Origin of the sequence: Neotamlana laminarinivorans (genome assembly GCF_020523925.1) — a bacterium.
Taxonomy (GTDB): domain Bacteria; phylum Bacteroidota; class Bacteroidia; order Flavobacteriales; family Flavobacteriaceae; genus Neotamlana; species Neotamlana laminarinivorans.
This window is the reverse complement of sequence record NZ_JAJAPW010000006.1, coordinates 1-57,671: the sequence shown is the minus strand read 5'-3', so window position 1 is coordinate 57,671 and position 57,671 is coordinate 1. Positions and strand designations below refer to the sequence as shown.

The 57,671-nt window shown below is 32.1% G+C and carries 60 protein-coding genes and 1 riboswitch (1 of these 61 running past the window's edge); of the genes, 18 read left to right on the top strand and 42 right to left on the bottom strand.

Features of this window, described 5'->3' with window-relative positions:
• The 3 genes in view from LG649_RS13185 to LG649_RS13175 are tightly spaced (each overlapping or abutting the next) and all read left to right on the top strand, a layout consistent with a single transcriptional unit that may run on beyond the window.
• Window positions 1–316 carry the 3' portion of a DNA-3-methyladenine glycosylase I gene (locus tag LG649_RS13185; protein WP_226544288.1) on the top strand. 251 nt of this gene lie to the left of the window's left edge, so the window shows 316 of its 567 coding nt (coding positions 252–567); the start codon falls outside the window, past its left edge; it ends in the stop codon at window positions 314–316.
• On the top strand, window positions 306–881 hold the full coding sequence (locus LG649_RS13180) for a hypothetical protein (protein WP_226544287.1): 576 nt from the start codon (window positions 306–308) through the stop codon (window positions 879–881). The genes LG649_RS13185 and LG649_RS13180 overlap by 11 nt, the downstream gene beginning before the upstream one ends.
• Window positions 829–1,545 carry a DUF2490 domain-containing protein gene (locus LG649_RS13175; RefSeq protein ID WP_226544286.1) on the top strand — a complete coding sequence of 239 codons (717 nt, stop codon included), beginning with the start codon at window positions 829–831 and terminating at the stop codon, window positions 1,543–1,545. The genes LG649_RS13180 and LG649_RS13175 overlap by 53 nt, the downstream gene beginning before the upstream one ends.
• Before the next feature lie 64 nt (window positions 1,546–1,609).
• Here the strand turns inward: LG649_RS13175 and arsB are convergent, their stop codons facing one another.
• From arsB to LG649_RS13160, 3 genes are all read right to left on the bottom strand, one after another.
• Window positions 1,610–2,638, bottom strand: a complete 1,029-nt coding sequence (gene arsB, locus LG649_RS13170; protein ID WP_226544285.1) for an ACR3 family arsenite efflux transporter — start codon at window positions 2,636–2,638, stop codon at window positions 1,610–1,612.
• A gap of 82 nt (window positions 2,639–2,720) precedes the next feature.
• Window positions 2,721–3,353, bottom strand: coding sequence for a leucyl/phenylalanyl-tRNA--protein transferase (aat, locus tag LG649_RS13165; protein WP_226544284.1), 633 nt, complete (start codon window positions 3,351–3,353; stop codon window positions 2,721–2,723).
• 92 nt (window positions 3,354–3,445) lie between these two features.
• Complete coding sequence (locus tag LG649_RS13160) at window positions 3,446–3,823, bottom strand: DUF3127 domain-containing protein (protein ID WP_226544283.1); 378 nt, start codon at window positions 3,821–3,823, stop codon at window positions 3,446–3,448.
• Window positions 3,824–4,046: 223 nt separating this feature from the next.
• On the opposite strand from LG649_RS13160, the gene LG649_RS13155 reads away from it, so the two are divergent.
• Together LG649_RS13155 and LG649_RS13150 are read left to right on the top strand one after the other, a co-directional pair.
• Complete coding sequence (locus LG649_RS13155) at window positions 4,047–5,201, top strand: sensor histidine kinase (RefSeq protein ID WP_226544282.1); 1,155 nt, start codon at window positions 4,047–4,049, stop codon at window positions 5,199–5,201.
• A gap of 2 nt (window positions 5,202–5,203) precedes the next feature.
• The gene (locus LG649_RS13150) at window positions 5,204–5,548 is read left to right on the top strand and encodes a hypothetical protein (RefSeq protein ID WP_226544281.1); all 345 of its coding nucleotides are present in this window, start codon (window positions 5,204–5,206) and stop codon (window positions 5,546–5,548) included.
• Here LG649_RS13150 and LG649_RS13145 read toward each other — a convergent pair.
• The 3 genes from LG649_RS13145 to greA all read right to left on the bottom strand — a co-directional run bounded on the left by LG649_RS13145 (window position 5,537) and on the right by greA (window position 6,756).
• A complete protein-coding gene (locus LG649_RS13145; protein ID WP_226544280.1) occupies window positions 5,537–5,755 on the bottom strand; it encodes a hypothetical protein in 219 nt (72 codons plus the stop codon). The genes LG649_RS13150 and LG649_RS13145 overlap by 12 nt on opposite strands.
• Before the next feature lie 45 nt (window positions 5,756–5,800).
• The gene (locus LG649_RS13140) at window positions 5,801–6,190 is read right to left on the bottom strand and encodes an HIT family protein (RefSeq protein WP_226544279.1); all 390 of its coding nucleotides are present in this window, start codon (window positions 6,188–6,190) and stop codon (window positions 5,801–5,803) included.
• Window positions 6,191–6,282: 92 nt separating this feature from the next.
• The gene (gene greA / locus LG649_RS13135) at window positions 6,283–6,756 is read right to left on the bottom strand and encodes a transcription elongation factor GreA (protein ID WP_226544278.1); all 474 of its coding nucleotides are present in this window, start codon (window positions 6,754–6,756) and stop codon (window positions 6,283–6,285) included.
• Between the two features lie 190 nt (window positions 6,757–6,946).
• Here greA and LG649_RS13130 point away from each other — a divergent pair, with 190 nt between their 5' ends.
• Entirely contained in the window at window positions 6,947–7,381 is a 435-nt protein-coding gene (locus LG649_RS13130; RefSeq protein WP_226544277.1) for a hypothetical protein, read from the top strand.
• On the opposite strand, the gene moeB is transcribed toward LG649_RS13130, so the two are convergent.
• From moeB to LG649_RS13060, 14 genes are all read right to left on the bottom strand, one after another.
• Entirely contained in the window at window positions 7,378–8,439 is a 1,062-nt protein-coding gene (gene moeB, locus LG649_RS13125; protein ID WP_226544276.1) for a HesA/MoeB/ThiF family protein, read from the bottom strand. The two genes, LG649_RS13130 and moeB, sit on opposite strands and share 4 nt — an antisense overlap.
• Window positions 8,440–8,460: 21 nt before the next feature.
• Window positions 8,461–9,570 (bottom strand): 2-iminoacetate synthase ThiH, encoded by a 1,110-nt coding sequence (thiH, locus tag LG649_RS13120; protein WP_226544275.1) that lies wholly within the window; start codon window positions 9,568–9,570, stop codon window positions 8,461–8,463.
• Window positions 9,571–9,579: 9 nt separating this feature from the next.
• Entirely contained in the window at window positions 9,580–10,350 is a 771-nt protein-coding gene (locus LG649_RS13115) for a thiazole synthase (protein ID WP_226544274.1), read from the bottom strand.
• Window positions 10,351–10,453: 103 nt separating this feature from the next.
• A complete protein-coding gene (gene thiE, locus LG649_RS13110) occupies window positions 10,454–11,092 on the bottom strand; it encodes a thiamine phosphate synthase (RefSeq protein ID WP_226544273.1) in 639 nt (212 codons plus the stop codon).
• Window positions 11,089–11,823 (bottom strand): hydroxymethylpyrimidine/phosphomethylpyrimidine kinase, encoded by a 735-nt coding sequence (locus tag LG649_RS13105; RefSeq protein ID WP_226544415.1) that lies wholly within the window; start codon window positions 11,821–11,823, stop codon window positions 11,089–11,091. Before LG649_RS13105 ends, thiE begins: the two co-directional genes overlap by 4 nt.
• A 23-nt stretch (window positions 11,824–11,846) precedes the next feature.
• A complete protein-coding gene (locus LG649_RS13100) occupies window positions 11,847–12,449 on the bottom strand; it encodes a thiamine phosphate synthase (protein ID WP_226544272.1) in 603 nt (200 codons plus the stop codon).
• A gap of 110 nt (window positions 12,450–12,559) precedes the next feature.
• Window positions 12,560–14,422, bottom strand: a complete 1,863-nt coding sequence (thiC, locus tag LG649_RS13095; RefSeq protein WP_226544271.1) for a phosphomethylpyrimidine synthase ThiC — start codon at window positions 14,420–14,422, stop codon at window positions 12,560–12,562.
• Between the two features lie 46 nt (window positions 14,423–14,468).
• Window positions 14,469–14,669 (bottom strand): sulfur carrier protein ThiS, encoded by a 201-nt coding sequence (gene thiS / locus LG649_RS13090; protein ID WP_226544270.1) that lies wholly within the window; start codon window positions 14,667–14,669, stop codon window positions 14,469–14,471.
• Between the two features lie 68 nt (window positions 14,670–14,737).
• Window positions 14,738–14,833, bottom strand: a riboswitch (TPP riboswitch).
• 21 nt (window positions 14,834–14,854) lie between these two features.
• Window positions 14,855–16,987 (bottom strand): TonB-dependent receptor, encoded by a 2,133-nt coding sequence (locus LG649_RS13085; protein WP_226544269.1) that lies wholly within the window; start codon window positions 16,985–16,987, stop codon window positions 14,855–14,857.
• Between the two features lie 304 nt (window positions 16,988–17,291).
• Window positions 17,292–17,702: an alternative ribosome rescue aminoacyl-tRNA hydrolase ArfB gene (arfB, locus tag LG649_RS13080; RefSeq protein WP_226544268.1), complete on the bottom strand. Its 411-nt coding sequence runs from the start codon at window positions 17,700–17,702 to the stop codon at window positions 17,292–17,294.
• A 1-nt stretch (window position 17,703) separates the two neighbouring features.
• Window positions 17,704–19,809: a DUF4301 family protein gene (locus tag LG649_RS13075; protein WP_226544267.1), complete on the bottom strand. Its 2,106-nt coding sequence runs from the start codon at window positions 19,807–19,809 to the stop codon at window positions 17,704–17,706.
• Window positions 19,770–20,402 carry a nicotinamide riboside transporter PnuC gene (gene pnuC, locus LG649_RS13070; RefSeq protein ID WP_226544266.1) on the bottom strand — a complete coding sequence of 211 codons (633 nt, stop codon included), beginning with the start codon at window positions 20,400–20,402 and terminating at the stop codon, window positions 19,770–19,772. The genes LG649_RS13075 and pnuC overlap by 40 nt, the downstream gene beginning before the upstream one ends.
• Before the next feature lie 4 nt (window positions 20,403–20,406).
• Window positions 20,407–21,141: a geranylgeranylglyceryl/heptaprenylglyceryl phosphate synthase gene (locus LG649_RS13065; RefSeq protein ID WP_226544265.1), complete on the bottom strand. Its 735-nt coding sequence runs from the start codon at window positions 21,139–21,141 to the stop codon at window positions 20,407–20,409.
• Window positions 21,142–21,170: 29 nt separating this feature from the next.
• Window positions 21,171–21,797: a 4'-phosphopantetheinyl transferase family protein gene (locus LG649_RS13060; protein ID WP_226544264.1), complete on the bottom strand. Its 627-nt coding sequence runs from the start codon at window positions 21,795–21,797 to the stop codon at window positions 21,171–21,173.
• 132 nt (window positions 21,798–21,929) lie between these two features.
• Here LG649_RS13060 and ahcY point away from each other — a divergent pair, with 132 nt between their 5' ends.
• On the top strand, window positions 21,930–23,246 hold the full coding sequence (gene ahcY, locus LG649_RS13055; protein ID WP_226544263.1) for an adenosylhomocysteinase: 1,317 nt from the start codon (window positions 21,930–21,932) through the stop codon (window positions 23,244–23,246).
• A gap of 256 nt (window positions 23,247–23,502) precedes the next feature.
• Here the strand turns inward: ahcY and LG649_RS13050 are convergent, their stop codons facing one another.
• On the bottom strand, window positions 23,503–23,763 hold the full coding sequence (locus LG649_RS13050) for a hypothetical protein (RefSeq protein ID WP_226544262.1): 261 nt from the start codon (window positions 23,761–23,763) through the stop codon (window positions 23,503–23,505).
• A 94-nt stretch (window positions 23,764–23,857) separates the two neighbouring features.
• Here LG649_RS13050 and LG649_RS13045 point away from each other — a divergent pair, with 94 nt between their 5' ends.
• The gene (locus LG649_RS13045; protein WP_226544261.1) at window positions 23,858–24,325 is read left to right on the top strand and encodes a DUF1569 domain-containing protein; all 468 of its coding nucleotides are present in this window, start codon (window positions 23,858–23,860) and stop codon (window positions 24,323–24,325) included.
• Window positions 24,326–24,382: 57 nt separating this feature from the next.
• Here LG649_RS13045 and LG649_RS13040 read toward each other — a convergent pair whose 3' ends face one another.
• The 6 genes from LG649_RS13040 to LG649_RS13015 form a co-directional block, all read right to left on the bottom strand.
• On the bottom strand, window positions 24,383–25,390 hold the full coding sequence (locus LG649_RS13040) for a phytase (protein ID WP_226544260.1): 1,008 nt from the start codon (window positions 25,388–25,390) through the stop codon (window positions 24,383–24,385).
• 2 nt (window positions 25,391–25,392) lie between these two features.
• The gene (locus LG649_RS13035; RefSeq protein WP_226544259.1) at window positions 25,393–28,275 is read right to left on the bottom strand and encodes a TonB-dependent receptor; all 2,883 of its coding nucleotides are present in this window, start codon (window positions 28,273–28,275) and stop codon (window positions 25,393–25,395) included.
• Between the two features lie 162 nt (window positions 28,276–28,437).
• Window positions 28,438–30,009, bottom strand: coding sequence for a tetratricopeptide repeat protein (locus LG649_RS13030; RefSeq protein WP_226544258.1), 1,572 nt, complete (start codon window positions 30,007–30,009; stop codon window positions 28,438–28,440).
• 145 nt (window positions 30,010–30,154) lie between these two features.
• Window positions 30,155–30,415 carry a 50S ribosomal protein L27 gene (gene rpmA, locus LG649_RS13025; RefSeq protein WP_044633057.1) on the bottom strand — a complete coding sequence of 87 codons (261 nt, stop codon included), beginning with the start codon at window positions 30,413–30,415 and terminating at the stop codon, window positions 30,155–30,157.
• A gap of 40 nt (window positions 30,416–30,455) precedes the next feature.
• Entirely contained in the window at window positions 30,456–31,115 is a 660-nt protein-coding gene (gene rplU, locus LG649_RS13020) for a 50S ribosomal protein L21 (RefSeq protein WP_226544257.1), read from the bottom strand.
• Window positions 31,116–31,215: 100 nt separating this feature from the next.
• Window positions 31,216–31,671 (bottom strand): DUF4199 domain-containing protein, encoded by a 456-nt coding sequence (locus tag LG649_RS13015; protein ID WP_226544256.1) that lies wholly within the window; start codon window positions 31,669–31,671, stop codon window positions 31,216–31,218.
• Between the two features lie 130 nt (window positions 31,672–31,801).
• Between LG649_RS13015 and LG649_RS13010 the strand changes: the two genes are divergently transcribed.
• Together LG649_RS13010 and LG649_RS13005 are read left to right on the top strand one after the other, a co-directional pair.
• The gene (locus LG649_RS13010) at window positions 31,802–32,296 is read left to right on the top strand and encodes a heavy-metal-associated domain-containing protein (protein WP_226544255.1); all 495 of its coding nucleotides are present in this window, start codon (window positions 31,802–31,804) and stop codon (window positions 32,294–32,296) included.
• A 93-nt stretch (window positions 32,297–32,389) separates the two neighbouring features.
• The gene (locus LG649_RS13005; RefSeq protein ID WP_226544254.1) at window positions 32,390–32,830 is read left to right on the top strand and encodes a hypothetical protein; all 441 of its coding nucleotides are present in this window, start codon (window positions 32,390–32,392) and stop codon (window positions 32,828–32,830) included.
• A gap of 3 nt (window positions 32,831–32,833) precedes the next feature.
• Here LG649_RS13005 and LG649_RS13000 read toward each other — a convergent pair whose 3' ends face one another.
• The 4 genes from LG649_RS13000 to LG649_RS12985 all read right to left on the bottom strand — a co-directional run bounded on the left by LG649_RS13000 (window position 32,834) and on the right by LG649_RS12985 (window position 37,079).
• A complete protein-coding gene (locus tag LG649_RS13000) occupies window positions 32,834–33,250 on the bottom strand; it encodes a hypothetical protein (protein WP_226544253.1) in 417 nt (138 codons plus the stop codon).
• Between the two features lie 100 nt (window positions 33,251–33,350).
• Window positions 33,351–34,493, bottom strand: coding sequence for a tetratricopeptide repeat protein (locus tag LG649_RS12995; protein WP_226544252.1), 1,143 nt, complete (start codon window positions 34,491–34,493; stop codon window positions 33,351–33,353).
• On the bottom strand, window positions 34,486–36,717 hold the full coding sequence (locus LG649_RS12990) for an energy transducer TonB (RefSeq protein ID WP_226544251.1): 2,232 nt from the start codon (window positions 36,715–36,717) through the stop codon (window positions 34,486–34,488). Before LG649_RS12990 ends, LG649_RS12995 begins: the two co-directional genes overlap by 8 nt.
• A 2-nt stretch (window positions 36,718–36,719) precedes the next feature.
• Window positions 36,720–37,079, bottom strand: a complete 360-nt coding sequence (locus tag LG649_RS12985; RefSeq protein WP_226544250.1) for a BlaI/MecI/CopY family transcriptional regulator — start codon at window positions 37,077–37,079, stop codon at window positions 36,720–36,722.
• A 141-nt stretch (window positions 37,080–37,220) separates the two neighbouring features.
• Between LG649_RS12985 and LG649_RS12980 the strand changes: the two genes are divergently transcribed.
• A complete protein-coding gene (locus LG649_RS12980) occupies window positions 37,221–37,724 on the top strand; it encodes a DUF456 domain-containing protein (protein WP_226544249.1) in 504 nt (167 codons plus the stop codon).
• Between the two features lie 231 nt (window positions 37,725–37,955).
• Here the strand turns inward: LG649_RS12980 and LG649_RS12975 are convergent, their stop codons facing one another.
• The 6 genes from LG649_RS12975 to LG649_RS12950 form a co-directional block, all read right to left on the bottom strand.
• The gene (locus LG649_RS12975) at window positions 37,956–38,627 is read right to left on the bottom strand and encodes a response regulator (protein WP_226544248.1); all 672 of its coding nucleotides are present in this window, start codon (window positions 38,625–38,627) and stop codon (window positions 37,956–37,958) included.
• A 25-nt stretch (window positions 38,628–38,652) separates the two neighbouring features.
• Window positions 38,653–40,500 carry a tetratricopeptide repeat-containing sensor histidine kinase gene (locus tag LG649_RS12970; protein ID WP_226544247.1) on the bottom strand — a complete coding sequence of 616 codons (1,848 nt, stop codon included), beginning with the start codon at window positions 40,498–40,500 and terminating at the stop codon, window positions 38,653–38,655.
• A gap of 85 nt (window positions 40,501–40,585) precedes the next feature.
• A complete protein-coding gene (locus LG649_RS12965) occupies window positions 40,586–40,732 on the bottom strand; it encodes a hypothetical protein (RefSeq protein WP_226544246.1) in 147 nt (48 codons plus the stop codon).
• 322 nt (window positions 40,733–41,054) lie between these two features.
• Window positions 41,055–42,059, bottom strand: coding sequence for a LacI family DNA-binding transcriptional regulator (locus LG649_RS12960; protein ID WP_226544245.1), 1,005 nt, complete (start codon window positions 42,057–42,059; stop codon window positions 41,055–41,057).
• A gap of 120 nt (window positions 42,060–42,179) precedes the next feature.
• Window positions 42,180–42,800 (bottom strand): HmuY family protein, encoded by a 621-nt coding sequence (locus LG649_RS12955; protein WP_226544244.1) that lies wholly within the window; start codon window positions 42,798–42,800, stop codon window positions 42,180–42,182.
• Between the two features lie 8 nt (window positions 42,801–42,808).
• Entirely contained in the window at window positions 42,809–44,887 is a 2,079-nt protein-coding gene (locus LG649_RS12950; protein ID WP_226544243.1) for a TonB-dependent receptor plug domain-containing protein, read from the bottom strand.
• A 55-nt stretch (window positions 44,888–44,942) separates the two neighbouring features.
• Between LG649_RS12950 and LG649_RS12945 the strand changes: the two genes are divergently transcribed.
• The 7 genes from LG649_RS12945 to LG649_RS12915 all read left to right on the top strand — a co-directional run bounded on the left by LG649_RS12945 (window position 44,943) and on the right by LG649_RS12915 (window position 52,656).
• Window positions 44,943–45,848 carry a DUF6607 family protein gene (locus LG649_RS12945; protein ID WP_044631269.1) on the top strand — a complete coding sequence of 302 codons (906 nt, stop codon included), beginning with the start codon at window positions 44,943–44,945 and terminating at the stop codon, window positions 45,846–45,848.
• 1 nt (window position 45,849) lies between these two features.
• Window positions 45,850–47,325, top strand: a complete 1,476-nt coding sequence (locus LG649_RS12940) for an ankyrin repeat domain-containing protein (protein WP_226544242.1) — start codon at window positions 45,850–45,852, stop codon at window positions 47,323–47,325.
• A 51-nt stretch (window positions 47,326–47,376) separates the two neighbouring features.
• Complete coding sequence (locus tag LG649_RS12935; protein WP_044630918.1) at window positions 47,377–47,856, top strand: DUF2271 domain-containing protein; 480 nt, start codon at window positions 47,377–47,379, stop codon at window positions 47,854–47,856.
• A 68-nt stretch (window positions 47,857–47,924) separates the two neighbouring features.
• Window positions 47,925–50,108 carry a PepSY domain-containing protein gene (locus LG649_RS12930; RefSeq protein WP_226544241.1) on the top strand — a complete coding sequence of 728 codons (2,184 nt, stop codon included), beginning with the start codon at window positions 47,925–47,927 and terminating at the stop codon, window positions 50,106–50,108.
• A 145-nt stretch (window positions 50,109–50,253) separates the two neighbouring features.
• Entirely contained in the window at window positions 50,254–51,204 is a 951-nt protein-coding gene (locus LG649_RS12925) for an SDR family oxidoreductase (RefSeq protein ID WP_226544240.1), read from the top strand.
• Between the two features lie 26 nt (window positions 51,205–51,230).
• Window positions 51,231–51,743 carry a hypothetical protein gene (locus tag LG649_RS12920; protein ID WP_226544239.1) on the top strand — a complete coding sequence of 171 codons (513 nt, stop codon included), beginning with the start codon at window positions 51,231–51,233 and terminating at the stop codon, window positions 51,741–51,743.
• 1 nt (window position 51,744) lies between these two features.
• Window positions 51,745–52,656, top strand: coding sequence for a helix-turn-helix domain-containing protein (locus tag LG649_RS12915; RefSeq protein ID WP_226544238.1), 912 nt, complete (start codon window positions 51,745–51,747; stop codon window positions 52,654–52,656).
• Between the two features lie 2 nt (window positions 52,657–52,658).
• On the opposite strand, the gene LG649_RS12910 is transcribed toward LG649_RS12915, so the two are convergent.
• From LG649_RS12910 to uxaC, 5 genes are all read right to left on the bottom strand, one after another.
• Window positions 52,659–53,045: a MauE/DoxX family redox-associated membrane protein gene (locus LG649_RS12910; RefSeq protein WP_226544237.1), complete on the bottom strand. Its 387-nt coding sequence runs from the start codon at window positions 53,043–53,045 to the stop codon at window positions 52,659–52,661.
• An 89-nt stretch (window positions 53,046–53,134) separates the two neighbouring features.
• Window positions 53,135–54,430: a TRAP transporter large permease gene (locus LG649_RS12905; protein WP_226544236.1), complete on the bottom strand. Its 1,296-nt coding sequence runs from the start codon at window positions 54,428–54,430 to the stop codon at window positions 53,135–53,137.
• A gap of 2 nt (window positions 54,431–54,432) precedes the next feature.
• On the bottom strand, window positions 54,433–54,894 hold the full coding sequence (locus tag LG649_RS12900) for a TRAP transporter small permease (RefSeq protein ID WP_226544235.1): 462 nt from the start codon (window positions 54,892–54,894) through the stop codon (window positions 54,433–54,435).
• Window position 54,895: 1 nt separating this feature from the next.
• Window positions 54,896–55,867, bottom strand: coding sequence for a TRAP transporter substrate-binding protein (locus LG649_RS12895; protein ID WP_226544234.1), 972 nt, complete (start codon window positions 55,865–55,867; stop codon window positions 54,896–54,898).
• Between the two features lie 42 nt (window positions 55,868–55,909).
• Window positions 55,910–57,313: a glucuronate isomerase gene (gene uxaC / locus LG649_RS12890; RefSeq protein WP_226544233.1), complete on the bottom strand. Its 1,404-nt coding sequence runs from the start codon at window positions 57,311–57,313 to the stop codon at window positions 55,910–55,912.
• Between the last annotated feature and the right edge of the window lie 358 nt (window positions 57,314–57,671).

The window sequence follows — 57,671 nt, the reverse complement described above, 5'->3', positions numbered from 1 at the left end:
AAACCCAGGTATTATAAGAAATAAACTAAAAGTAAAAGCTACAGTTACTAACGCCCAAGCTTTTATAAAAATTCAAGAAGAATTTGGCACATTTAGTAAATATATTTGGACATTTGTTGATGGAAAACCAATAAAAAACCATATAAATTACTACAAAGATGTACCAGCAAATACCACTTTGAGTGATGTTTTAAGTAAAGATTTAAAAAAACGCGGTTTTAAATTTGTAGGTTCAACAGTGGTTTATGCCTTTATGCAAGCCACCGGAATGGTTAACGATCACGAAATTAATTGTTTTAGATATCATGAAGTATAACATTATAATTTTATTATTTTGGTCTTGCTTATTACAAGCTCAAACAAAAAATGAAAAAGAAGAACGCATTCCTGATTTTCAATTTCCTAAACCTGCCTATAATTATTTTAATAACACTAAAAAACCATTAAAAAGACTAAAATTTTTTAAAGAAATTGATGGTAAAAACAAAAGTTATGAAGCTAAATTTAAGTATAACAAATTGCATTATAGCGTAGAGTTTGACACCTTAGGCAAACTTGAAGATATTGAAATTATTATAAAACAAAAACATATTCCTGAAGGCGCTTTACAACAGATTACAACTTACTTTAAAACAAATTTTGACAAATATAGTTTTATAAAAATACAAGAACAATACATTAACAAAACGACTAAAACAGATACAGATTTTATTAATTATATTCTTGAAAATCCGATTGGAAAACACACCCATTTTGAAATTATTGCAGAAATAAAATCTGAAAAAGACCGTTTATTCAAAGAATTTACTTTTAAATTTACAGGCGAATTTGAAAAATCAAGACCGATATCTTCATCGTCGTACGAGCATGCGTTATTTTAAACCTTTATTATTTCTTTTACTTTTCTTTTGTTTATCGGTTTCTGGCCAAAACAATTTAACCTTAATGGGCGAATCGTCTATTTCTGTTAGCCATAAGGCTACAAAAAATTATAGTGTAAACTTTGCTGCACGTTCACGCTATTTTTTAAATCCGGATGATAGTTTTGGATACAAACAGCAGCAAATGGATGTCTATCATTTTTCAACTTTTAAATTAAATATTAATCACGATTTAAGTTTAGGAATTTATTACCGAAACAGAGATTTATTTAACACAGGAAGTGGCGAAGTTAGATTTACCCAACAATTTAACTACAAAAAACAAAGGCACAGTTTTAGATTTGGCCACAGAGTACGGGCTGAACAGCGTATTTTAGACACAAAAACTATTTTTAGGCAACGCTATAGGTTTGCCGTAGACTTCCCTTTAAATGGTGAAAAATTAGATGTTGGTGAACCTTATTTATTTTGTGCTTTAGAAGGACTCTGGAGCTTTAGCAAAAAAGACACTCCTGAATTTGATGAACGAACTATGACTCAAATAGGATGGCAAATTTCGGAAACTTTAAAACTTCAAACAGGTTTAGAATATAGGTTGGAAGCTTTTAATGTACTTGCTAAACATAGCCTTTACTTATTAACTTCAGCTGTATTAAAATTGTAAATTTAAAGACCCAAGCATCTACTAAATAACACACAAGGGTCTTAAAGCAATTTACACTAAATTTTTAAGCAAAATATTTTTTCTTTAACCAGAAAGATACTTTTACAAGTAATATTAAAGCTGGAACCTCTACTAATGGCCCTATAACTCCTGTAAAAGCTTGACCAGAATTTAAACCAAAAACAGCTATAGCTACTGCAATAGCCAACTCAAAATTATTGCCTGCTGCTGTAAAGGCTACGGCTGCAGTTTTATCGTATTCTGCACCCATTGCTTTTGTAAAAAAGAACCCAACAATAAACATTAAACCAAAATAAATTAAAAGTGGTACAGCAATTATTAATACATCCATTGGTATTTCAACTATAAGTTCTCCTTTAAGAGAAAACATAATAATAATTGTAAACAGAAGTGCTATTAAGGTTAATGGAGAAATAGTGGGTATAAACTTTTTTGTATACCAATCTTCTCCCTTTAATTTTACCAAAATTAAACGACTTAAAATACCCATTAAAAATGGTAAACCTAAATAAATAGCAACACTTTCGGCTATGGTTGCTATTGATATGTCTACAATAGCTCCTTCAAAACCAAAAAGCGGAGGTAATTTGGTAATAAATAACCATGCATAAAAGCTATAACCAAATACCTGAAAAATACTATTCAATGCTACTAAACCTGCTCCGTACTCACTGCTTCCCTCTGCTAAATCGTTCCACACTAAAACCATGGCTATACAACGAGCTAAACCAATTAAAATAAGACCAACCATATACTCTGGATAATCTCTTAAAAAAGTAATAGCTAGAACAAACATAAGAACTGGCCCAACAACCCAGTTTAAAAGTAGTGATATTGAAAGAATTTTTGTGTTACTAAAAACCTTAGGCAACAAGGCATAGTTAACTTTAGCTAACGGTGGGTACATCATCAATATTAAACCTATTGCGATAGGAATATTGGTTGTACCTCGATTAAAAGAATTAATAAAATTTGGAAAGTTTGGAAAAAAATAACCTAAACCAACTCCAAGAGCCATAGCTATAAATATCCAAAGCGTTAAATTCTTATCTAAAAAACTTAATTTTTTCATGGTTCTAGTATAATTATTATTTTAATATTGCAATATTACGATAATAAATTTTAGACACCAAGAGATATCTGTTTATTTAAGGTTAAATCTTTTTTAAAAAATTTAAAAATTGGTCTCTTGCTATATTTTCGGCGCCTAAACTCTCCAAATGTATTGTATGCACTTGGCAGTCTATAAGTTTATAATCATTATTTTTCACAAAAGTTATAAAACCCACTTTACTCGCATTACTAACCTTAGCAAACATACTTTCCCCACAAAATACTCCGTTATGCAAATCTATACCATAAAATCCTCCTACCAATAAATCGTTTTGCCAAACCTCAACCGATATAGCGTAACCAAGTTTATGCAACTCTGTGTAAGCTTTAATCATGCTATTAGTTATCCATGTTCCGTCTTGGTCTTTTCGCTTTTGTTTTGCACAAGCCAAAATAACATCTTTGAAAGCTTTATTTTTAGTTACTTTAAACATGTTTTTTCTTATAACCTGTCGCATACTCTTAGATACTTTAATCTTCTCTGGAAACAATACAAATCGAGGATCTGGTGACCACCATAAAATTGGTTCTGCATCAAACCAAGGAAAAATACCGGAGCGGTATGCCAATAATAATCGGTTAACAGATAAATCGCCACCTACTGCCAATAAACCGTCTGTTATTGCTTCAGAAGTGTTTGGAAACCATAAATGTTCTGTTAATCTGTGAACCATAAACTATTGTATTAAATATTAAAATAAAAAACCTTTCAATTGTAAACTGAAAGGTTTTTATATTATGAAATCCTGAAAAATTCAGGGTATTGTTAAAATGGTAAATCGTCATGATCATCTTCATTTAAATCACCAGCAGGTTCAAATGCATCAGCAGGTGGCACTGGTGGTAAATTTTCTCCTCCAGCTTCGCCTTGAACTGCTTCAATTCTCCATCCTTGAATCGAATTAAAGTACTTAGTTTCTCCTTGTGGGTTTACCCATTCTCTACCTCTTAAATTAATATTAATTTTAACCTGTTGCCCAACTTTATAGTTGTTTAACAAATCGGTTTTATCTTGAACAAACTCCACCATAATATGTTGTGGATATTGTTCTTCTGTAGTTACAACTATTTCTCTTTTTCTAAAACCGTTGTTACCAAATGTTTGAGTTTCTCCAATTGCTTTTACTCTTCCTTGAACTTCCATATATCTCTATTTATTGCTTATGTAATAACTTTAATATTTTTGTGATATTTTATACAAACACCATATTAGCAACAAGTTAATGCTTTTTTATGTAATTGTTTGCATGCTCTTATCTGGGTACAAATGTAACCAATCTATACTGCAACTAAAAACCGATTTACTAACAACTTAAACAATAATATTAACAGAATTGCATTATATTACCGAACAAATTTTTTTGTTAATGATTTTAAGTAAGCATAGCAATTTATTTCGCTGGGTTATTATTCTCGCTTCTTTTGCCATAGTGTCTCTTATTTTGTGGAAAACATTTGAGTTTTTTCAACATTTTAAAGAAGAAGAGCGTATTAAAATGGAAAATTGGTCGTTTGCTCAAACCGATTTGCTAAAAACTACCAATTTAGAAATGGATTTAGGCAACTTACCGCTAAAGGTAATTACCAGCAATAAAACCACTCCTATGATTATGGTTGCCGAAGATGGCAACTACGATTTTAACAATATAGACGAAAATAGAATTAATGATTCTATAGCTGTAAAAAAGCTTATTGCTAAATTTCAAGAAGAAAATAAACCCATAAAAGTAAAATTAGATGGAAAAGTAATTAGCACCATTTACTACGGAAACTCACCACTTTTAAATAAGCTAAAATATTACCCTTTAGCTCTATTTTTAATTATATTTTTATTCGCTGCCGTCATTTATTTCTTTTACCGAAGTAGTAAAATTGCCACCCAAAACAAACTATGGTCGGGTATGGCTAAAGAAACAGCACACCAAATAGGTACACCACTATCATCTTTAATTGGTTGGACAGAAATTTTAAAGACAGAAAATACCAACCCTGATTATATTGTTGAAATTGAAAAAGATATAGATCGTTTACAAACCATAACCGAGCGTTTTAGCAAAATAGGTTCGGTTCCCGTTTTAGAAGCTTCTAATATTATTGAGGAAACTTTAACCTCCTTTGATTACCTAAAAACAAGAGCATCAAAACTCATTGAATTTGAAATAAAGATCCCAAACGAAGAAATTATCGTAAATCTTAATAAACAACTTTATAGTTGGGTTATTGAGAATTTAGTAAAAAATGCCATTGATGCCATGAAAGGCCGAGGCAAACTTATGGTTGCCATTTCGCACATAGAAAACGATATAAAAATTAACGTTACCGATACCGGAAAAGGTATTGCTAAAAAAGATTTTAATAAAATTTTTGAACCCGGGTTTACCACTAAAAAACGTGGTTGGGGTTTGGGTTTATCGCTTACAAGGCGTATTATTGAAGATTTTCATAATGGAAAAATAAAGGTTTTACATTCTGAAATAGGTAAAGGAACCACTATTCAAATTCAACTAAAACGAAAAAATTAACCATGCCAGAAACATTCATTACATTATCCGAGATTCCTTTAAAAAATAACTGTCCGGTTTGTTTTAATAATGAGGGTTTATGCTTAACATTTAAGCAAAAAATTATAGAAACTAGTTTTTATAAAAACGCTACTACAAACGTTAGTAACACTTTAACTTGTAGTAAATGCGAATCTACTATTTACCCTGTACAATGGACTGAAGATATTGAACGTGTTTTCGATTATCATAAAAAACTAAACACTCCAGATAAGGTATTAAATTACAAAAATCCGTTTTGGATTGCACTTGCCTTTATTATAATTATAATTATTGCAATTAGTGCTTACTTTAGTCTAAAAAACTAGAAGATTATTTGCTTTAAGAAGAAAAATAATTAGCACGGTTAAACCTCCACTAACATAGAGAACACCATGCCAATAATAGGTACGTGATACCCATGTTTTCCATTGTTTTTTACCGTAAATTTTCTCTGCGTAATTTCGTGTAAGTTTCCAATACAAAAACGTAATTAACAAAAAGGCCATAATAGCTATACTGATAGATAAAAACATAATAATAGTTTTTAATTTTCAATAAATTACAACTTTTTAGTTAATTTACAAATAAGACTTAATTGCCTCTGCGGCTTCTTTAAACTGTTCGGTTGTTAAGTTTTCTTTTTTAGTGAATTTGGCATCATCCATAGCATTTAAAGGAATTAAATGTACATGTGCATGGGGCACCTCTAAACCAATTACGGTTAACCCTACACGATTACAAGGTATAGCTTTTTCTATGGCTTTTGCTACTTTTCTTGAAAAGGCCATTAAACCATTAAATGTGGCTTCATCTAAATCAAATAATTTATCAACCTCTTTTTTTGGAATACAAAGTGTATGCCCTTTTGCATTGGGGTTAATATCTAAAAAAGCAAAAAAATCGTCTGTTTCGGCAATTTTGTAACACGGTATTTCTCCATTAATAATTTTTGTGAATATTGTAGCCATTTACATTGAGGGGTTTAAGCATATTTGTAAATATAAAAAAGATTCTTAACCTCGAAGACTAAGAATCTTTTTTATTATTTTTTAGTTTGATGTTATCTAGAAATTTCTACGATATCAAATTTCATAATACCACTTGGTACTTTAATTTCTGCAACATCGCCAACAGATTTACCTAATAAACCTTTACCTATTGGGGAATTAACTGAAATTTTCCCTGAAGCTAAATCTGCTTCACTTTCTGCAACCAAAGTATAAGTCATTTCCATACCATTCATTTGGTTTTTAATCTTTACAATAGATAACGCCAAAACTTTAGAGGTGTCTAACTGAGACTCGTCGATGACTCTGGCATTAGCCAAAGTTTCTTCCATTTTAGAAATTTTCATCTCTAACATACCTTGCGCTTCTTTAGCAGCATCATACTCTGCATTTTCACTTAAATCACCTTTATCTCTGGCTTCAGCAATAGCTTGCGATGCTTTAGGGCGCTCAATATCTTTAAGCTTATTAAGCTCTTCTCTTAATTTTTTTAATCCTTCAGGTGTATAATAAGATACTTTACTCATAACTTCATCGTTTTATTTATTAATAAAAGCTGAAAAATCCCGACCAATCGGGATAACATAAAAAAAATCTCGTAGAAACGAGATTGAATAACAAAAATACAAAATTTTTAATTATTTATTCATTTTTACAGTTATAACATACTTTTAATAAAAGTGTTTTATTGTAAATTGGCTCAAAATTTAAAACCACATGAAACACCTTATAACAGGTTTATTTTTTTTAATTCTTTTTAGCTGTAGCGGAAGTATTAACGAAGACGAAAATTGTAATTTTTTATTAGATATAGATGTTAATTTAACAATTAACCTTACGCTACCACAATATAGCGAGCTGTCGTTTGTAGGTAATTCTATTTATATTTCTGGTTACGGAAACGATGGCATAATAATAGCAAATACAGGTTCGGGTTACATGGCTTGGGATGCTAGCGACCCTAATTATTTACCTGAAACTTGCGGAAATATTGTTCCAAACGGCTTATTTGGTACTAGCGAGTGTGGTGATGGAAATACCTATAATTTTGTTACCGGAGAACTAAGTGGTAACGATGATGCTACATTGCAATGCGCTTTAAAAAACTATAGAATACAACAAAGTGGAAATTCTCTTTTAATTTATAATTAAATTGAAAGTCCGTTTTTTAAATTTATAAGCTTTACATTACTTGATAAAGTTTCTTGTAAAAATTGTATAGCATGTTTACTACGTGCGCCAGATTTACAATAAACAACCAGCGGTTTATTTGTGTTTATTTCTTGATATCTTTTTGGTAATTGATTTAAAGGAATATGTAACCCGCCAATATGATGCTGTTCGCGTTCCCAATTTTCACGCACATCAAGCAAGTTATAATCTATTTTATTTTTATTTAAAACACTTAAAGAAATTTCGTTTTCTGTTGAAGCTATACCACAGAAAAAATCGTAATTTTCTTCTAATGTTTTAATATTAGCGTGTTCGGTTTTATTAAACTTTAAAGTTATTTGTCGCATACTCAACACATCGAAAACCAATAATTGGTTAGCTAAAACCTCTCCTATTCCGCAAATTATTTTAATAACCTCGTTGGCTTGTAAACTGCCAATAATTCCAGGTAAAACGCCCATAACTCCAATTTCTGAACAGTTGGGAGATTCTTCAGATTTTGGTGGCGTTGGATATAAACATCGGTATGTGCCACTTCCGTTAAAATTAAAAACACTTACCTGTCCTTCAAACTTAAAAATAGAACCATAAACCAAAGGTTTGTTTGTAATTACAGCTGCATCATTAGTTAAATATCGGGTTTGGAAATTATCGCTACCATCAACAATAACATCAAATACTTTAAAAAGACTTATAGCATTTTCCTTTGTAAGTTTCTCTTTAAATACCTTAAAATTTACAAACGGATTTAACTGTTCTAAACGTTTGGCAGCAATTTCGGCCTTGGGCTTGTTAACATCGTTAACCGTATATAAAACTTGCCTTTGCAGGTTGGTTTGGTCTACAACATCATCATCAATAATTCCAATGGTGCCTATTCCTGCAGCAGTTAAATATTGTAAAATAGGGCAACCTAAACCACCAGCACCAATAACTAAAACTCTAGCTTCTTTTAATTTTAGCTGACCTGCTTCGCCAATTTCTTTTAAAATGATATGGCGATTATATTGTTTTTGCTCTTCTGGGGTTAACATCATGTTGTAAAAATTGCAGTAAAGTTAACCAAAATGTTGCCAATCTTTCCATACTACTTCTAAACCTTGACCTTTTAACATTTGTGTAAAATCTTCGGTGCTTCTTTCATCTGAAATTTCAAACTGTTCTAACGATTGTGGCTCTACAGCATATCCACCAGGGTTTGTTTTAGATTCTGAACTTATGGACGTAATACCCAATTGCACAATGTTATTTCTAAAATTTTCGCTTTCGCGAGTAGACATAGAAAGCTCTAAATCTTCATCTAACAATCTGTAAGCGCAAATAAGTTGTACCAAATCGGCATCAGTCATTTCTACTTTCGGTTCTAAACCACCCGAATGCGGGCGTAATCTTGGAAAAGAAATAGAGTATTTTGTTTTCCAATACTGTTTTTGTAAATATTTTAAATGTAAAGCAGTAAAAAAACTATCGGCACGCCAATCTTCTAAACCAAATAAAGCGCCTAAGCCAATTTTATGAATTCCAGCTTGCCCCAACCTATCGGGAGTTTCCAATCGGTAATTAAAATTCGATTTTTTCCCTTTCGGGTGATGTTTTTTATATTCCTCTTTATGATACGTTTCTTGATACACTAAAACGGCATACAAACCATTTTGCATCAACAACTCATATTCATCTTTTTCTAACGGTTGAACTTCTATAGTGATATTAGAAAAATAAGGTTTTATTAGTTTTATAGCATTATTAATATAGTGAACACCAACTGTTTTGTTTGCTTCACCTGTTACCAATAATACATGATCGAAACCTTTTTGTTTTAAGTATTTAACCTCTTTTAAAATTTCGGCATCTGTAAGTGTACGCCTTGGAATTTTATTTGTGAAACTAAACCCGCAATAGGTGCAAATATTTTGGCACTCGTTACTTAAGTAAAGCGGTGCATACATTTGCATAGTGTTACCAAAACGCTTTTTGGTGAGCTGACGACTCATTTGAGCCATTTGCTCTAAAAAAGGTTTGGCTGCTGGCGATATTAAAGCTTTAAAGTCTTCTAAATCTCGTTTTTCTGTGGTTAAAGCATGTTCTACGTCATGTACAGTTTTAGAATTAATACTGGCCAATGTTTTTTCCCAGGAATAGGTTTTTAATATATTTTTAAAAGACTGCATAGCTTAAATTTAACTCAAAAAAGAGGTTAATGGACTACTAGCTTCTGCCTGTTTTTTTACAGGAGCTAATTTAGCCTCGAATGCCATTCTACCTGCTTGAACAGCCATTTTAAAAGCTTTTGCCATAGTTACAGGGTTTTGCGAAACTGCAATTGCTGTATTTACTAAAACCGCATCGGCACCAATTTCCATGGCATGTGCTGCATGCGACGGCGAACCGATTCCTGCATCTACAATTACAGGCACATTAGATTGCTCAATTATAATTTTTAAAAAATCCTGTGTTTTTAAGCCTTTATTACTTCCTATTGGTGCTCCTAAAGGCATAACACATTGTACCCCAATTTCCTCTAAACGTTTACATAGAACAGGGTCGGCATGAATATAAGGCATAACCACAAAGCCTTTTTTTACTAAAATTTCAGCGGCTTTTAGTGTTTCAATTGGATCTGGTAGTAAATATCTTGGATCTGGATGTATCTCTAATTTTACCCAATTGGTTTCTAACGCTTCACGCGATAGTTCTGCTGCAAAAACCGCTTCTTTAGCATCGCGAACACCTGATGTATTTGGTAATAAGTTTATGTGAGGTTTGTTTAAATGTGTTAAAATATCATCGTCTTCATTATTAATATCTACACGTTTTAACGCTACTGTAATAAGCTCGCTTTCGCTTACTATCAGCGCTTCTTGCATGAGTTTAGATGAACTAAATTTACCAGTTCCGGTAAATAACCTTGAGTTGAATGTTTTGTCGGCTATTGTTAATTGCTGATTCATTGTTTTGCTCTTGTCTGGTCGAGCGCAGTCGAGACCTTATTTATATTTCGTTTATTACATAGACCTCTCGACTGCGCTCGAGGTGACAATTAATTTAATCAAATTATAATTTATACACTTGTTCTCGTGTGCTTGGGCCTCTTAACACTTTATTAAATGCTGAGATGTTATTAAAATTCTTAGTAATTGCTCCAGAAACAGCAACCCCATAAATTCCTATTTTTAATAATTCTGGAACATCGTTAATCGTAATTCCGCCAATAGCAACTACTGGAATTTTGGTGTTAAGCAATTCTAGAATAGTTTCATAACCTTGTAACCTCAAAACGGGACTTAAGTTTTCTTTGGTTTTTGTAAACCGAAATGGACCTAAGCCAATGTAATTTACTTCTTCTCTAACAAGTTTTTCGCAATCTTGAAGTGTATTAGCTGTACCACCAATAATTTGCCACGATGCTAAATGTTTTCTGGCTTCAAGAGTAGATGCGTCATTTTTACCTAAGTGCACACCATCTGCTTTTACCTCTTTGGCTATTTTGTAGTAATCATTTATAATTAACCGTGTTTGAAAATGACCGGTTATTTCTCTAGCCTTTTGTGCCGTTTCTAAAATTATTTTATCATCTAAATTTTTTAACCTTAACTGAACCCAGTCTGCACCAGATGTACATGCACTTTGTATATTTTTTAAGTGCTCGTTGGGTGTATTTCCTTGTGATATATATTGTAATTTACTTATCATTCTGTTTGTATTTTATGTGTTCCTAAAAGGGTTGTATTAGAAACTAAAAATTGTTCTACATATAGTTTTGCATTTTTACATGCGACTTCAATAGGCAATTTTTTATGAATATTTGATGCTAAAGCCGAAGATAATACACAACCGCTTCCATGTTTTTCAAACACTTTTTTTTCAAGAGGTTCTAAACTTAATTTTTCTGAAATATTGTAAAAAACCTCATCAAATCCTTTACATGTATCTCTATGTCCTCCTTTTAAATAAAGATTGATTTTATTTGCTATAAATATTATGGTTTCATCTATATTTTTACTGGGAAACAATGCCTTTATTTCGTTGTAATTTGGTGTAATAAAATAGCATGTTTCCAAAATTTGCTCTAACACTTTTAAATTTTCTTCGCGTTTAAAATTAAAACCGCTACTTGCTTGTAAAACCGGATCTAAAATTATTTTCACGGTTGGGTTTAACGATTTTAATTTTTTTACCACAACTAGTAACCGTTCCCAAGATTCTATAATTCCTATTTTAACTACAGATATAGTAAACCGCTCGAACAAAGTTTCTATTTGATTAATTATGATATTTTCATCTATCCAAACACAACTTTTAAGTGTAACATCGTTTTGTACGGTTATTGCTGTACATACCGATAAACCGTATAAACCGTGAGCTTGAAAAGTTTTTATATCTGATGTTAATCCGGCGCCACTAGACGAATCGAAACCTGCAATTGTTAATATGTAATTATTATCTATCAGTGTTTTAATGTGTTTTTAAATGCATTATTTATGTTTATAAAACTTTGTATTGGGTTTTTACTATTCCAGACACCTCCAAGTACACCAACACCTTTAAACCCTAACTTTTTAAATTCTGTAAGGTTATATTCTGTAACACCACCCATACCTACTATGGTTTTATCGATATGATTTACATTGAAGCCACGACCTTTATAGCCTTGTTTTGATATGGAAGAAAATACAGGACTTAGTAAATGATAATCGAACTCAAAATAGCATTTTTCTAGTTCTTCTGGCTCATGAAACGACGAGCTTATAGTTTTACCAAACATATTTAAATTTTTAAAATATTGCCCAGGATTATCGATATGATCTCTTCGTTTTTGTTCTTGAAAATGAATACCTTTTAAATTGTATTGATTTATTAATTCATGATGATAATGTACTACAATTCGGTTGTGATACTCTGGATTTATTTGATTTAAATATTCGCAATGTTGATTATAATCTTTATTGGGTTTTCGAAAATGATAGAATTGTAAACCATTTTGAAATAGTTTGTTTAGTATTTCAATTTCGTTTGTTATGTCTTGCTCTGGTGCTATTACAACTATCATTTTTTTTGAGTTAGGGATTCCAGTGGCATCCTTTTTTGTTTTTTCTACAAAAAAGATATAACGGAAAGCCCGCCCACGCTTTTTTCTAGCGTGGGAACTTCCTGATTATTTTACAAATATACTTCAGATCCTTTTTCTTTAAACTCTTTTGATTTTTCTTCGAAACCTTTTTTAATAACTTCGTTATCGTCTGCAATTTTATTTTCTGCAGCAAAATCGCGCACTTCCTGAGATATTTTCATGGAACAGAATTTGGGCCCGCACATAGAGCAGAAATGTGCAATTTTAGCACCAGCAGCAGGTAAGGTTTCGTCGTGATATTCGCGAGCACGCTCTGGGTCGAGCCCCAGGTTAAATTGGTCTTCCCAACGGAACTCGAAACGCGCCATACTTAATGCATTATCTCGATGTTGCGCTCCTGGGTGACCTTTAGCTAAATCGGCAGCATGAGCCGCTAATTTATAAGTTACCACACCTACACGAACATCTTCTTTATTAGGTAAACCTAAATGTTCCTTTGGTGTTACGTAGCATAACATAGCACAACCGTACCAGCCAATCATAGCGGCTCCAATACCTGAAGTTATATGATCGTAACCCGGAGCAATATCTGTGGTTAATGGGCCTAAGGTATAAAAAGGTGCTTCGTCGCAAACCTCAATTTGCTTTTCCATGTTTTCTTTAATCATATGCATTGGCACATGGCCTGGACCTTCTATAAAACATTGTACTTCGTGCTTACGTGCAATTTGTGTTAGCTCTCCTAATGTTTCTAATTCAGCAAATTGTGCTTCATCATTTGCATCGGCCACCGAACCTGGACGTAAACCATCGCCTAAAGAAAAGGCAACATCGTATTGTTTTAAAATTTCGCAAATATCTTCGAAGTGGGTATATAAAAAGCTTTCTTTATGATGTGCTAAACACCATTTTGCCATAATTGAACCGCCACGAGATACAATTCCTGTTACGCGTTTAGCAGTCATTGGGACATATCTTAATAAAACACCAGCGTGAATGGTAAAATAATCTACACCTTGTTCTGCTTGCTCAATTAAAGTATCACGGAAAATTTCCCAAGTTAAATCTTCGGCAACCCCATTTACTTTTTCTAAAGCTTGGTAAATGGGTACTGTTCCTACTGGTACTGGCGAATTCCGTATAATCCACTCGCGTGTTTCATGAATGTTTTGTCCTGTAGATAAATCCATAATATTATCGGCTCCCCAACGGCAAGCCCAAACTGCTTTTTCTACTTCTTCTTCTATAGATGATGTTGTTGCAGAGTTACCAATATTTGCATTTATTTTTACCAAGAAGTTACGCCCTAAAATCATAGGTTCTGCTTCTGGGTGATTTATGTTTGATGGAATTACTGCACGACCACGTGCCACCTCTTCTCGAACAAATTCAGGAGTAATTTTCTCAGGAATTGATGCTCCAAAATGTTCGCCTTTATGCTGTTTTCTTATTTCTGTCATCTCATCAATTCGTTGGTTTTCACGAATTGCGATATATTCCATTTCTGGCGTAATAATTCCTTTTTTAGCGTAATGTAATTGGGTTACATTCTTGCCTTTTTTGGCGCGCTTTGGTTTGTTTTTCAAATTAAAACGCATATGGTCTAAACTTTTATCGTTTAAACGCTCGTTACAATATTTTGAAGAAAAACTGTTTAACTCTTCTACATCTCCACGATCTAAAATCCATGGTTCTCTTATTCTTTCAATACCATTGTGTACATTAATATCTTTATTAGGATCTGTGTAAGGCCCCGAAGTATCGTAAACCGTAACAGGCTCGTTTGGTGTTTTTGTTTTAGTCATAGAATCCACTGTATCGCTAAGGGTTATTTCACGCATAGCGACTTTTATTTGTGGATGTAATTTTCCTTGAACATATATTTTTTTAGAATTAGGAAAAGGGTGTCTTGTAATATGACCTTGCTTTGGTGCTGTATCTTTTTTCTTCATGGGTAAGATGTTTTTTTATTTATTTTATGTTGTTTATTGGACGATTTTATCCTCCTTGAGTGGATTTTATAATGATAATATCATCGTCATTTTTTATGGTTGTTGACGACCAATTGGATTTTTTAATAACTTCATTATTTATAGCCACAGCAATACCGTTAGTTGAAACATTATAATGCTCGACTAATTGCTCTACTGATAGGTTATCAGGGATTTTACGAAGTGTTTGGTTTACTTTAATATACATAAGTTTTGTATTGATTTAAAGCAAACTTTAAGAAGTAAGATTAGGTTATTTTTACCTAACTCAAAGGTTTAGAAAAAAGTACTTTTCCCTACGTTGGTATTAACCAAATCAGGTTCTAAGGATGTTTCTCAAACTAGTTAAACTAGCTACTCCTAAAGTTTACAGAATGTAAATGATCTTTATATTTAAAATTTTAAAGTTATTCCTAATAAAAAATTTATTGTGGCTTGTGGATAATATCCTTCGTAACTTAATGTTGTGGTTTCTCCTGGTACAGACCATGTATCGTCGTAAACTCCAAAATATCCATTTGACACATATTCATTACTAAAAATATTATTGACTAACCCTGTTAGCACAATAGATTTAAATATTTTATTTGGGTTTATAACATAGCTAACATTAAAATCACTGATAAAATACGCATCTAATTTCGATGCTTTCCAATCGATATTACCCATATACTGCTCTCCAACATATTTACTTAATAACGATAATTGTAAACTTTTAGTTGGATAAAAATTAAACGCATTACCAATAACCACGTTTGGTGAAAATGAAATATTAGTATTTCCTAAGTTTACCAATTCACCATCAATAGACGATGTAAAGTCTACATTTTTATTGGTACTTAAAGCTACATTTGTTGTGGTGTTAAAAAAGTCTGTAAACTTAATGGTGGCATCAACCTCTAAACCTAAACGGTAACTTTTACCACTGGTTGCTCTAATTGGGCTTCCTACATCGTCTAACTCGCCCGTTAACACCAACTGATTTTGATAAAACATGTAATATAGGTTTGTACTAACCGCAATATTTTCGGTGTTGTGCCTCCAACCTAATTCAATATCATTTAAAGTTTCGTTTTCGGTAACACCAGCTTCAAAATCGTCACGATTTGGTTCACGGTTTGCTCTGGCATAAGACAAGTAATAGTTATTATTTACGTTTGGCTTATAAGTTAAACCCAACTTAGGGTTGAAAAAACTAAAACTAGCATCGGTAACAAACTCAACTCTATCGGAGTTTAAACCATCGGTTTCATAATTTACAAAACGGCCTTGTAAGTCTACAAAACCAGTAAGTGATTCTGCTAACTTAAATGTGGCTTTCGAGAAGATACTAAAATCGCTTTTCTTGGCATCACCAAAGTAATAATGATCTCTAATTTCTGTACCTTCAGCTAAATCGCTTCCCCAAATAACTTCTCCAAAATGATCGCCAGAATAAGTGTTGTAGGATCCTCCTGAAATTAACTCTAGCCCAGAATTTTTATAAGTTACGTTTGCATTTATTACGTAAAAATGATTATCTAACCAACGACGTACGATAACATCGGAACCCTCTTCAATTAAATTAGCAAAATCTTCTGCCGATTCTTCTGGTTTATATTGCTCGAAATATCCTTCACCTTTAGTATAGTTTAACCCAATGTTTGTAGACCAATTATTGTTTATACGCTCGTTCCAGTGTAATTGGTAATGGTCTTGCCAATAGTTATCGGTTTCGTTATCGTAAGTATACGGATTTTGACGACGATCTTCTTCTAACTCATCGGCGGTTAAACCATACCAAGCTTGGTATGTGTATTCTTTATTCCCAAAAGTTAAAGCTTTTATTAAAGTATTATCATCTTTATAAATTCCTTGAAGGAAATACGATTTTAAATCGGTAAACGCACGGTCTACATAACCATCGGAATAAATTTTTGAGAAACGCCCTGAAATTTCAAAATGATCGTTTAATAAACCAGAACTTAATTTTACTGTGTGTTTTCTGGTATTGTAACTACCAAAACTGTTGGCAATTTCACCTGAAGCTTCTTCAGAAAAAGCATCGGTAAGTAAGTTTAAACTTGCACCAAAAGCACCTGAACCATTAGTTGAAGTACCAACACCACGTTGTAGTTGTAAACTCTCTGTTGATGAAGCAAAATCACCCAAATTTACCCAAAATGTACCTTGACTTTCTGGGTCGTTATAAGGAATACCGTTAATAGTTACATTTACACGTGTACCATCTGTACCACGCACACGAATACTACTGTAACCTACACCAGCTCCGGCATCGCTAGTAGTTACTACCGATGGTAAATAATTTAATAAAGTTGGAATATCTTGCCCTAAATTACGTTTTTCTAGCTCTTGCTTACTAACATTAGAGTGTGTTATGGGAGAATCTGCATCTACACGAACAGCTTTTACTAAAACCTCATCGAGTTTTTCTGTTGTTGTAGAATCTTGCTGAACTTGATTTTGTTGTGCGTTGACACTGATTGATATTAGCAAAAATGCCAAATAAATAAAACTGTTTTTCACGCGATTAATTATAAATTTAATCGAATAAAAAGAGGTAATTATTCTTTATTACTATTAAAATGATTTGTTGAACGTAAAAACACTTAGTCGAAATTTAGCTTTAGCAATAGCATCATGAAAGATGAACTAATCGCACTCACTAAAAATGTCTACTAGACATTTTTTAACGTTCGCTTCCCTAAACAGCATTACCTGTTCCAGGTTCATTGGGTATGATCTCAGCCTATTTTTGGCACCCCTTTTTTGAGAACATTGCAAATATAAATAGTAATTATTGATTAATTGGTATTAGCCACTAACTTTTTTAACCAAGGTTAGGTTTTCTTCTATTTGCTTTTTTTTCGGCATTGTGCTTTTTATTATTTAAGCGCTTTTTAATTACCGATTTTGGAACTTTAGTTTTTATACGCTTTTTACGAACTACCAAAGCTCCTTTTATTAATTCTAAAAAACGTTGTGTTATTATCGCTTTATTTTTATGCTGACTTCTGGTTTCTCCACATTGCAGCATTAAATAACCGTCGTTATTTATTCGGTTTTTAAGTTTTTCTTCAATACGAAACTTTTGTAAATCGGTTAAAACTTGTGATGATGGTATATGAAATATTAATTCAATTTTAGAAGATACCTTATTAACATGTTGCCCACCACTACCCGAGCTACGAATAGCTTTAAAAGTGAGTTCTTGCAATAAGGCATCTTCATTAAATTTCATATTAAGCTTCTTGATGTGCTGGTTTTAATAAATCGTTAGCTGTTTTTACAGGGTTAAAAGTTTCTAACGGTACTTCAACAAAAATGGTATTCCAAAATGCCATACTTCCATTCCATAAACCAGGTAATTCTAAAGCTTTTATGTCTATTCCATTTTTAGATTTCATGGTAATAAACGATGTATTATGGTCTACATACTCCAATAGATTAAACTTCTCACCTTTGTAATTTTTTGTTGCACAAATTAAATCTACAGGGTTAAAATGGGTAGCATTACTTAAAATATCGGATTGCTCTTTATTACTTGTATCAATTTGAGCTGACTCTACAATTTGTAATGACACCGTTCCGTTTTCATCTTCAACCCAAAACGGCCCGCCACCTGGTTCGCCTTCGTTTTTAACCATTCCGCAAACGCGAATAGGTTTGTTTAATTGTGTTTTTAAATAGGCTTGTTTTTCTGAAGAAGATAAATCATCAAAATCTTCTGTTAAAACTACATTTAACTTGCTTGTTAAAAAAGCTGCTATTTCTAGCATAATTTCTTCTGAAACTGAAGCTTCGTCCATCAACTCTAAATATTTAAAAGCTTGTTCTTGAACTTCAAGTAATACGCCTGCTAATATTTTTTTAGATTCTGAAATGCTTTCGTGATGTTTTTTAACCACAACATTATCAATGTTTTTTACAAAAATTACATCGGCATTTAAATCGTTTAAATTTTCAATTAATGCACCGTGGCCAGACGGTCTAAACAATAGGCTTCCGTCGTTTTCACGATACAAAGTATCATCGGCTTTTATAGCAATAGTTTCTGTTGAACTTTTTTGAAATGAAAACGACACATTAAATCTAGTATTTGTTTTAGCTTCAATATTGGTTTTAATAGCTTCTAATTCTTTTAAAAATTTATTTTGGTGAGCTTCAGAAATAGTAAAATGCAAATTAGCTTCACCGTTACTTGATGCGTAAAGTGCAGCCTCGTAAAAATGCTCTTCGAAAGCGGTTGCTGTGTTACTTTCGTATTTATGAAATGGCAATAACCCTTTTGGAAAAAACCCATAATTCAATCCTTCTTCACCTAGCATAAACTTTACCAATTCATGACATTGCTTGTCTTTTGAAAAATTGGCAAAATCTTCTGATACCTGAGCCATTACAGCATCATAAAGTGGTGATTTTTCTAAATTTTCAGAAAATTGTTCAATCATTTTATTGTCTGTACGAGCAATAAAATCGGTTAAAGACTCTTCTTCTGGGTTATAGTCTTTTATAAAAGCAAAAAGAAATTTAAACATTCGGCTTGCTGCACCAGATGCAGGTACAAATTTTATAAGCTTTTTGTTTTTACTTTTAGTTTTAAAAGCCTGTAAATAGGCTGTTTCATTATCAATTTTTAAAATTCCATCTCCAATAGTAGCTGCTTTTTTTAAGTTGCTAAAGGCCATTCCTGATTTAATTAAGTCAATTTGTGAATTAACTTTTTCGAGTGTTAAACCGTTATTTTCAATTTGTTGTAAATCGTTTTCTGAAAAATTCATGGTTTTGTGTTTAAAAAGTTCGTTTATATGATTAATAGCTGTTTGTAACCGTGTTTGTTTATCGCCTTTAAGTAAAACGTATGGCCTATTATGTTTAATTAAAGCATCCTTAAACGCTTTAAACATTTGCACTCTACGTTCTGGTTTATCTCGTAAATCATCATCTACCCAAGGCACATCAATATATGTTAAAAAATATAAATTGTAGGTATTTTGAAGCGCGTATTTTTCTAAAATGGGGTCGCAACTACCTACATAATACGCATCGGAATACACTTTGGTTTCCAGTAAATCTGTATCACAAATTAAAACAGAATTGGTTTTTTTTACAAGTTCGTTTTCTAATTGCATTTGTCCGTAAGCAATAGGAAGTAAATCTTCTGCTTCGCAAGTTTTGCGTTCGTTATTCCATTTATTCTGCAAATACTCTCGTGCGTATTCGGGCACCCAAATAGAGTTATAATGTCTGGCTAATTGCCTAGACAAAGTTGTTTTCCCGGTGCTTTCTGGCCCAAATAAAACTACTTTTATACAGTTTGCGGGTTGCTGTTTAAGTTTTTCTTCCATGCTTTATAGCCGTAAATAGCTATTATTGTAAACACTAAATATTGTAAACTGGTTAAGGTAAAACCTTTGTAAAAATACAAGGGTACCGAAATAACATCGCCTATAATCCAGAATATCCAATTTTCTAGTTTTCGTTTAGCCATTAGCCACATACCCACAAAAAATATTGCTGTACTTAAGGTATCTATATAGGCTACCCAGCTCGTCCATTTATTAAAGGCCGTATAAACTAAATAAACAAAAACGAGGGTTGCCAAAAATATAGCTAAACTTATTTTTTTTTCGGTAAATGTTGTTTTAGCAATTGGTGTAACATGTTGGGAATCTATTTTTTTAGTCCAAATATACCAACCGTAAACACTCATTATAAAATAGTAAGCATTAATCATCATATCGCCTAACAAGCCCCATTTAGAAAGCAAATACACAAAAATTACGGTGCTAATCATTCCTGTTGGAAACACTAAAACACTATTTTTTTTTGAATATAAAACCGATAAAAAGCCAAAAATAATAGCTATAGATTCTAAAATAATATCTGTAGTTTCATATTCTGCGTATTGTCCAAATAAATAATCGAAAATACTTTGCATGTGTTTATTTTTTTATTTGATTGAAGAACGTTTCATCTTCCTCGAAAGCTGTACCAATTACAACCAAATCTGCACCTGCAATGTAAGCACTTTCTAGTTGTTTTTTACTACGAATACCACCGCCAACAATTAAGGGAATGTTAAGAATAGCTTTTACTGCTTTTATAATTTCCTCTGAAACCGCATATTTCGCTCCACTACCTGCTTCTAAATACACCAATTGCATTCCTAAAAGTTCGGCTGCTTTAGCGGTATTTGTAATTTGATTAATTGAATTTTGCGAAATAGGCTGCGTATTTGTTACCCGTTGTACTGCGATTATCTTTCCGCTTTCAATTAAAATATATCCGGTAGGAATAACTTCTAAATTGTTTTTTTTTAATTTTGAAACCGCTTCAATATGTTTACCTATTAAATACTCTGGGTTTCTGCCTGAAATTAAACTTAAAAATAAAAGTCCGTCTGCTTCATTAGTTATTTGCGTAACATCACCTGGAAACAAAATAACAGGAAGCGTAGTGTGATTCTTAATTTCTTTCACTAAAGCTTCAGTAGCATCAACTTCAACTGTGCTTCCTCCAACAAAAATATGTGTAGCTATTGATGCATTTATTTTTGCAATAAAGCTAGCGGTGTTTTCAATTAAAAACTTATCAGGATCAATTAAAATTGCAAGTAGTTTGTCTTCTTTAAAAATTGAAGATTTAATGCCGCTTAATATATTCTTGTTTTCAGCCACAAATTAGTGTATATATTTTTCAATAAGATTTATTGTATGGCGTAGGCAAAGGTAAACCCTTCAAATTCTATACATGCCACATGGTAACGGTATTTTTTTCCTTCATAATCAATCCATGCAATACTTGTGTCTTCATCATCAGAAAAAGGAATAACCAAACAATGCTGTTTAAAACTTAAACCTGGTGTAGCAAACAATTTATAAAGCGACTCTTTTACACACCAAATTTTGGTTAAATATTGTACGTAATCATTAGCATCTTCATTTAAATAATTAGTCTCATAACCAACAAATTTATGAGCAATTACTTTTATTTTTTCACGTTGTTTTTCAATATCTATACCTACAATACCATCGCTAATAACTACTGCCGAAAATATAAACGAGTGTGTAATAGAAATTTGTTTACCATCTTTTAAATGTGGCTTTCCATGTTCGTCGTAAAACAAATCGGCATCTGTGTAACCAAAAGCTTTTAGCAAATGGCGCACGCTTAAAAAACCACGTTGGTGCAATTCGCTTTTCATACCTAAAACACGCTTTAAAGTTTCTGGTTTAAGCTCTAAATCTTGCATTAAAAAATCGTACGATTCGGTAATCTTCCAAATTTTAACGGTAGTTTGTGTATTAGGACTAATGGTTTTATAAAGTGGCATGTAAAATTGTAAAACTTATTGATTATCTTTGCACTGCCTATGGCAGTTTTAGCATTTTTTGCAAGCGAATTTAACCAAATTAAGTGCTAAATCCCAAAGGCAAATCAATTAAAAAAATTAGAAAGAAAAAATATGAGTACTAAAACAATTCCGTACGTAGCAAACAAAGTAAAAGATATTACTTTGGCAGAATGGGGCCGAAAAGAAATTGAATTAGCCGAAGCAGAAATGCCAGGTTTAATGAGCTTACGCGAAGAGTACAAAAACGAACAACCTTTAAAAGGTGCGCGTATTGCAGGTTGCTTACACATGACCATACAAACCGCTGTTTTAATTGAAACTTTACAAGCTCTTGGTGCCGAGGTTACTTGGAGTTCTTGTAACATTTTCTCTACCCAAGATCAAGCTGCTGCTGCTATTGCCGCTGCTGGAACTGCCGTTTACGCATGGAAAGATATGACCGAAGAAGAATTCGATTGGTGTATCGAACAAACCTTATTTTTTGGTGAAGACCGCAAACCACTTAACATGATTCTTGACGATGGTGGCGATTTAACCAATATGGTTTTAGATAAATACCCAGAATTAGCTCCAGGAATTAAAGGATTAAGCGAAGAAACCACTACAGGAGTTCACCGTTTATACGAGCGTGTTAAAAACGGAACATTGACAATGCCTGCAATTAACGTAAACGACTCGGTTACAAAATCTAAATTCGATAACAAATACGGATGTCGCGAAAGTGCTGTAGATGCTATTCGTCGTGCTACCGATGTTATGTTAGCCGGAAAACGCGTAGTAGTTTGTGGTTATGGCGATGTTGGTAAAGGTACAGCAGCCTCTTTTAAAGGAGCTGGAAGTATTGTTACCGTTACAGAAATCGATCCAATTTGTGCTTTACAAGCCGCAATGGATGGTTTTGAAGTTAAAAAACTAGAAAACGTAGTTGCAACTGCCGATGTAGTAATTACAACTACAGGAAATAAAGATATAGTTCGTGCAGAACACTTTAAAGCCATGAAAGATAAAACCATAGTTTGTAACATTGGGCACTTCGATAACGAAATACAAATGGCTTGGTTAAACGAAAACTACGGAAACACTAAAAACACCATTAAGCCACAAGTAGATAAATATACCATTGATGGTAACGATATTATTATACTTGCCGAAGGTCGTTTAGTAAACCTAGGTTGTGCCACTGGCCACCCAAGTTTTGTAATGAGTAACTCGTTTACCAACCAAACTTTAGCACAAATCGAGCTTTGGAACCATAGCGATAAATACGAAAATGATGTGTATATGCTACCAAAACACCTCGATGAAAAAGTAGCAAAACTACACCTAGAAAAAATTGGCGTAGAGCTTACCGAACTTAAGCAAGACCAAGCCGAATATATTGGCGTAACTGTAGAAGGTCCATACAAACCAGAACACTACAGATATTAAAAGTATTAAACTGAATAATATCACACTGAGCGCAGTCGAAGTGTTTTTCAGTATCTAAAAAAATAAAATCCCAAGCTACATTTAGTTTGGGATTTTTTTTATTCTTTTTTGGGCGTTACCACAAGGGTCGGGCTTTCCGCTATATCTTTTTCTCGTTCCCTCAAAAAAGGATGCCGCTGCAATCCCTAACGCGATAAAACTTCTCGATACAATTTCTTCGTGCCTCGAAATTACTTGAAGTGACGCGACTTATATATTAATCCTGCTCGAAATACCACCACAAACTGGAATCTATACTCGATTTCATTTTATTAATATCCACTTCATCTTTTAAAAAAACAGTTAGATTTTCGTTGGCGCGGTTACGACCTATACTTTCTCTTATTTCAATGGTTTCAATTTCGTTAAAATGCTCTAAATGATTTTTTATTCTAGCATCTAGCGATTCATCGCCTAAAAAAATCTTGATGGTAGGTTGCGTTGGTGAATTTCTAATTTCAGATCTAAACGGAAGCATAATCTCATCAATTTAAGTTAAACAATCTTGATTTTAGTTGGTATTTACTAAAGTTACGAATTTATTTAATATCTTTTTCTAAATTAAAATGTAAATGAGCAACAATCAACTAGACTTAATAAACCAGCAATTACTAAAAATTGAAAACCATATACCCAAAATAAATTTAATTAACACCAAAGCATCAAAAGCATCAATTGGCTGGCATTTAGACCATAGTTTAAAAGTTTTTAATTCCGTTTGCACTGCAACAATACAATCGAACCCCGAAGATTATAAACGGACATTTAATTTCTGGCGCGCACTTTTGTTTAAGTTAAATTATATACCACGAGGCAAAGCCAAAGCGCCAAAATACGTTTTACCACCAGAAAATATACAAGAAAACGACATTCGTAATCAGTTAAAAACTGTAAAATCCAATTTAAAAGCTTTGCAAAAGTTACCTAAAACAAGTTTTTTTAAGCATTTTATATTTGGCAAACTAAACAAGAAACAAACGCTGCGTTTTTTACAAATGCACACACATCATCATTTAAAAATTATTGCCAAAATAGAATAAATGATAAAACCCTTTCTACGAATAGAAAGGGCTCAAAAAAATTAACTTCTAAAAAAATTAATCTAAATCTAAAAGAGCTAAATCGTGAAAAAAGAAGTTTTTCTCGTCGTTCATAGACACGAATAAGCCATTAGGAAACTTATTACCTAAAGCCACGGTTGTAACGTCGCAACCATCAGTTTCTATAGTTCCTAAATTTATTTCTTTAATAAAAGCATCGGTTTTTAAATCGAATATATTAAACGAGTGCGCTTGTTGATTCGATACAATTAAAAAGCCTTTGTTTTTGTATTTTGCTATGGCAATACCTTCAATATCATCAGTGAAATATTCGCTACCAAAACAACCTAATTCTTCGTTGCCCATACTTGGTTCGGCATAGTATTTACGAACGCATTGTCCTTCATCGGAATAATAAACAATACCATTTTCGTTATCTACAGCAATGGCTTCAATTTCTTTTTTTCCGCTAAAATTGCCAAACTTTCTAACCAAATTAGCGTGAACGCCTAAACTATCAGTCACCAATTCGTATTGATATAAATAGCCTGTTTTTGGCCCTGCTTTTCTGCCAACAATAGCATAAATAATTTCAGTTTTTGGCGATTTATACAACGCAATTCCCATAGGCGCATTGTGTTCCAATTCTGTAGCATCGGTAAACACTTTAAAACCTCCACCATCTAATGATTTCATATCTGGCACAGAAAACACACGAATTTGTTGTTTTTCCCTTTCGGTAAACGCAATAATATCTGTAGTTGTAGAATCGTTTAACTTAAAACCGTATTCTAAATCGACATTATTAGGGCGTTGTATGTTTTTTATGCTTTTTTCATGGATAATTTTTCCATCTAAATTAAAGGCATAAATACCGCCATTTGTTTTTTTATCGGTACCAAAAACTATACTTTTTGAGGCATCGCTTGGGTTTACCCAAATGGCAGGATCGTCGGTATCGTTTGGTGTTTTTTCGGTAATAACTGTTGGTTTAATTACCGGCAACTGTTTTTTACAAGAAGAAACAATTGCCAATAAGCTAAACCCGAATAAGAGTTTTTTCATTTTTATTTTTTAAATAAATCGTATTTTAAACCAATTGTAAAACGTTGCCCGTAATACTCACGTTGCATAGTACGACTGCTAACGCCTTGGTAAAAACGTAATGGTTGGTTGGTAATATTGTTTAAGCTTGTGTATGCGCTTAAGCCGTTACCAAATGCATATGTTGCATTAAAATCTAAGAAAAATTGTTTGTCGTAGTAACGATCTTCAAAAGCATTTCCTCCAATTTCATCGATATAAGAATCTGAGAAGTTACTTGATAAACGTACGCTTAACTTGTTGTTTGCATAACCTAAAGAAGCATTAAACATGTTTGGCGCTGTGTTTGGTAAACCTAAATCGTCGCGCTCGTCGCCATCTTCGTTTCTAATACCATTAGCATCAGAAGTTAAATGTGTGTAGTTTAAATATACGCTAAAATCTTTAGCAAAACCTGGTAAGAAATCTAGTTTTCTTTGGAAAGCAAATTCGAAACCTAATACCGAAGCATCGTCACCGTTTAATGGTTGGTACACTTCGTAACCTGTAGTGTCGTCGCCATAAGTATCATCGGTAGTTTCGGTTTGGTATGTATAAATAAAATCGTTTATTTTTTTGTAGAAAACACCACCAGATAAAATACCAACAGATTTAAAATAATGTTCTGCCATTACATCGAAGTTCATTGATGTTGTTGGATCTAAATCTGGATTACCAAGTAACACTTCGCTGTCTTCGTTAATAATTTCTGCTCTTGGAATTAAATCGGCATAATTAGGACGCGCCAAAGTGTTTGTCCATGCGAAACGGAAAACAGTGTTGTCGTTTAAATCGTATTTTAAATGTAAACCTGGTAAAATATTAACATAAGAGTTTGTTTCGCTTACAGCTTCAACAATAATTTCTTCGTCGATACCAGCATCTTCATCTTCTTCAATAAATGTTAATCTGTAACCTTCAGAATCTAAATTTGTACTTTCAATTCTAACACCAGCTAAAACGCTTAATTTGCTAGTTAATTGCTGACTTGTCATGATGTAACCTGCAAAAACATTTTCGTTTACATCAAAATTTCCGCTTTGGTATTCATCAACTAAATCTTCACCTTCAAATTGTGTAGCATCGGTTAAATTTAAACCTCCAACAAATTCTGGAGTAGCAAAGCTGCCTATTTGGTATTGGCTTCCAGCTAAAAAGTCTGAATCTGTATAATCTCTGGTTGGTAACGTTCCTAATAAATCGAAGGCTGAATCTTCTGGAGAATACTCGGTAAAATCGTTATCTCTGTTTTTGTTTTTAAAACGCCCACGTACACCAAACTTTAAAAATCCGTCTTCACTATTAAACAAGTTAACAGGTAACTTAAAGTTTACAAATACATTCATATCTGTTTCTTCGGTGTATTGATTTTCTTCGGTTAACTCACCAAACTCAAAGTTGTTATACGCTGCATCGGTAGCATCAACTGGTGAATAAAGTGGAAATTGAGAATCGTTATTGTAGTTAATAGCATATTCGCTTTCGTGAACTAAATAACGTTCGTTTAAACGCTCTTCTGAAGCTTTTGCATAAGAGGCCATCCAATCTATTTGTAAACTATTAGTCAAGTGATTTCCACCTAAGCTAAAGTTAAACATACGTTGGTCTTCTAAACGTGTGTTTTTGTTTCGATTGTTATCTATACCTGCTTTTGTTTCGCGTTTTGCTTCAACAGGAAACATGGTTAAGTTTCCGTTACCATCCACAGTAAAATCTCCAGCTTCAATGTCTTCACCATCAAGAATTTCGTGCTCTAACACAAAACGGTTTTCGCGATCGTCTCTCCAGTTGTAAATAGATTTAAAATATATGCTGTTATTATCGTTGAATTTGTAATCTAAATTTGCCGAGAAACTTCTGCGAATACGTTGTACTAAATATTGTCTAATTTCAAAAACGTTGGTGTATGGATTAACATCAACTTCTTCTAAATTATCTTCGTCGCCGTTGTTGAATTCGAACTCATCGGTCCATTCTGCTTCAAAGTTATCACTTCCAAAATCGTTATCGTTGATAGATGCAGAAACCATCCAACCAAATTTTCCGTTATCGCTTCTATCACCTAATAAAAACTGACCGTTTAAAATACGTTTTCCTGTAATTGAATTTACACCAGAACCAGCTGTTGCAGATAGGCGAAAGCCTTGAGGCGAAGTACGTGTTATTAAATTTACAGAACCACCAAGTGCATCGGCATCCATATCTGGCGTTACCGCTTTGTTTACCTCAATAGTTTGAATCATGTCCGATGGAATTAAATCCATTTGAACCTCTCTGTTATCGCCTTCGGCAGATGGAATTCTACTTCCGTTTAAAGTTACCGAGTTTAACTGTGGCGCTAAACCACGAATAACAATGTTTCTAGCTTCACCTTGATCTACTTTCATTGTAATTCCAGGAATACGCTTTACAGCATCACCAATGTTAGCATCTGGAAATTTACCAATTTGATCTGTAGATACAATATTGGTAATGTTTGTTTTGTTTTTTTGGGTGTTTAATGCTCTAGCTTGCCCGCCAATAGAATAGCTTGTAATTTCAACCGCATCAAGTTCTGTGTTTTCTGATGATAAGTGAATATCTACAGAAATTGTTTGTCCTGCAGTTACAGAAACGTTTTCGTTATAATCGGCATAACCTAAATACTTAATTAATAATGTATAATCGCCTTCAGGAATATCTACTAAAGTAAATGTACCATCGAAATCTGATACTGCTCCTTTTTTTAATTGTTCTATTACTACTGTAGCACCTGGCACAGTAATACCATTATTATCTGTAATTACACCTTGAATGTTTCCGTTTTGTGAAAACATAAAAGAAGTTAATAACAGTGCTAAAAATGATAAAAAATGATTTTTCCTCATGTTGTTGTTTGATTAATTTTAGTTGATGCAAAGCTATATTGGCAACATTGCTTTTAGCTAAAATTGATGTTAACAAACGGTAATTTACAAGTGAAATTCACCTATAAATGATAGCAACATTAACAATGCAATAACAATGGATTGATGTTTTTTTAAAAACAGCTAAAGGTTTAAAATATAAGCTTGTAGATCGTCTTTTGAAGATAGCGGAAGCTTCTTACGCATTCTATATCGGGCTATACGAACACTATCGGGCGTAATATTTAAAATAGAAGCAATGGCTTTAGACGATAAGTTTAAACGAAGTAACATGCATAAACGCATTTCGGACGATGTTAACTCTTCGTGAACTTGAGTTTTTAAATTTTTAAAAAAGCTAGGGTTTATTTGACTGAAATATGCCATGAGTTCTGTCCACTCATTTTCTTTTGATAAATCAGAATTAATAGTTTTTACAATATCTTTAAGTTTTGTTTTTACTAACTCTGGGTTTCTGCTTTTTAAATTATTTAGTGTTCTAGAAATATCGGCTAACAATTTATTTTTGTGCGCTAAGTTTAAACTGTAATTGGTTAAAGCAGAAATTTTAATATCTATTTCTCTTTTTAACGAGGCTTCTTCGGCAGTTTTAATATCTAAATCTGCTTGTAATAATTGCTGCTTATATGTTAATAGTTTTTGCTCTTGCTTTTTTCGCTTTTTTAAATGTATTACACCAATAACAAACACTAAAATTATAGCTAAACCTATTATAATTATCGCTATTTGTCGTGTTTTATTTATTTGATTTTGCTTGTTTAATATAGCTACTTGGGCTTCATTTTCTTTTACATTGTAAAGCACTTCCATAGCGCTTACCAATTGTGTGTTCTGGTTTATAAGCTGCTGTTCGCTAATTAAGTTTTGCTTATTTAGGTATTCGTATGCTTTCTTATAATCTTGAAGTTCTGCATAAGTTCTAGCCAAATCTTTAAGTGCGCTTTCTTCTTGTTGTTTATTATTTTGAGATTGGGCTAAGTTTAAAGCTTCTTTTGTTAATTTAAGGGCTTCCTTATATTGATTTTGTTTTCGGTAAACATCGGCAAGATTATTAATTATATTAATTTTTAAATCTGACGCTTTTGCTGATTCAAAACTATATGCTTTTTTAAAATAGTTTCTAGCTAAATCGTACTGCTCTAAATCCTCATAGATGCTTCCTATGTTTTCGTTTGTTAATGCAATTCCCGTGCTATCATTTAAGCTCTCAAATAATTGTAAACTCTCGTTTTGATAGCCTAAAGCTGCATTATAATTACTTTGCTTTTCGTAAACACTTCCTAAAATAGCATTTGCTGTAGCTAAACCTGTTTTATAGTTAATTGATTTTGCTATTGAAACACTACTCTGGCAATATTGTAAAGCTTCAGCGTATTGTTTTAAATGTAAATGAATAAACGCAATTTTGTTATTAGCATAAACAAAAAGTGTATCTTTTTTTAAATGAATCTGTTGTGCGTTGTGGTAATTTTTAATGGCTTCACTATCTAACCCTAAATCTTTGTAAAAATTAGCTAAATAAATGAAGTTTTTTGCGATGCCTAAAGTATCATTTTCATGTTTTGCTAAATTAAGCGCACTTTTTATAGTATTAATTTTAGATATAGCATTTTTAGACACTATATCTTGGGCGCTTAAAAGCTTAACGCCAAAAATAACAATCAGTAAAAAATAAAATGTTTTAGTAGAATTCACAATTGGTTAGTGTAAAATTCTCAAAGAAAGAACTCGCACTTTACTCAAATGTAGTTACAATATTAATTTACCATTAATAATGCAAAAAACCCTTCCTGAATAAACAGAAAGGGTTTTTTAAAATAATTTCTTAAGAAAAATTTTCTTAAGCCTCGAAAGGCTCGATAGAAACGTAAGATTTGTTATCTTTTTTCTTAGTAAACTTTACAACACCATCTACATAGGCGTGTAATGTATGATCTTTTGAAGAATATACGTTTTCACCTGGGTGATGAGTATTTCCTCTTTGTCTTACGATAATGTTACCAGCTTTAGCAGCTTGACCACCAAAAATCTTAACACCTAAGCGTTTCGATTCTGATTCTCTACCGTTCTTAGAACTACCTACTCCTTTTTTATGAGCCATTGTTTTAAGGTTTTATTGTTATACTTAAGTGATTTTGCAATTAAGCTTTACCACCATCTAATTCGTCTTGCCATTTCTTTAACTCATCCCACTTACCATCTGCAGCTAATTGAGCTTGTGCTGGCCAAGTATCAGTTACGTGGTTACCACGAACACCAGAGATAATTTCAGAAATTTTAGCAGCATCGGTTTTTGCTAATTGAGCGAAAGTTGTAATTCCAGCTTCAGCTAAAGTTTCAGCAATTTTAGGTCCGATACCTTCTACTTTCTTTAAATCATCACCTTTAGATGATTTTTTAGGAGCTGCCTTTTTAGCTTCAGCTTTTGGAGCTGCTGCTTTTGGTTCAGCTTTCTTAGTTTCTTTTTTGGGAGCAGCTTTTTTAGCTCCAGAAGCTACAATACTTTCAATAACGATTTCTGTTAAAGATTGTCTGTGTCCGTTTTTCACACGGTAACCTTTACGTCTTTTCTTTTTGAAAACTATAACTTTATCACCTTTAAGGTGCTTTAAGACTTTTGCTCCAACTTGAGCTCCGTCTATAGCCGGGGCGCCTACAGTAACATTGTCACCATCACCTAAAAGAAGAACGTTATCGAAAGATACTTCTTTCCCTTCTTCAGTTTGTAAACGGTTAACAAAGACTTTTTGGTCTTTTTCAACTTTAAATTGTTGCCCTGCTATCTCTACAATTGCGTACATAGCGTAACGTTTATATTAATTAATATTATTAAATAAATACGCCTAAACCTTAATTTAAGCGGGTGCAAATATACTGCTAATTAATTAATCTACAAACGTTTTAATGGTTTTCAACTAAATTTTTCGATTTTTTAAACAATTGCATCACTGTTAAGGTTGTTACTACCGAAGTTGCAAACCCCATAATAGCTACAACAGATGTAACCATTCCTACATTTGCATTTAAACCTGTTGCGTGCATTTTATTAATTAGTTCTGGCAAAAAACCTGGATTAATTTCGGTAGAATATACTAAAAAGAACACCGAAAAAATAATAGTGGCAATAAAGCCCGTTATTATACCAAATTTAAATGCTTCTCCATAATCAAAATTAATTTCGTCTTCTTGTTTCTTAAATTTCACAACTTCATAAATACCTACGGCAGTTATAAAGGCATTAAAAAAACTAAATGCTGGGTTTGTGTGTTTATTTACTAAAGCTAAAACTAGAAAATAAGCTATTAAAGTAAATCCGGTTATTAAACCTAACCGTAATGGAAGTGATAATTTTTTCATAATTTCATTTTTTTTGGTTCCTTTCAATTTCGGAAAAAAAGAACAGAAAAAAGAATTTTTAAGAGTTTTTAACCTATTAACCTCCTAATATTTAGTAATTTTGTATTAATTCCTATAATTTAAAGAAAAAATGAAAACCATAAAACTATCATTATTCATAGCCTTATTAGTACAGTTTGCAATTAGTTGTAAAAGTGAAGTTAAGCAACCCGAAGTTAAATCTGTTGCTATTGAAACTGAAGTTAAAAAAGAAATAGATCCAAACGCCACATATGCAAAAGCAGAATTTACTATTGATGGTATGACTTGCGAAATTGGCTGTGCAGCAACCATACAGAAAAAAATAGCTAAAATGGATGGTGTAAAATCGGCGAAGGTTGATTTTGATAAAAAATTAGCCATGGTAGAATATGATGAAGCTAAAGTAAATCCAGAAAAATTAACTAATACTGTTACCAATGTTGCAGATATTTACAAAGTAAGCAACATGAAAACAGTTGATGCTTTTTCTACAGAAAAAAAGTGTAACGACGATTGTAAAAAAGCATGCTGTACCAAAACCGAAGGCGAAAAAATGGCGTGTAAGCCTGATTGTAAAATGGAATGTTGCGCTAAGAAAGCATAACACCTACAATATTTAAACTGCTTCTTAATAGGAAGCAGTTTTTTTATGACTAATAATTAGTATTTTTGCTAAAATTAAAAAGAAAGACACCCTATGTATTCAGTTTTACAATCCGTTCATTCCTATTGGGCATTTTTAGTATTAATTGTTTTAGCTATTGCTGCTATTAACGCTGTTATAAAAACTTTAGGAGACAAAGAATATCAGGCTACAGATTTTAGAAAAGCTTTATTTACCTTAATTGTTACGCACATACAGTTATTAATTGGCTTAATACTATATTTTGTTTCTCCTAGATTACAACTATTTGCAGAGTTAGGTATGGGTGGTGTAATGAAAGACGCTTTAAACCGTTTGTACTTAGTTGAGCATCCTGTTATTAACATAATAGCAGTAGCTTTAATTACCATTGGGTATTCTAAACACAAAAAGAAATTAACATCAAAAGCAAAATTTAAGCTAATTGCTATATTTTACAGTATAGGTTTAGTATTATTACTTTCAAGAATTCCTTGGGGAGTTTGGCTAAGCTAATAACTAATTTGCTTTAATTATTATAGGTAAACTAAAAGCAGAGTTTACATGTTGTCCACGTTTTATTGCGGGGTAAATTTTAGGTAAAGAGTCTAAACTTTTTACAATTATGTCTTCTATACCAGAAAGTTCTTGGTGTGCAGCACTATCCATTTTTGTATCAGTTAGTGTTAAAACCCCGGTTTTTGATAGCTTAAAGTTTAAAATAATAGTATCTGTTATATCTTGAGTAACTGTAATTTGTTCTTGCTTTAAAAACTCCCAAATATGTAAGGCTAAACTGTTTTGAAAACAATCTTTTCTTTCCTGTTTTAGCGTAATAGAATCGCAGCTAGAAAAACTAGGGTATTCATCAACATCGTTCCAATTAAAAGCTTTTAATTCTTCGTTTAAAATATCTTGAGATGATGTTTTTTTCATCTTGAAATACTCACACGAGGTAAGTAAAAAAACAGGAAGCAGAACAAAAATTAATCTCATAAATTATAACTGAAACCGAAATGTACAATTTTTTTCGTTTTTAGTCTTTCTTTTCTCCTTCATTCACAAATTTTTCTTGTTTTAGCTTAGAAATTTTTTGTTCAACATACGTTACTAAGTCACCTTCTGGAAATTTTTCTTTTAAATTTTGATAAACTCTAATCTTTTCATCAATATCTTTATAATAATTTTCTAAAGTTATAGCTAATTGAAAATGAGCATACTCATTTGTTGGATTTTCATTTATAGCTTTCTTTAAAACTTCAATAGATTCGGTATATTTATTTTGATGGTTTAAAGCGGTGGCTAATTTTAAATACTCACGATCTAAAGGTTTATCAAGAAGCAACAGTGCATCTTGCATATACATTTCGGCATTTGTATAATCTTTTAATTCTAAATAATAAGTACCAATACTGTATTTTATTTCAGCATTTTTAGGATTGTATTTTAACAATTGTAAACTATATTTTAAAGCCTCTGGATACATAAAATGTTTTGCATAGCATAAGCTTAGTTTTTCAACAATATATTCCGATTCTTCACCTAATTCAATCAGTTTTTCAAACCAAATAATTGCATTTCTGTAATCTTGCTGCCAAAAATAATTTTGAGCTTTTAAGCTTATCAGTTTTAAATTATTGGCGTAGAATTTTAAACCTTTATCTACAAAAATTGTAACTAAATGGTGTTCTCTTTTTTCTAGATGATGCTTTGCTATTTTATACAAACTTTTTTGATGGATTGTATCTAGCTTATAAGTTTTGTAATATTCATTAATTGCATTATTATTTTTTTGCTTTTCTAAAACCAACCCTAATTCATAATGAAAATTAGGGTTGGTACTATCCTTTTCAATTAGTTTTTTAAAAACTGCCGAAGCTTCATTATATTTCTTTGTTGCCGCCAAAAGCTTAGCGTAATTATATTTAATTAAAGCATCATCTGGATTTACATTAACCGACAATTTATAATAATTTAAAGCATCATCGTAACTACCCAATGCTTCGTAAGATTTAGCCATTTTATAATAAATGTCTTCTTGGTTATTGTAACTCTTATACAAAGTAATGGCTTTTGAATAATTGCCGACTGCAAATAAACTATCGGCTGAGTTTAAAACTGATGTCTGAGCCTGAATTTTAAACACAATAAAAAAGATTAAAATATGTATTTTATTCATCTTTATTCTGATCTGATACATTAAAGATTATTGGTAAAGCATAAGCTACATTTACTTTTTTCCCTTTTTCTTCTCCAGGAATCATTTTAGGTAAACTATTTACAACACGCTTTGCTTCTGCCTCTAAATCTGGATGAGATGCACGAGAGCGTACACCTATTACATTTCCGTTTTTATTAATTTTAAAAATTACATTAATACGCTGTCTTCCTGTTAAACCTTTACTAGATGCTATTTTGGTATTAAAATTATCGGCTACAAAGGCTGAAACCTGTTCTGAAAAACATTTACGTAGGTCTGTATTTGTTTTTAAATTTTCACAGCCTGGAAAAACAGGAACTTTTTCAATCACCGAAAATGGCACATCAACCATATCTTCTGTGTTTTCTGTTTTTACAACCTCAATCATTTCTTTATTTACCTTATCTGCAACCTGAAAAATAATTGGTAAACTATATGGCACATTTACACTTTTACCTTTATGTTTTCCCGGAACCATTTTTGGTAAAGTTTTTACAACACGCTTTGCCTCTGCTTCTAAAGCTGGATGTGGTGCCCTAGAACGTACAGCTATTACATTTCCGTGGGTATCAATTTTAAAAATTACATTAATACGCTGTCTGCCCGTTAAACCTAAACTATCGGCCATATTAGTATTAAAGTTTTTATTTACGTGTTCTGATATTTTTTTAGACATACAAGAACGTTTTTCTTCTACGGTTTGTAAATCTTGGCAACCTGGAAAAACAGGAACTTCATCTATTACAGAGAAAGGCACATCTATGGTTGTATTTTCAACCACCTCAACCTCTTCTACATCTATAACTGGCTTGTTAAATGTTAGTTTTGTAGACATTGTTCCATCTGTAATTAGCAATGCATTAAAATAATCATCATTTTTAATAGTATTTATTAACTTTTCTTCTCGTTGCTGTTCTGATGTAGTTAAGTTTTTTACATCGTTTACAAGTAGTCTTAACACCCCATTTCTTGTTCCATTTTCCCATCTTTTTTTAGCTTCATCTGTTTTCTTATAATCTAAGTATTCTTGATAGGTTTTGTATAACTTCGGAAACTCATTAACAGCAGAATCTGAAATAATATCATTTACAGATTGCTTCTGGCTTTTAAACTTTCCACTTCCTATATAATCATATAAAGCCAATCTTTTTGCTAAATCTGCTTTAGACAAGATATAAACCTCATTGCTTCCAAGATATTCTTTAAAAAGCTCTGGTATAGATTCTGTTTTAATGCGCTCTACTAGTTTTGTTTTATATTCTTTAATTAAACTCTTTAATAAAACATCTTGTGCATGTATATTTATTGTTGATTGATTTTCTGCTTTAAATGAAGACGATGTATACACTAGCATACCAACTACCACAGGAATTAAAATAGCATACTTAAATAAATAAATTTGTTTTGACTTTGATTTTTGTAACATAACGATTCGTTTTTTGATTAATGATTGATTGTAAAATGGATTGATGAATGATATACGCTTGGTGGCAAATACCTGCGCTAGTAAATTTTGATAATAATCATGTTTATTTTGATGCTTTATGGCCTGAGAATCGGCTGTAAATTCATGAACTGTTGTTATTTTATTTTGATATATGTAAACCAACGGATTAAACCAAAATGCAATACGAAGCAACTCAAAAAACAACAAATCGATTGTGTGTTTATGGTTTACGTGCACACTTTCATGTTTTAAAATAGTTATCTTATCACGCTCGCTTAATTCATCACCTAAAAACACATAATTAAAAAAAGAAAATGCATTTGTTGTTTTTAACAACTTAACTAAGTTTAATTTTCCGTAACGTATTTTAGAGTTATTCCTTATAAGTTGTAAAACCTTAAAAAGCTTTGCTAAAAAAAGACCAAAAGCTACAATTACACCCAAGCAAAATAAATTTTGCCATGTAAATATTGAAATAGCTTGTGTTGTTTCTGTTTCAAGAATTAAAGGGCTTAACTCTTTCACATCATTAACTTTAGGCCCTAAAAATACTTCAGGTAATGCTATAACAAATTCCTGTGCCACCGCATTTTTAAAACCAGATATTTTTATAAATGGTAAAATAAACGATAAGATTACGGTTACTAAAAGATATGCCCGATTCCAGTTAAAAAACGTTTCGCGTTTTAAAAACAAATCATAAACCACAATAAAAAACAGCTGAAACGCTATTGTTTGTAGTAAATAATGTAGCATAATTAAGGTTTTTTATTAATTTCCTTTAACACCGATTCTAGCTCGTTTACGCTTATATCGTTTTTTTTCATGAAAAAGGATACCATGCTTTTAAACGACCCTTGAAAATAACCATCAACTAACTTGTTTATAGTTTGGTTACTATAATCTTGTTGCTTCAAAATTGGGAAATAAATATGTCCTTTACCTTGCTTTTCGTAATCTACCGCTCCTTTACTCTCTAAAATTCTAACAATTGTAGACACCGTATTGTATGCCGGTTTAGGTTCCGGAAATTTTTCAATTATAGTCTTAACATTAGCTTTTTTAAGTTGCCAAAGTATTTTCATAATATCTTCCTCGGCTTTAGTAAGTTGAATCATGTTTTATCTGTATTTAATTTTTAACTAAAAATTTAGTTCATCAAATGTAACTAAAAATTTAGTTAAAACTAGTTTTTTAGTTTAAAATGTAACATTTGGCATAGTTTTTAGTCTATTTAACTATATCAAATATTCTTATTTATGGAGATTACTTTACTTATTATAAGCTTATTATTAATGTTTTTAGGGGTTCTTGGAAGCTTTTTACCTGTTTTACCTGGACCAATTACTAGTTGGTTAGGACTTTTTGTTATTAATTTTACAGATAGTGTTAATTTAAGCTCTACGTTTTTAATAACGACAGGGCTTATCGCGCTTATTATTTATGTACTTGATTATATAATTCCTGCCCTTGGAACTAAACGCTTTGGTGGAAGTAAATATGGTGTTATTGGTACTACTGTTGGTCTTATTGTTGGTTTAATAGCTCCAATTCCTGCTGGCATAATTGTTGGGCCATTTATAGGCGCATTATTGGGTGAATTATTTAATAAAAGCGATACTAAAACGGCTACTCGAGCTGCATTTGGTTCATTTTTAGGATTTATAACTTCAACTTTTTTAAAATTTATAGTTGCAATTATCTATTTCGGACTATTTATTGGAATCGTTTGGGAATATAGAAAGGTTATATTTAGTTATTAAAATGAAGAAACCCTGTGGGTCTCTCACCTCCACAGGGTTTTGTGTAAATTGCTATTATCAACAAAAAAATGAGGGATTAATTAATTTTTTTGAAGCATCATATTACAAAGATACTTAATAGTTTTGATTTACAGTTGTGGAAAACCCGTAAAAATCTTACGGACAGACACCAAAAGACACTCAAAACAAGGCAATTAAGACTAAATAAAAACTAAAAAATTATTTATTTTTTTAAATAAAGCCTTTTTTTCTTGCTTCGCTTATTAATGTTTCATCTTGACCGTCCTCCACATCAAAAATTTCTCTTAAATGTTTTTTTCGTTTTTCAACAGCACTTAAAGAAATATTTAAATGAGGAGCTAAGTTTTTAGTTTTAACACCTTGGGAGAGTAAGTAAAGTATTTTTCTGTTTTTTTCATCGATAACAATATCGCTTGTTAAGGATTTTCTAATATGTTGATTTACCGTACCACTATAAAAAGGAGGATTGTATAATACGGCCTGAAAAGCACTAGCTAGTTCGCTAGATGTTAAATCACTTTTAATTAAAAATCCTTCAGGATCAATGGTTTTTATAATATTGTGAATTCTAAAAGATTCGTTAAACATTGTAAGAACAATAATTTTTGCCTTTGGAAGTACTTTTCGAGCATATTCTGCAATGTCTTCACCAGAACTCATTTTTCCATCAGTTGATGGAGGTAAACTAATATCAACAAATAGCACATCATAATGAGTTTGTTGAACAGATTTATTGATATAACTTAAAGCTTCATCGCAATTATTTGCTATATCAATTTTAAGTTCTTGATTATCTTTTTTGGTGAATAACAAAGTGTTTTGGTAGCCTTCAATAATCATTGGATGATCATCAATCATCAATATTTTTATGCTTTGGGTCATGCTAAAGTAAAAAAAGTTCGTTTTTTTAAGAGATTAATGGAGCCTCTAAAGTTACACTTGTTCCTTTATTTTTTTTAGAATTAATTGTTATTGTACCATTTATTTCAAGTATTCTTGACTTTATGTTCTTTAATCCTATTCCTGATTTGACTTTGGAAACATCAAATCCGGCACCATCATCTTCCATGGTAATGCAAATTACATCTTTTTTCAAATTAAAACTAATATTGACCTGTGTTGCGTTAGCATGTTTGTATATGTTGTGTAAAGATTCCTGAATTATTCTGTAAATATGAATTTTGGTTTTGTTAGAAACATTGTCCCAATTTATTTCTGTGTAATGATTAAACGTATATTTTAAATTATATATTGCAGATTTACTTTCAATTAAATTGTGTATAATATCTTTAAAACCTCCCCCAGAAACAAAATCGGTGTTTAACTCATGAGATACTTTTCTTATATCTTCTTCTATATTTTTTAATTCACTTATATATTGACTTCGCGTTTGCACTGCTTCGTCTCCAGTGTTAAAATTTAAACTATCTAAACTTAATCTTGTACCAAATAATCTTCCCAAAATACCATCATGAAGCTCTTGTGATATACGTCTTTTTTCTTGTGCTCTGGCTTCCTCAATATTTAAGTTTTGAGTTAACATGAGGTTATAAATTTCTTCGTTGCTTTCTTGTTGAGACTGCTTAAATTGTAATACTTTATTTTTTTCGCGTTGCTTAAGAAATAAATATATTAAAACAGCAATTATTAAAATAATTACGGATAATGAAAAAAGAAACCTCACTACTTTTTCTTTTTCGATGTTTTCTTTCTCTATAGCTTCTGTTTCAAACTTAATACGTGCAAATTTATCACGCTTTTCACGTTCACTTTTATATAGACTATCACTTAAAGCAATATACTCTAATAAATATTTACGTGAAATTTCTCCATGTTCTATTTTTGAAACTAGTAACAACGATTTAAGCATATCATCATTATTATAAAATTCTGATAGATTTTTAGCTTTATAGGCATAATATTTTGCAGAATCAATAATGCCTTTTTTATGATAAAATTCGGCTAAACGTTGGTGTATTACAATAGCATCGTACGTATCGTTAATACTATCGCTTAATTTTATAGCTTTTAAATATAACCCTGGTAAACGATCATGTTTATTTGCAAGATCTAAAGCTTGAGCGTAATTACCCATTGCTAGAACCTTTACACCAGGATATCTATCTAACAATTCTTTATTGGCTAATATGGTTTCATATTGTTTTATTGCTGTATCATAATCGCCTAATGTAATATATATATTGGCCAAATTATTTTCGGATAAACCAATACTTCTTACATAATCTCCTTTTAAACCTTTTTTTAAATCGAGCCCAATATTGTGATATTTTATAGCTTCATCAAATTGTTCTAACTCACCAAAAAGAATTCCTAAGTTATTATAGATATACGCCTTATACTGCCTTACTTTATTAATTGGATTTAGGCTTTCTAGTAAGGCAAGCGCTTGAAATGAAGTTGTTTCACTGCCAGTATAATCTTTATCGTAGGTTTGGCAAACTGCAATACCAAACATTGTAATTGCAGTTTCATATTTTAAATTATATTGTTTAAAAACCTTTTCTGCTTTTTGGAAATAAACATAAGCACTATCGGTATTTAATAATTTTCTATAATATTCGCCAACTACATAATTTTGCTTGGCAATATTTAAAGAATCAGAAGGCTTTAAAGTTTTTAAAATTGTTTTTACCGAATCTATTCTTTTTAAACTATTATCATTTTGTGCAACAGATACATTTACAGTAACAATAAAGAAAATTATGATTTTAAAATACTTCAATATAAATTTCATTTACTATCAAATGTATTTATATTTTTAAAATAAAAAAAGCCTTACTAAAAATAGCAAGACCTTTTATTGTAAAATCTTATTTTAATTAATCTTGACCTTTTCCTCCTGTGTGTTGTGTTTCTTCTGTTTCTGGTGATTCTAATACATCTCCTTCGTCTAAATCTTGTTTAGTACAAGACGCTAATGTTAAAAAAATAGAGGCTAATAATAAAGTAGTTTTTAAGGCTTTCATATATTTCAGTTTTAAAGGGTTAACTATTTAATTTATTTACACTAAGGCTTAAAATGTTTTTAATAAAAACATCTTAGCATTAATTGATAAATGGAATAATTAATTTTTAAAACTAAAAGCTTTATAAGGCTCAGGTTTTAAGATAAGGGAATATTTTTTCGCAAAATTGAGATCAGTAATAATTAAGGGTGTAAAACTACATACTTAATTGTTAATGACTCCTTTAAAGTAGATAATAGTTTAATATATTTTTGAAATATTCGATAAAATACACTAATAATCGGTGTATATCAGCAAAAAAACAACACGAGAAGTATTAAGATTACAAAATAGATTTAGTTTTCACCAAACTAGTTTTAATTATATTGGTTTTAACATCGTCGCTTGCTGGTGTGTTGTGCATTCGCTGTATAAGTAATTGAGCTGCAGTTTCTCCAATAGTTTTTGCATGTTGCCTAATAGTAGTAAGTTGTGGCAAAGTATGGTTGGAATCAGATTTACTTGCAAACGCTATTACAGAAATATCTTTTGGAACTTTTAAGCCTAAATTTACGGCTGTATTTAAAGCTATTATTCCTGAAGAACTATCGGCAGCCAAAACAGCATCAATTCCTGGATTCTTTTTAAAAAATGATTTAATCTTCTTTTGATGGTCGTCTTTCTTCTTAATTTTTAAAACTAAAGGCTCTTGGTTTTTATGTTCTAGAATTGCTTTGTTGTAACCGCGCTCCCTAAGTTTACCAACGCTTAAATCGTTTATACAACTTATAAATGCAATTTTTTTTCGGTTTTCTCCAAATAAAAGTTGTGTTGCGTTATAGGTAGCATCAAAATCATCAACAATAACTTTATCGCACATAACATCGTGAGCTACTCTATCAAACATTACAATAGGTAAACCTTGATTAATGGTTTTTTTAAAATGCTCTACTTCGTTTGTTATTTGAGTTTCTTCGGCTACAGATAAAATAAAACCATCAACACTTCCACTAGCTAAAAGTTGTAAGCCTTCTTTTTCTTTTTTTAAAGATTCGTTAGAAATACACGTAATGATATTGTAGCCATGTTTATTCGCTTCCCGCTCTATACCAAAAAGCACTTTTGCCAAAAACCTATTTAAAATATTAGGAATAATTACACCTATGGTTTTTGTTTTATTTTGTTTTAAACTTAATGCAACTTTATTGGGTTTATAGTTATACAATTCAGCAAGTTCTTTTACACGCTTTATTGTTGCCTCTCCAATTTCTTCACTGTTGTTTAATGCTTTAGAAACCGTGGAGATCGAAACGTTTAATTCTTTTGCCAATTGCTTTAGTGTAACCATAAATACCCGAATTTAAGTGCCGCAATTTACAAAATAACTTTTTTGATTGGACGAAAAAAGAAAACCCTTAACAAAATTATGTGAAGGGCTTTACAAAAAAACTAATTCAAATTTAAATAATTAAAACATAGTTTCTCCCTCGTTTGGTTGATACACATAGTTAAACGTGTAATACTGCGAATCGCTAGAGGTATCGCTATCTAAATAATAACTTAAAATTTCAACTTTTGCATAAGTGTTACTGCTTGTTTTTACTACAATTATTTTACCTGCAATTGGTGATATAATGTGTGTGGAGTAATCGTAACTATACCAACCATTGCCAGAACCAGTGGTTATAGCTAAGCCATCGGTTTCGCTATCGCTAACAAATAACGAGGTATCTACCTCTGTAATACCATCTAAAGTTCCGGTTGCAATGTAAGCTCCTGCCGTTCCAGTTCGTTCAGGCTCATCATCTGAAACTGCAGTTCCTCCATTTACAATAATGGTTGTGCCACGAAAGGCTAAATCCCAACTATCGTCTGTTACAATGCTTCCGCTTTCAAAAGAAAAACGAGTATAATCGCCTGTAATGGTTGCTGGTGTTGTAGTGTAATCTGCCGTTTGTACTGCAGCTAAATTACTTACTGTAGCAGTTTCTGTGTCTAATAATTCTGGTTCAGAATTTTCATCATCTGTACTACAAGATGTAAACCCTATAAATAAAGCTAAAAGTGATAAATATTTAATTGTTTTCATAAGATATATTAAAATTTAATGTTGATTTTCCCGTATAAAATGCGTCCTGGTATATTGGTTATATTTTGAGTATCGGTGAAATTAAAAAGGTTATCTGCACCAATACCAACCGTGTAATTTTTATAAAAAGTTTTATTTACCGCGACATCTATAACCGAATAACCCGATACAAAATCATCGTAATCATCTAAATAAGTATTATCGTTACTGTCGTATAAAGCATATTTACTTCGGTAAGTCGCTCTAAGATTTGCATCTAAATTTATTTTCGGAATATTATAGAACACTTTTAGGTTCGCCATATGTCTAGATTGGTTATACAGCCCAAAATAATCTGACTCTTGTAGTTGAAAAGAAGATCCGCTTTCGTTTCTAGCAAAAACCTCATCATTCTTAAATGCTTCTTCGGCTTCTTTATCTTTTGCATAAAGCAATTGGTAACCTCCTGAAATTTTTAAGTTATTGTTAGGTTTCCAGTATGCATTAAACTCGGCACCTTGTGTGTAAACTTGGTTTACATTATAATAACTAAACACGTTTTGGCCGTTGGTTTTTGTTGCTATAACTTGGGTGTTTATTAAATTTTCTATTAAATTTCTGAAGATGTTTACAGATAATTTTAAAGAAGAAGCAATCTTATAATCTACACCAAAATTTATACTTATTGAACTTTCTGGATAAAGCGCATCGTCGTAATTTGAAATTGGAACTATAATATTTTCTATTTCTCCTTGTTCCTCTAATTCTGGAATTTTTGTAGTTACTGTGTTATATCCTAAAACCGTATAACCCACGGTTGAGTTTGTAAAATCGAAATACAGTTGCCTAAAATCTGGCGCTTTATAACCATAACCTAGAGAACCTTTTACCGCCAGTTTTGAATTAATTTCATAACGTAAAGCAGCTTTAGGACTAAATTGAGATTTGTATTTATTATGACTATCGAAACGAGCACCAAGAATTACATTTAGGTTTTCATTTAAATAACCATCATATTGTAAATACACGTAAGGCGAATTAAAAATTGGGGTACTTGTAAAATAAGTTCTATCTAAAGTTTCATGGCTAAACCCTAAACCACCTGTAAAAGTTGTTTTTGCTGTTGGTTTAAAATTAGCCCTAATTTCGGGGCGAACTAAAAAATGATTGTAATAACTATTGCTGTATAAGCTACCATCATTATTATTTAAATATTCTTCGGCTTTATATCTTGAAGCATAAAACTCGAAGTAACTACTCCATTTATTATTGTAATCATGATTTAGTTTTACATGTGTATTCCACTCATTAATTTTGCTTTCTCCGGCAATAGTTTCAGCAGCGACATAATCTTGATTTTGATAATAATAACGTCCAGAAGTAGTTAACGATGTTTTATCGTTAAATTGATAATTTACTTTTCCGTTTAAAGTATAATTAACAAAAGGTTCTACGGTATTTAAAGCATCTGTTTCGTCGAAATCGTACCCAGAACTACTGTATCTATTTGCAAAAAAACTAGTTGCCAATTTTTTCTTAGAATAGCTAATTGAAGAACTTAAATCGTTTGTATTAAAAGCGCCCAACCTGTAATTTAAGTCGGTTTTAAAACCTGGTTTAGGGTTTTCTGTAATTATGTTAATAACACCACCAAGTGCATCGCTACCATATAAACTAGACGATGCACCTTTTACAATTTCAATCTGTTTTATGTTGCCAACAGTAAGTCTAGAAATATCTAAAGTTCCAGCAGAACGGCCAATTAGCGGTACACCATCAACCAAAATTAAAGTGTATTGAGAATCTAAACCTTGAAGTTGAATGCCCTCTCCTCCACCAAAATCTGGAACGGTAATTAATCCGGTTTGTTCGTTTAAAATATCGCTTAACCTAATGGAGTTAGATTGAATAATATCTACTTTCGATACAATTTGTGCAGGTAAAGGAACCGAAGATAATTGCCTAACCGTTCGAGTGGCCGTTACCATAACTTCTTCTAAAGCTTCTGGTAAAGAATCTGTTACTTTTGTTTTTTCATTTTGAGCTACAGCAAAATAACTTACAAAAGTTAAAAAATAAATTATAATTTTATTTTTATTTAGACTCATTCTATTTAAATTTGTCACAAATATATAAATGTTATTTAAAACCAATCTAAATAAAATGAAAAAAATAGTTATTTTAACTTTAACACTATTATCTGTTTCTACGGTAATAGCTCAAAACAAGAAAAAACAAGATCAAGATGCTATTAAAAGCATGTGTGGTTGTTATGAAGTAAATTTTAATTTTGCTGAAACTTTCGAGTATGTTGAAGATTCAACCTACATAGCATCTAAAACCAAACATGATAAAGGTTTAGAATGGGTGCAACTTGTTGAAGATGAAGATAATAAAATATCTATGCAACATTTATTAATTGTTGGCCCGCCAACACAACCTTATATTGTAAAACACTGGAGACAAGATTGGGAATACCAAAACACCAATTTATACCAGTACAACCACGATAACAAATGGGATTTTGTACAACTTTCTAAAAATGACGTGAAAGGTCAGTGGACTCAAAAAGTATTTCAAGTTGATGATAGCCCGCGCTACGAAGGTTCTTCAACCTGGGTTCATGTTGATGGAAAAAGTTATTGGGAAAACGAAACATCGGCTCCATTACCACGTCGTGAATACACAAAACGAAGTGATTATAACGTAACTACCAGAAGAAACCGACACGAAATTGTTGCAAACGGATGGATTCACGACCAAGACAACGATAAAGTAATTCGTGAAGACGGAAAACCAGACGTAATTATTGCACAGGAAAAAGGCTTTAACACTTATGTAAAAGTCGATGATACCAAGTGTAAAGCAGCTCAAGACTACTGGAAAGAAAACCAAGCTAAATGGGCAATAGTTCGTGCCAAATGGGACGATGTATTTTCAAGAAATACCGATTTAATACTTGAAGAAAAAGTAGACAACAAAGTATTGTATAAATATTTATTCGATGCCGAAAACTACAACTCCGCAGAAACAATTAATCCAATAATAGAATCATTTGTAAAAAAATAAGATGAAAAAATCACTATCACTTTTAGCTTTACTACTTTTAGTAACTGTACAAAGCTTTTCGCAGGACAACATATTTTTAAAACGCGAATTTTGGGATACAAAACCAACCATAAAAACAGTAAAAACTAAAATAGCTGAAGGCAATAATCCTACAGAAGCCAACCAAGCCCATTTTGATGGTTTAGTTTATGCTATTTTACAAAAAGCACCTTACGAAACATTGGTGTTTATGCAACAGCAAGAAGGCAATGGCATTAATAAACTAACACACGATGGCAGAACCTATTTATTTTGGGCAGCCTACAGTGGTAACGATAAATTTATGAGCTACTTGCTTGAAAACGGAGCAAAAACCGATATTAGAGACGATCACGACTATACACCTTTAAATTTTGCAGCAAACGCTGGTGTAACAAACACAAAAGTTTATGATTTACTTATAGCAAAAGGCGCAAATTTAAAAGAAGATGTTAATCACGATGGGGCAAATGCCCTATTATTAGCTATTACTAAAGATGAAGATTTTAAGCTTACCGAGTACTTCACTTCAAAAGGTTTAAGTCTTTCTGATGTTGATGCTAACGGAAACGGTGCGTTTAACTATGTAGCAAGAACTGGTAATACCAAACTTTTAGATAAACTTGTTACTAAAGGAATAAAAGGTAACGACCAAGCTTTTACTTTTGCTGCTATGGGACAAAGACGCTCTTTTAACGACGTTAATGTTTTTAAATATTTAGAAGCTCAAGGTTTAAACCCAAATACTACAAACCACGACAACGAAACTCCTTTACACATTGCAGCAGCTCGTAGCAAAGATGTAAACGTTATAAATTATTTAATAGGTAAAGGTTTAAGTGTTAACGCTACAGACAAACATGGTAATACACCATTTTTAAATGCAGTTACCAGAAACGATTTAAGTGTTGTTAAAGCGATTTATAAAAACGTAAAAGATATCAACTTAAAAAACAACAACGGCGAAACAGCACTAATGCTTGCTGTACAATCTAATAAAGCTGATGTGGTTACTTTTTTAGCTGAAAACAAGGCCGATTTAAATGCTACCGATAATAAAGGAAATAACCTTTCATATTATTTAGTTAGTAACTACTCAAAACGTTCTGAAAAAGATTTCACTGAAAAACTAGAAACCTTAAAAACATTAGGTTACAACTTAAGTACTCCTCAAAAAAATGGTAACACTTGGTACCATTTTGCTATCGAAAAAAATAGTTTTAAGTTACTTAAATTAGCTTCAGAATTTAATCAAGATATAAACGCTAAAAACAGTGAAGGTAACACGGCTTTACTTTTAGCTGCTATGAAAGCTAAAGACGATAAAATTTTAAAATATTTAATTAAAAACGGAGCAAACAAAACTGCTACTACCGATTTTGAAGAAACAGCATTCGATTTAGCTCAAGAAAACGAACTACTTAAAGCGAATAACGTTTCTGTAGACTTTTTAAAGTAACTAAAATATAGTCATCCTGAGCGCGTTTCAGGATCTTAAAAATACACGAATATGAAATTAAAATATATAACGCTTTTAAGTGTAATATTGCTAAGCTTAGTCGCTTTTACAACATCAGAATCTACAAAATACAAGTGCATGATTCAAATGACAAATTATACTGGTCATGGTGCTTACGTAGTTATTTCGCTTATTAATCCAGAAGGCGAATACGACGAAACCTTATATGTAAAAGGTGATGATGATGAATGGTTTAACACCGTTGAAGAATGGTGGAAATTCTACGGAAAAAAACGTAATAATATCGATGCTATTACTGGTGAAACTATTGCTGGTGGCGAGCGTGCTATTGAAGTTATAAATATTGAAGATTCTAAAATTGATGCTGGATATAGCATTCGTTTTGAAACTGCAGTTGAAGATGATGAATACATTGTTGAAGATGTTCAATTCGAGCTAACTTCGGCAAACATTAAAGCAAAACACGAAGGCAAAGGCTTTATTCGTTACATTCGAATGATGCCTAATTAAATCGTTATAACGTTTGAAGCCTTAATAATCGCTTCAAACGCAAAAAATAAGTCTTAAAACATTAAGATATGACCATTTCCATTTGGAGATACAGCCATTTAGCCTTGGCTGTATCTTCTTTTGTTTTTATAATACTTGCTTCGGTAACCGGGATAATTCTAGGGTTTCAACCTATTTCAGAACAACTTCAACCCTACAACACCGAAAACCTTAACAACATTACAGTTGCTGAAACCATTGCGGTTTTTAAAGCAACTTATCCGGAAATTATCGATATAAAAGTTGATGATAACGATTTTGTTATTGCATCGGTTTTTACAGAAGATGGCGATAATTTAGAAGGTTATTTTAACCCAAAAACCGCTCAATTTTTAGGCGAAGAAATTAAACCTTCAAAGTTTTTTCAATGGGTAACCAGTTTACACCGTTCGTTATTTTTAAAAAGTATTGGTCGTTTTTTTGTTGGGCTTTGCTCCTTTTTATTGTTTTTAATTGCCATTACAGGAACCGTTTTAATTTTAAAACGCCAACGTGGTATTAAGCAGTTTTTTGCCAAAATTGTAAACGATAATTTCAACCAATATTGGCATGTGGTTTTAGGACGTTTTTTGCTAATTCCTATTTTAATTATCACAGCAACTGGTGTGTATTTATCGCTCGACAAGTTTCAATTACTTCCAGAAAACAAAACGGAACACGCAATTGATTTTGACGCTATTTCTGAAACACCAAAAGTTGAACTTACTGAAATTGAAGCGTTTAAAAACACGCCACTTTCCGAAGTAAAAGCTATAGAATTTCCTTTTTCTCCAGATGTTGAAGATTATTTTACGCTAACACTTAAAACTAAAGAGCTTCTTATAAATCAAATTACTGGTACTGTTTTAAGTGAAACTAAAGCGCCGTTAGTTAATATTTTTACCAACCTAAGTTTAAATTTGCACACCGGAAAAGGCAGCATTTTATGGTCGGTTGTTTTAATTATTGCCTCAATAAACATTCTGTTTTTTATTTATTCGGGCTTCGCGATGACTTTAAACCGACGAAAAACGCGTATAAAAAATAAATATAAATCCGATAAGGCTGACATTATAATTCTTGTTGGCTCGGAAAACGGAAGTACTTTTACTTTTGCTAACGCTTTTTACAAAGCACTAATTTCTAAAGGTGAAAAAGCATTTATTACCGAAATGAATAACTTCACAAATTTCCCCGAAGCCAAACAAATGGTAATAATAACCGCAACTTATGGCCAAGGTGAAGCGCCAACAAACGCGAATCAATTCTTTAAAAAGTTTAAAACTGAAAACATAAAAGACGATTTAAAATTTTCGGTAGTTGGTTTTGGCTCTTTGGCTTATCCAGATTTTTGCAAATTTGCCATAGATGTTGATAAAACACTTCAGCAAAAACACCAACAACTATTACCTATTTTTACCATTAACGATAAATCGGTTGAAGCTTTTAACCAATGGACCTCGCAATGGAGTGAAGCTTCCGGTGTTCCTGTTAAAATTGCAGAACAAGCTTTAACTACAAAACCCAAACAACTTAAAAAAATAACGGTTTTAAGTAAAACCAAAACAAATACCGACGATACTTTTTTACTCACTTTTAAACCCAAAAAACATCATAAGTTCACTTCTGGCGATTTACTTGCTATTTACCCAAAAAACGATCATCGCGAACGGTTGTACTCTATTGGAAAAGTAAATGGCAACATTCAATTAAGTGTAAAACTTCATAAAAACGGTTTAGGCTCTGGGTTTTTGTTTGCTTCAGAAGTAAACGAAAAAATAAAAGCGCGTTTGGTTAAAAATTCAGCCTTTCATTTTCCTAAAAACGCTTCCAAAGTTATAATGATTGCAAACGGTACCGGAGTTGCTCCTTTTTTAGGCATGCTTAATCAAAATAATAATACAGCAACGCATTTGTATTTAGGCTTGCGCACCGAGGCTTCATTTCATCTTTATAAAAATGAAATTGATGGATTTATTTCATCTGAAAAATTAAGCACATTTAACTTGGCATTATCTCGCGAAAATGAGAAACAATACGTTCAAGATCTTCTTTTAAATGATTCTGAATCTATTGCAAAAACATTATATGGCAATGGCATTATTATGGTTTGTGGCTCGCTTGCCATGTACAAAAGTGTTTTGACTGTGCTAGAAGATATTGTTACAAAATTCAACAACAAACCTTTAAGTTACTACCAAAATAAGCAGCAAATTAAAAGTGATTGCTACTAAAACACACAGCTTTATAAATCACAATTCATTGTAAAATAGCCACTACAACCAAAAAGTATACATAATTCGAAAAATTGTGTAAGTCGCAACGTCTGCTCCAAGGTTACCTTTGTCCTATTATTTAAATCATTAAAAAAATTAGGTGATGAGTACAACTAAATTTGGAAAAAAAGGGTGGACACCCGAAAGAATAAAAGACTTAAACGGAAAAACATTTGTTATAACAGGTACAACCAGCGGTACCGGTTTTGAAGCTGCAAAAATATTACTCTCTAAAGGCGCAAAAGTAGTGATGCTTAACCGTAATTTACAAAAAGCAGAAGCCACAATAGCTACATTAAAAAAAGAACTTGGTAATACTATAAATGTTACTAATATTCGCATGGATTTAGCATCGCAAGCATCGGTAAAAGAAGCCGCTTCAGAAGTGTTAAAAACTGTACCACAAATAGATGCCTTAATGCTAAATGCTGCCATTGCACAAGTGCCTAAACAAACCTTTACGGTTGATGGTGTAGAAAGCCAAATGGGTGTAAACCATTATAGCAATTTTTTATTACAGGCATTACTTTTTCCTAGAATTGAAGCCTCAAATGGGCGCATTGTAACTGTTGGAAGTATGGGTTATAACTTAGGAATAAAAACCATTCAGTTCGACGATTTAAACTGGGATAAAAACTACAATCCAAACGGTGTTTACAGTCAAAGTAAATTAGCGCAAATAATGACAGCTTATGAACTACAAGATAAATTAAAACAAGCAGGAATAACCAATGTAAAAACATATGCTTGTCACCCAGGAGCTTCAAGCACATCGTTAATTAAAACCAGCGGTAGTTTATTAACTCGTTTTATTTGGCAAATTATGAAGTTAACACCTATGGTACAATCGGCAGAAAAAGGTGCGTATCCAGAATTAATGTGTGCTACAGAACCCGATTTAGATCAAGCAGGGTTTTACGGGCCAACAGGAAAAAATTACTGGACAGGACCAGTTGGTGAGTGCAAATTAGAACCACACGCCAAAGACAAAGCTGTAATGCAAAAACTTTGGAGGGTTTCTGAGGATGCTGTGGGAATAAAATGGAATGTTTAAATTTGAATAAACCAATAACTTAAATTATGGATATTTTAAAAATAGCAACCGATTGGGCTAAAGCCGAGGTGTTCTCAACCCGATTTTTTATAATTTTCGCCATTTTATTTCTAATTTCAAGTGTTGGTTTTTGGCAATTAGGAAAAACCGAAATAGCTAAAGCTTACATAATACCAACCTTAGTTGCTGGTGCCTTACTTTTAACAATTGGACTTGGATTATTTTACACCAACAAATCTAGAATAAAACAATTTGAAAAAGCCTATAATAACAACGCTGTTACTTTTATTGAAGCAGAGCTTGAGCGTGCCGAAAGTACATTAAAAGAGTATAAAAACATAGTGTTTACTGCCATACCAATAATTATAGCAACATGTGCCTTGTTAATTATATTTTTAAACACGCCTATTTGGCGAGCAAGTATGATTACAACTATTGCAATGCTTGTAGTTATTTTATTAATTGATGGCATCGCACATGGCAGAATCGATGCTTATAATAAACAATTAATCGTCGTTAAAAACCAACTTAAAAATTAATATGCAACATTTTAAAACACTATCGGCTTATTTAGATTATCTGGAGTTACCACGACCAGAACATCCTATGTTTAGTGTGTTTACAGCATCGGGCGATGGTTTTTTACCTTGCCCAAAAGAAAGTTCGCCCCCCATTACCAACGATTGCTATTCCATTAGTTTAAAAAAAATTATAAAAGGCGATTTAAATTATGGCCGAACCAAATACGATTTTACCAACGGTGCTTTAATTTTTATTGCACCAAGGCAAGTGATGCAATGGGACGACAGTGTAGTTTACAACCAAAAAGGGTTTTCAATAAATTTTCATGAAGATTTTTTAAAAGGCACAGAATTAGCACATCAAATTAAAAAATATAGTTTCTTTTCTTACGCTGCAAACGAAGCGCTTCATTTGTCACCAAAGGAAGAAAAACAAATAGAATCTATTGTAGAAAATATTGATATTGAATACCAAAACAATCAAGACGAATTTAGTAAGGACATTATTATTTCGCAGTTAAGCACGCTATTAAAATATGCTAATCGCTTTTACGAAAGGCAATTTTTAAACCGCAAAGAACTATCAAACGACTTACTAGAACAGTTTAATAAGCAATTATCTATTTATTTTGATTCGGGTGAAATTCAAGAAAACGGTATTCCGAGTATAGAACAAATCGCGCACAAACTATCGGTTTCACAGCGTTATTTAAGCGATACGCTTAAAAAGGAAACCGGAAAAACTTCCACCGAACATTTACAACTTTACTTAATTGATGAAGCTAAGAATATGTTGCTAAATCCAAGTAAAACCATATCTGAAGTCGCTTTTGAATTAGGCTTTGAATATCCGCCGTACTTTTCAAGATTATTTAAAAAGAAGGCTGGAATTAGCCCAAAAGCATACCGTGAAAAATATAGAATGAATTAAAATTAGGCTTCTTTTTCACTTAAAAAGAAAAGCAATAAAAATAAAAATCCAATATAAGTCGTTTGAAGCCCAACATTAGCCCAATTTTCTGCAAAACAAGAGCCAACTACTAAAATATTCATTAAAACAAAAGCCGCAATAATCGTTTGTTTTGCAAACTTATTAATTATTAATAAGGCACCAATAGCTATTTCGGCAAACGGAATTATGTAAGCCAATGGTGTAACAAATAGTTCTGGCAACAATGTTTCAGAAAAACCAGCCTGCATTCCTGCTACAAATTTACTAAGCTTGGGCAACCTAACAACACCATGGAAAAAGTAATTAATTCCGAATGATAACTGTAATAATGCTACCGCAAGACCTTTATTGGTTAAATTTTTGAACATATTATTTATATTAAAAAACTGACTTAAAAACTTAAGTCGGTTATATTGTTGTTTCTTACAAAAAATGTATTCTTATTTAAAATAGCATTTTACAATCCGAATAACTTAGGTAACCATAAAGTTAACTGCGGAAAATAAGTTACTAAAAACATCGCAAAAATCATCGCTAGAAACAACGGTATTAAAGGTTTTATCACCTTTTGAATCGTTGTTTTTGCCACACCAACACCAACAAATAACACCGAACCTACTGGTGGTGTACAAAGCCCAACACATAAATTAAGCACTATAATAATTCCAAATTGAATTGGATCCATACCCAACTTGGTAACCACAGGTAAAAATATTGGTGTAAATATGAGAACCGCTGGCGTTATATCCATAAAAATACCTACAAATAATAATAGTAAATTTATAATAAGTAAAACGATGATTTTATTGTCGCTAATACCTAATAAAAGTGAGCTAATGTTTTGCGGAATATTTTCGTAAGACATAACCCAAGACATACTCATTGAAGCACCAATTAATAACATTACAATAGCTGTTGTTGCAGAAGAATCTAATAAAATTTCTGGTAAGGATTTAAGTGAAATTTCTTTATAAGCAAACCCTAAAACTAATGTGTATAATACCGCTATAGCTGAAGCTTCGGTTGCCGTAAAAACACCTGTAATAATACCTCCAATTACTATAACTAATAAAAACAAACTTGGCACAGCATCAATAAATGTTTTAAACACTTGTTTTATCGAGCTTCTTTCACCTAATTTATATTTCTTCTTTTTAGCCCAAAACATGGCTACAAGCATTAAAAATAAGCCTGTTAAAATACCAGGAATATAACCCGCTAAAAATAATGCCGCGATAGATACACCACCACTGGCCAAAGAATAAACGATTAAAACATTACTTGGCGGAATAATTAACCCTGTAGTAGACGAGGTAATATTAACCGCCGCACCAAACTCTTTGGAATAGCCTTCTTTTTCCATTTCCGGCCCTAAAATACTTCCCATAGCAGATGCCGACGCCATTGCAGAACCCGCAATAGCCCCCATTAACATAGCCCCAATAACATTTATAAGTGCTAGACCTCCAGGTAACGAACCTACAAGAGATTTAGCAAAGGCTATTAATCTATGAGCTATTCCGCCTTTATTCATGAGTTGGCCCGAGAGCACAAAAAAGGGTATTGCTAGTAAAGAAAAACTATCTAAACCTGTACCCATACGTTGCGATATGGTTGTAAATGCTGGTAAAGCAGGAATACTAGCTAACATAGTTAATACTGATGAAATGGCAATACTCCAAGCCACTGGCATTCCTATAGCCAATAACCCAACAAAACTTAATACTAAAACAATAATTGGTATATATTCCATGGCTATAAAATGTTTTTAATGTCTGAAACTTTGTAATAAATAATTAACAAACCACTTAACGGAATAGCAGCATAGACTACAGCCAAAGGTAATTGTAAAGCCGGTGAGAATTGATCGAGGATATACGTGATATAAACCAATCGCGATCCGCCAATAACCATTGCTAATAAGGCAAATAAAATTATTAAAACATAAACTAAAAGCTTTATTCTCTTTTGGGTTTTACTGCTGGAGCGTAAGGGTAACACATCGATTGCAACGTGCATATTACGACCAGACACATAAGCTGCTCCAAGAATTCCTAACCAAATCATTAAATAACGTGCTAGCTCGTCGGTAAACGAACTTGGTGTACCCATAACAAATCTGGTAAAAACTTGCCAAAGTACATTTATAACCATCACCCCCATTATGATAATCAAGGCATTGCCTAAAATTTTGTCTATTTTACTTCTTAATTCCATCTTATTTAGTGTTTTTGATACGTTGTACAAGACTATAAATGTCTTTATCCTTTTTAACAGTGGTGTAAACATCTTCTACTTTATTAGAGAACAATGTTTTGTCTGGATATATAATTTCTACACCAGCCTTTTGCACTTCGTTTAGTGCTTCTTGTTCGGCTTCGTGCCATAATTTTCTTTGGTAAACTACTGAGTTATTAACCGCAGTTTGGAGCCATTTTTTTTCTTTATCGTTTAAATCATCCCAAATATGTGTTCCTATTATTAAAACATCTGGCAATACAGTATGCTCATCTAAAGTGTAATATTTACACACTTCGTAGTGTCTAGACAAATAAAAACTTGGCGGATTGTTTTCTGCACCATCAACAACACCTTGCTGCAACGATGTGTATAATTCTCCCCAAGAAATTGGTGTTGCCGAACCTCCTAAACTGTTTACCATATTCATTGCGGTAACACTTTCCATAACACGGATTTTTAATCCTTTTAAATCGTCTGGATTGTTTACTGGTTTTTCTTTGGTGTAAAAACTACGGCTTCCGGCATCGTAGTAAGCCAATCCTTTTAACCAATATTTTGAGCCTTCGTCTAACAGATCTTGACCTACTGGCCCATCTAGAACTTGATATACATGTGCTTTATCTCGAAATAAAAAAGGTAACCCAAAAACTTTCATTCTCGGCGCAAAATTTTCCATTACACCCACCGAAACTTTAGTCATATCAAGGCTTCCTATTTGCAACAACTCAATACATTCACGTTCAGTACCTAGTTGCTGGCTAGGGTAAATTTTAATTTGCATTTTGCCTCCAGAAATTTGGGCTAAATCTTCGCTCATTTTCACCATAGCTTTATGTACCGAATGGTTTACATCGAGTCCATGTGCGAGTTTAATGGTTCGGGTATCACTTAATTGATTGCATCCCGTTAACACGGAAAAAGCAATCAAAAAAATTAGTAGTTTTTGCATTATAATCTTGTTTTAGTTTAGTGTGGTTTGGTTTTATAGTCATTAAAAATCGAAATAATTTTTAGCATTAAAGTAGCTTATATCTGCTACTATTTTTCCTATCCATTGTATTTCTTCTTTAGGTAATTCGCCTCGTTTAATTTCATCGCCTATTAAATTGCATAAAACTCGTCTGAAATATTCATGTCTTGGAAACGATAAAAAGCTTCTAGAGTCGGTTAGCATACCAATAAAACAACTAACTAAACTCATATTCGATAAGGTGTTTAATTGTTTTGTCATACCATCTTTTTGGTCTAAAAACCACCAACCAGAGCCCCATTGTACTTTTCCTTTTATACTTCCATCGTTAAAATTACCAATCATGGTAGCCATAACTTCGTTATCTGCAGGGTTTAAGTTATAAAGTATGGTTTTACATAATTTGTTTTTACTATCTAAAGTATTTAAAAATGCCGACAGACTTTCAGCTTGCGAATAATCGCCTATAGAATCCCAACCTGTATCTGGACCTAGTTGGTTATGCATGCGTTTATTATTGTTGCGTAAAGGCCCTAAATGAAATTGTTGCACCCAACCATACTCGTGATAGGTTTCACACAAAAACATTAAAATTGCCGTTTTAAACTTTAAAATTTCTTGTGGTAGTAATGTTTCGGCTTTTAGCTTTTTATTGAAAATAATATGTATTTCTGTTTCTGTATAACTTTTAAAAGGCATTTGATTTAAGCCGTGATCGCATAATTTACAACCATAGGCATTAAAATATTCTATTCTGCTTTTTAAGGCCTCTTTTAAGGCTTTATAAGAATAAATTTCTATGCCTGCGACTTCACCAAGTTCTTTTAAATAACTAATAAAAGAATCGGCTTCAATTAGCATAGCTTTGTCTGGTCTAAAAGCGGTACTTACTTTAATTTCGAAATCGCTTTTTGTTAATGCTTTATGATACTTTAAAGTATCTGTTGGGTCTTCTGTGGTACAAACAAGTTCTACATTTCCTTTACGAAGTAAGTTACGACAACTATAATTTGAGCTACCTAACATATTAGAGGTTTCCTCGTAAATATGATTCGCAGATTTTTCGTTTAGTAAATCGTTAATATCAAAATATCGAGCCAATTCTAGATGTGTCCAGTGATATAATGGATTTCGCATGGCATAAGGCACTGTTTTTGCCCATTGCATAAATTTTTCCCTATCGGAAGCATTGCCTGTAATAAACTCTTCTTTAATTCCAAGAGTTCTCATAGCGCGCCACTTGTAATGGTCTCCATTAATCCAAACTTTAGTTAAATTACAGTATACCGTGTCTTCTAAAATTTCTTTCGGTGGCAAATGGTTATGATAATCTATTATTGGTTGGTTTTTAGAATACTCATGATAGAGCTCTTCGGCATATTTAGATTCTAATAAAAAATTATCGTGAATGAATGGTGTGTTCATGTTCTAGTTGAGTTAATTTATGCTAAAGTAATTATAGTCTTTACAACTATACTTGACAAACTTTTTATATAATTTTTAGTTCACCAAAAATACAATCGATTGCATTTTCAATAAAGATCTTATAAATTTAGTAATTTATTTTGGTTATTTCTAAAATCAAATGTCTAAATTATTTTTTGTTAAAATAGAACTATTGATAAATAAATAGCCTCTATAGATTTAATAAAGATCAACTATATAAAATCTTAAATATTATTAAAAAGGGAATAAAAACAAAAAACCCTTCACAGTGTTGTGAAGGGTTTAAAAAAGGCGGCGACCTACTCTCCCACGAGTGTAGTACCATCGGCGCTAATGG

Bases quoted from the DNA above. Each gene is read 5' to 3' on its own strand.
- LG649_RS12930 (WP_226544241.1), top strand. From the start codon at position 47,925: ATGACCATTTCCATTTGGAGATACAGCCATTTAGCCTTGGCTGTATCT.
- LG649_RS12935 (WP_044630918.1), top strand. From the start codon at position 47,377: ATGAAATTAAAATATATAACGCTTTTAAGTGTAATATTGCTAAGCTTA.
- thiC (WP_226544271.1), bottom strand. From the start codon at position 14,422: ATGAAGAAAAAAGATACAGCACCAAAGCAAGGTCATATTACAAGACAC.
- LG649_RS12980 (WP_226544249.1), top strand. From the start codon at position 37,221: ATGGAGATTACTTTACTTATTATAAGCTTATTATTAATGTTTTTAGGG.
- LG649_RS13010 (WP_226544255.1), top strand. From the start codon at position 31,802: ATGAAAACCATAAAACTATCATTATTCATAGCCTTATTAGTACAGTTT.
- LG649_RS13155 (WP_226544282.1), top strand. From the start codon at position 4,047: ATGATTTTAAGTAAGCATAGCAATTTATTTCGCTGGGTTATTATTCTC.
- moeB (WP_226544276.1), bottom strand. From the start codon at position 8,439: ATGATGTTAACCCCAGAAGAGCAAAAACAATATAATCGCCATATCATT.
- aat (WP_226544284.1), bottom strand. From the start codon at position 3,353: ATGGTTCACAGATTAACAGAACATTTATGGTTTCCAAACACTTCTGAA.
- arsB (WP_226544285.1), bottom strand. From the start codon at position 2,638: ATGAAAAAATTAAGTTTTTTAGATAAGAATTTAACGCTTTGGATATTT.
- LG649_RS13075 (WP_226544267.1), bottom strand. From the start codon at position 19,809: ATGGAAGAAAAACTTAAACAGCAACCCGCAAACTGTATAAAAGTAGTT.
- LG649_RS12955 (WP_226544244.1), bottom strand. From the start codon at position 42,800: ATGAAAACAATTAAATATTTATCACTTTTAGCTTTATTTATAGGGTTT.
- LG649_RS13015 (WP_226544256.1), bottom strand. From the start codon at position 31,671: ATGAAAAAATTATCACTTCCATTACGGTTAGGTTTAATAACCGGATTT.
- LG649_RS12985 (WP_226544250.1), bottom strand. From the start codon at position 37,079: ATGATTCAACTTACTAAAGCCGAGGAAGATATTATGAAAATACTTTGG.
- LG649_RS13005 (WP_226544254.1), top strand. From the start codon at position 32,390: ATGTATTCAGTTTTACAATCCGTTCATTCCTATTGGGCATTTTTAGTA.
- LG649_RS12965 (WP_226544246.1), bottom strand. From the start codon at position 40,732: ATGAAAGCCTTAAAAACTACTTTATTATTAGCCTCTATTTTTTTAACA.
- LG649_RS13000 (WP_226544253.1), bottom strand. From the start codon at position 33,250: ATGAAAAAAACATCATCTCAAGATATTTTAAACGAAGAATTAAAAGCT.
- LG649_RS12925 (WP_226544240.1), top strand. From the start codon at position 50,254: ATGAGTACAACTAAATTTGGAAAAAAAGGGTGGACACCCGAAAGAATA.
- LG649_RS12905 (WP_226544236.1), bottom strand. From the start codon at position 54,430: ATGGAATATATACCAATTATTGTTTTAGTATTAAGTTTTGTTGGGTTA.
- greA (WP_226544278.1), bottom strand. From the start codon at position 6,756: ATGAGTAAAGTATCTTATTATACACCTGAAGGATTAAAAAAATTAAGA.
- LG649_RS12910 (WP_226544237.1), bottom strand. From the start codon at position 53,045: ATGTTCAAAAATTTAACCAATAAAGGTCTTGCGGTAGCATTATTACAG.
- LG649_RS13145 (WP_226544280.1), bottom strand. From the start codon at position 5,755: ATGTTTTTATCTATCAGTATAGCTATTATGGCCTTTTTGTTAATTACG.
- LG649_RS13060 (WP_226544264.1), bottom strand. From the start codon at position 21,797: ATGCCACTTTATAAAACCATTAGTCCTAATACACAAACTACCGTTAAA.
- LG649_RS12940 (WP_226544242.1), top strand. From the start codon at position 45,850: ATGAAAAAATCACTATCACTTTTAGCTTTACTACTTTTAGTAACTGTA.
- uxaC (WP_226544233.1), bottom strand. From the start codon at position 57,313: ATGAACACACCATTCATTCACGATAATTTTTTATTAGAATCTAAATAT.
- ahcY (WP_226544263.1), top strand. From the start codon at position 21,930: ATGAGTACTAAAACAATTCCGTACGTAGCAAACAAAGTAAAAGATATT.
- LG649_RS13150 (WP_226544281.1), top strand. From the start codon at position 5,204: ATGCCAGAAACATTCATTACATTATCCGAGATTCCTTTAAAAAATAAC.
- LG649_RS12900 (WP_226544235.1), bottom strand. From the start codon at position 54,894: ATGGAATTAAGAAGTAAAATAGACAAAATTTTAGGCAATGCCTTGATT.
- LG649_RS12995 (WP_226544252.1), bottom strand. From the start codon at position 34,493: ATGAATAAAATACATATTTTAATCTTTTTTATTGTGTTTAAAATTCAG.
- thiS (WP_226544270.1), bottom strand. From the start codon at position 14,669: ATGTATATTAAAGTAAACCAAACACTTCGTAAAATCCCTGATAACCTA.
- rpmA (WP_044633057.1), bottom strand. From the start codon at position 30,415: ATGGCTCATAAAAAAGGAGTAGGTAGTTCTAAGAACGGTAGAGAATCA.
- LG649_RS12970 (WP_226544247.1), bottom strand. From the start codon at position 40,500: ATGAAATTTATATTGAAGTATTTTAAAATCATAATTTTCTTTATTGTT.
- LG649_RS12960 (WP_226544245.1), bottom strand. From the start codon at position 42,059: ATGGTTACACTAAAGCAATTGGCAAAAGAATTAAACGTTTCGATCTCC.
- LG649_RS13040 (WP_226544260.1), bottom strand. From the start codon at position 25,390: ATGAAAAAACTCTTATTCGGGTTTAGCTTATTGGCAATTGTTTCTTCT.
- LG649_RS13115 (WP_226544274.1), bottom strand. From the start codon at position 10,350: ATGAATCAGCAATTAACAATAGCCGACAAAACATTCAACTCAAGGTTA.
- LG649_RS12950 (WP_226544243.1), bottom strand. From the start codon at position 44,887: ATGAGTCTAAATAAAAATAAAATTATAATTTATTTTTTAACTTTTGTA.
- LG649_RS13160 (WP_226544283.1), bottom strand. From the start codon at position 3,823: ATGGAAGTTCAAGGAAGAGTAAAAGCAATTGGAGAAACTCAAACATTT.
- LG649_RS13180 (WP_226544287.1), top strand. From the start codon at position 306: ATGAAGTATAACATTATAATTTTATTATTTTGGTCTTGCTTATTACAA.
- LG649_RS13035 (WP_226544259.1), bottom strand. From the start codon at position 28,275: ATGAGGAAAAATCATTTTTTATCATTTTTAGCACTGTTATTAACTTCT.
- LG649_RS12945 (WP_044631269.1), top strand. From the start codon at position 44,943: ATGAAAAAAATAGTTATTTTAACTTTAACACTATTATCTGTTTCTACG.
- thiH (WP_226544275.1), bottom strand. From the start codon at position 9,570: ATGCAGTCTTTTAAAAATATATTAAAAACCTATTCCTGGGAAAAAACA.
- LG649_RS12920 (WP_226544239.1), top strand. From the start codon at position 51,231: ATGGATATTTTAAAAATAGCAACCGATTGGGCTAAAGCCGAGGTGTTC.
- rplU (WP_226544257.1), bottom strand. From the start codon at position 31,115: ATGTACGCAATTGTAGAGATAGCAGGGCAACAATTTAAAGTTGAAAAA.
- LG649_RS12990 (WP_226544251.1), bottom strand. From the start codon at position 36,717: ATGCTACATTATTTACTACAAACAATAGCGTTTCAGCTGTTTTTTATT.
- pnuC (WP_226544266.1), bottom strand. From the start codon at position 20,402: ATGCAAAGTATTTTCGATTATTTATTTGGACAATACGCAGAATATGAA.
- LG649_RS12895 (WP_226544234.1), bottom strand. From the start codon at position 55,867: ATGCAAAAACTACTAATTTTTTTGATTGCTTTTTCCGTGTTAACGGGA.
- LG649_RS12915 (WP_226544238.1), top strand. From the start codon at position 51,745: ATGCAACATTTTAAAACACTATCGGCTTATTTAGATTATCTGGAGTTA.
- thiE (WP_226544273.1), bottom strand. From the start codon at position 11,092: ATGATAAGTAAATTACAATATATATCACAAGGAAATACACCCAACGAG.
- LG649_RS13130 (WP_226544277.1), top strand. From the start codon at position 6,947: ATGAAACACCTTATAACAGGTTTATTTTTTTTAATTCTTTTTAGCTGT.
- LG649_RS13100 (WP_226544272.1), bottom strand. From the start codon at position 12,449: ATGATAGTTGTAATAGCACCAGAGCAAGACATAACAAACGAAATTGAA.
- LG649_RS13045 (WP_226544261.1), top strand. From the start codon at position 23,858: ATGAGCAACAATCAACTAGACTTAATAAACCAGCAATTACTAAAAATT.
- arfB (WP_226544268.1), bottom strand. From the start codon at position 17,702: ATGAAATTTAATGAAGATGCCTTATTGCAAGAACTCACTTTTAAAGCT.
- LG649_RS12975 (WP_226544248.1), bottom strand. From the start codon at position 38,627: ATGACCCAAAGCATAAAAATATTGATGATTGATGATCATCCAATGATT.
- LG649_RS13050 (WP_226544262.1), bottom strand. From the start codon at position 23,763: ATGCTTCCGTTTAGATCTGAAATTAGAAATTCACCAACGCAACCTACC.
- LG649_RS13140 (WP_226544279.1), bottom strand. From the start codon at position 6,190: ATGGCTACAATATTCACAAAAATTATTAATGGAGAAATACCGTGTTAC.